The following is a 53,216-nucleotide window of genomic DNA, read 5'->3' on the forward strand; positions in this document are numbered from 1 at the left end:
TGGCTTCGCGGTCGGCCGTGCTGTCGAAGGCGATCTCGAAGCCCAGGTAGCACAGTTCGGCGTCCATCTCGTCGGCGGCGGGCAGCGCGTCCGGCACGGTGGCGATGCCGACGATCCTGCCCAGCTTGGCCAGGTAGCGCAGGAAGGCGATCGGATCCATGCCGTTCTGCAGCACGCCGCGGCCGAAGCGCAGCGAGATATGCCAGTAGTCGCTGTCGCCGTGTTGCTTGTCGATGCGCTCGACGCCGGGCTCGGCGTGCACCGCCAATGGCGCTTGCACAGCTTCGGCATGCGCTTCGGCGGCGCCGCCGGCCATGTGGCGGCGCAGCTGTTGCAGCAGCATCTCGCCTTCCGGCGCGGTATCGGGGTCGGCCTCCAGCTGGCCGGCGGCCAGCGCGTCGGTCATGCCGGACAGGTAGTCGCAACAGGACAGCAGCAGCACGATCATCTCGTCGTTGAGCGTGACGCGGCCGTCGCGCACTTCGTCCAGCAGGCTCTCGACCACGTGGGTGAAGGCGACGATGTGGTCCAGGCTGAACAGCCCGGCCGAGCCCTTGATGGTGTGGGCCGCCCGGAAGATGGCGTTGATCGCCTCGCCCTGGTCGCCCGCGATGTCGACGTTGAGCAGCGCGTTCTCCATGTCTTCCAGCAGCTCGCGGCTTTCGGTAATGAATGTCTGTAGTGCTTCGTCCAGGTTCATGGCATACCCTCGGAACAAAAAGAAACAGAAGAAGAAAATCAGGCGTGTATCAGCAGGGCGTCGCCGAAGAAGGCGCCCAGGTCCAGCATTTCAAAGATTTCCACCACCGCCGGACTGTGCTTGACCAGGCGCAGCTCGCGCTGGTGGGCGTTGGCGGTCTGCTTGGCCAGCATCAGCACTTGCAGGCCGGCCGTGTCGAGCTCGGTGATGGCGGACAGGTCGATCTCCAGCACCTGGGTCTTGCGCAGGGCATCCAGCACGGTCGCCTTGAGGTCGGCGGCGCGGTAGATGGTCATCTCGCCGTCGATGGCGATGCGGGCGACGGCTACTCCAGATTCATCGGACATGGCGTCCTCCGTGGGTTATGGCATGACGAGTTTGGCAACGGCGCCGAGCAGCACTTCCGGCTTGAAGGGCTTGACCACCCAGGCCTTGGCGCCGGCCGCCTTGCCCTCTTCCTTCTTGCTCTCCTGCGACTCGGTGGTCAGCATGATCACCGGCGTGAACTTGTACAAGGGCAGCTGCTTGAATTCGCGCACGAAGGTGATGCCGTCCATATTGGGCATGTTGACGTCGCATACCACCAGATGGATTTTCTGGCCGGTGCATTTGGACAGCGCATCGACGCCGTCGCGTCCTTCGATGACCTCGTAGCCCGCGCCCTTGAGCGCGATGCCGACCACTTGACGCAGGGAGGCCGAATCGTCGACCACCATGATGGTTTTTGCCATGTTCTCTACCTCGGTTAATCGTCAGAAAAAGCGTCAGAAAAAAGTGATCTCGTCGGCGGCGGTGGCGACCGGTGCGGCGTGGCTGGAGCCGCCGTGCACCGCGTGCTCTTCCGCCATGGCGTAGGTTTTTTGCAGCTCGTGCAGCAGCGGCTGGGCGTCCAGCGCTTCCAGCACCTGGTCGGCGACGTAGCGGTCGCGGTTCTCGCGCAGCAGCGCCGGCAGCAGCTCCATGTTTTCGCGCACGTGGGCCATCACCTGGCTGACCCGGTCCTGGAACTGCAGCTGCACCAGCGCCTCGCCCACTTCGCCCTGGATACCGATGCTGTCCTGCTTGAGCTTGTCGGCCGACTGCACCAGCGCGTCGGTCATCTGGCGGAAGTCGCCCAGCACCGAGACGATCATGCCCTCGGCCGACTGCATCGACTTGTCTTCCTGTTCGCTCGATTGCTCGGCCGCCTGGCTGGCGGCCAGGATGGCGCTGCTGATCAGGCCGACGCGGTTGGAGATGTTGCGGCCGGTTTCGGCCGAGCGGCTCGACAGGTTGCGTACTTCCTGCGCCACCACCGCGAAGCCGCGCCCGGCCGGGCCGGCGCGCGCCGCTTCGATGGCGGCGTTCAGCGCCAGCAGATTGGTTTGCGCAGCGATGCTGGCCACGCCCTCGGCCATGTCGCGCAGTTCGCGGGTGAAGCGTTCCAGGTCCTTGATCTTGGCCAGCATGGCGTGCTTGGACGACATCGCCGATTTCATCGACGTCACCACCGAGCCGAGCTGGGTTTCGCTGCGGCTGAAGATTTCGGTCATCGAGCTGCCGTCGCCCTTGCCGCCTTTGCCGCTGTCGCGGCTGGAGACATGGACCGCGTCGTCGAGCTTGTCGACGATGCTGGAGAAGCGCCCGGCCAGGTCGGCCACGGCTTCTTCCATCTGGGTGCGGGAGTTTTCGATGTGGCGGCACCAGATCGGCAGCACGGCGTCGCCGAAGCGTTCGCGGGCGTCGAGGTAGTCCTCGATCATGGCGCGCTCGCCGCCGCCCAGCGCCGACGCGGCGGCGCCGCGCACGCTCCACGCCGCGGCCGCCACCAGCAGCGCCGACCATAAGACGGTGTACCAGCCCCAGGCGCTCCAACCGGCCAGCATGGTCCCCAGGGCGCCCCCGCCGGCCAGGCCGAAGGGAAGCAGAATTTTACTGTCGAAGCCGCTAGTGTTCTTCACTCGACGCCACCCCGCTGTAGTCTCCCGGCATCTCATGCGAAGGATGCCGTGAGTCAAACTGTATCTCAGAAACTAAGCCTGCGCCACAATGTAGATGGCGATTCAATTGTATCTGGTGTTTTACGCGACATCACTTCAAATAGCTTCCGAAGGGAAATAATTTGGCGCTAAGATGTGGGCCTATGCGCCCGTCCCCTGTGGACCTGTTGCACGCGCGCAACCGCGCAACGGCCGCCCGCCGCCGGGCGATTTACTATCATGCTGGAACCTGCCTATGCCCGCTTTGAATATCGACCCCGCGCTGCCGTTGCTGGTGGTGGACGACAACCAGCAGATGCGCTCCGTGGTCAAAGGCATCCTCGCCGACCTCGGCTTCGTCAACGTCTACCTGGCCGGCAGCGGCGAGGAAGCGTGTCGCATCCTGGCCGAACGGCCGATCGCCGCCGTCGTCTCCGATCTCGACATGCCGGGCATGAACGGACTGCAGTTGTTGCAATGGGTGCGCAGTAATCTTTCCGATCGCGAACTGCCGTTCATGCTGCTGCCGAGCGAGGCCAACCGCGACGGCCTGCGCGCGGCGGCCCAGGCCGGCGTGACCGATTGCCTGATCAAGCCGTTCACGCTGGCCACCTTCCACAGCAAGCTGCAGGCGATGTTCCAGTCGCGCGGCGACGCCGCCGAGCGCCGCGCGGCGGTGCGCCGCGCAGCCCTGCCCGCCGCCGCCGCGGCGCCGGCGCCGCTGATCGGCATGGAGCGCCCGCTGGAGGAAAGGTTGCGCGACGCCACCGTGCTGGTGGTGGACGACATCGCCACCAACATCAAGGTGATCGCCGGCATGCTGGCCGAGGACGGCTACGGCGTGAAGGTGGCGATCTCCGGCAAGAAGGCGCTGGAGATCATCCCGGTGCACCGGCCCGACATCATCCTGCTCGACGTGATGATGCCGGAGATGGACGGCTTCGAAGTATGCCGCCGGCTCAAGGCCGATCCCGCCACCGCCGACATCCCGGTGATTTTCTTGTCGGCCAAGGACCAGGCGGAAGACATCATAGTCGGCCTCGAGCTGGGCGCGGTGGACTACGTCACCAAGCCGGTCGATCCGGCCATCCTGAAGGCGCGCCTGCGCACCCACCTGCGCCTGGCCGGCACCATGGCCGAGCTGCGGCGGCAGAATTGCGCCGTGGCCGACAACGCCCATCTGCGCGAGGAAGTCGAGCGCCTGAGCCGCTACGACCTGGCCACGCCGCTGGCCGAGGTGCTGGCCGCCAGCGCGCAGCTGATGGCCGCGCCGGCGCTGGCGGCCACGCCGGCGCTGCGCGACCAGCTCGACGCGCTGGACCAGGCGGCGCGGCGCGCGCTGCGGCTGGCCGGGCTGTCGCTGGAACTGTGCCGCATCGAACAGGGCGCCTGCCAGCCGCAGGCCGCGCCGGTGGCGCTGAACCCGTTGCTGGCGCGCGCCGCCGCCGCCATCGCCGCCAGCCATCCGGTGATGCTGCCGGCGCAGCCGGCCACCTTGCTGGGCGACCCGGCGCTGTGCCATATGCTGTGCGAGCACCTGCTGCTGAACGCGGCGGCGCACACGCCGGCCGGCACCTCGATCGTGCTGGGGGCCACGCTGGAAGACGGCCAGTGGGCGCTGACGGTGGAATACGCCGGCGTGCTGCCGGCCGCGCAGCGCGCCTGCCTGCAAGGCCAGGCCGAGCGTCCGGCCGACGAGGCGACGCTGCCGATGTACGCGGCGCGCCTGCTGGCGCAGGTGCAGGGCGGCACGCTGGCGGCCCAGGACGACAGCGCCCGCACCCGCCTGCTGCTGCGTCTGTTATCCGCTTGAAAACTCTGCACTCGACATTTGCGCGCTTCCCGGTTAGATTGCCAACGTTGCATGGATATTATGCAAATTTGACTATCAAGCTATGAGGAATAATATGAAACAATATGGCGCGGAATTTTTTGGAACGTTTTGGCTGGTGCTCGGCGGCTGCGGCAGCGCGGTGCTGGCGGCGGCTTTCCCCGGTGTCGGCATCGGCTTGCTGGGTGTCTCGCTGGCCTTCGGCCTGACGGTGCTGACCATGGCCTACGCCATCGGCCACATCTCGGGCTGCCACCTGAATCCTGCGGTGTCGATCGGCCTGTGGGCCGGCGGCCGCTTCCCGGCCAATAAGCTGCTGCCCTACATCGTCGCGCAAGTGCTGGGCGCCATCGTCGCCGGCGGCGTGCTGTACACCATCGCCAGCGGCAAGGCCGGCTTCGACGTCATGGGCGGCTTCGCCTCCAACGGCTACGGCGCGCATTCGCCGGGCGGCTACTCGCTGCTGGCCGCGCTGGTGACGGAAGTGGTGATGACGATGATGTTCCTGCTGATCATCCTGGGCGCCACCGACGAGCGCGCGCCGAAAGGCTTCGCGCCGCTGCCGATCGGCCTGGGCCTGACGCTGATACACCTGATCAGCATCCCGGTCACCAACACCTCGGTCAACCCGGCGCGCAGCACCGGCGTGGCGCTGTACGTGGGCGACTGGGCCACCAGCCAGCTGTGGCTGTTCTGGGTCGCGCCTATCGTCGGCGCGCTGCTGGGTGCAGCGATCTACCGCTTCATCGGTTCGCCGGAAAAAGCGTAAACCGTTTAGCCGGTTTCAAAAATCGGGGTCAGTTCCGGCATCATGCCACGCGTGGCATGATGCCGGAACTGACCCCGATTTTTCGCCTCGGCGCGGCGTCGCCCAGCTTGAAGATGCTGACGGCGTCGGCCAGCTTGGCCGCCTGCTCCTGCATCGCGTCGGCCGCCGCGGCGGCCTGCTCCACCAGCGCGGCGTTCTGCTGCGTCACATGATCCATCTGCGTGATGGAATTGTTGATCTGCTCGATGCCATGGGTCTGCTCGCCGCTGGCGTTGCTGATCTCGGCCATGATCGCGGTCACCCGGCCGATGCTGCTCACCACCTCTTCCATCGTGCTGCCGGCCTGGCCCACCAGGCGCGTGCCGGCCGCCACCTTGCCGACCGAATCGTCGATCAGCGCCTTGATTTCCTTGGCCGCGCCGGCCGAGCGCTGCGCCAGGTTGCGCACCTCGGAAGCGACCACCGCGAAGCCGCGGCCCTGCTCGCCGGCGCGCGCCGCCTCCACCGCCGCGTTCAGCGCCAGGATGTTGGTCTGGAACGCGATGCCGTCGATGACGCCGATGATGTCGACGATCTTCTTCGACGAGGCGTCGATCGAGGCCATGGTGTGCACCACGTCCGACACCACGGCGCCGCCGCGCTGCGCCACGTCCGAGGCGGACGCCGCCAGCTGGTTGGCCTGGCGCGCGTTCTCGGCGTTCTGCTTGACGGTGGAGGTCAGCTCTTCCATCGACGAGGCGGTCTCCTCCAGCGAGCTGGCCTGCTGCTCGGTGCGCGAGGACAGGTCGAGATTGCCGGCGGCGATCTGCGACGAGGCGGTGGCGATGGCGTCCGTGCCGTTGCGCACATCGGTGACGATGCGCACCAGCCCGCCCGACATGCGGTGCAGCGCCTGCAGCAGCTTGCCCGGCTCGTCCTGGCTGTAGCCGCGCACGGCGTGGTCGCTGTGGTCGACCAGGTCGCCGCCGGCCACGCATTCGGCCAGCGCCACCGCCTCGTTGATGGGACGCGTGATGCCGGCCGTCAGCCACCAGGCGAACGCCACGCTGAAGGCCACCACCAGCGCCGCCATCGCCAGCAGCAGGTTGCGGCTGTCCTGGGCCACCTGGTCGATGCGGGCGGCGGCGGCGTCGATTTCCTTGCGCTGGTGGTCCAGCATTTTCTGCAACATCGTTTCGTAGACCTTGGACGCCGGCAGGTAGGCGTTGTCGAGCAGGCGCGTGGCCTGCTCGGCGTCGCCGGCGGCCTTGGCCTTCATGACGCCGTCGCGCGAGGCGACGTAGGCCTTGCGGGTGTTGACCAGGTCGGCCATCAGCGCCTTGTCGTCGTCGGTGGCCAGCTCCTCGATCTTCTTGATCAGGCCCTGGGCGTAGGCGGTGGAGGTCTTGGCGTCCTCGGCAAAGAAGGTGGCCAGCACCGGATCGGCGCTCTTGGCCACGGCGGTGGTGCGGCGGATGCCGGCGAACACCACGCGGTACCAGTCGGCGATCAGGCGCTCCTTGGCCAGCGGCAGTTCCATCATCGCGCGGGTCGAGCTCGCCACGCCCTGCAGGCGGTAAATCCCCAGCCCGGTGTTCAATATCAGAATCGCAAGGATGACAGCAAAACCAAGCGACAAACGCCGTCCTATGCTGAGGTCGGTGATCTTCATGACAGTCTCCCCGTGGCTGGAATTGTAGGCTTGCTGCAAGTCTATGGTAACGCCAATCCGGCGCGCCATTCATCTAGTTGAAGTTTAAAATATATTTTCTCTTTGCGTTCCAAATCACAACAAAAATTGCGTTGAGGACTGAGAAAACGTTTACACTTCCGGCTGATATGTACGGCCATTTACATGCCGGGATGAAAACGACCACGAAAAATGAACCAGGCATTCTTAGAACACAGAGCGAAGTACCGGGATATTGTTGCCCGCCGCTACAAAGTCACCCCTGAAATGTACGACGAAGTGAGCCGCATGCTGGCGCCGCTGGCGGTGCCGGTGAGCGTGCGCAAGGGCGAGTATTTGCAACGCATCGGCGCCTTGGCCAACAGCGTGGTGTGGCTGCACAGCGGCGTGGCGCGCACCGGCTTCATCACCGAGACCGGCAACGAGGTGACGCTGCACTTCCTGACCGACGGCGAACCGGCGGCCGCGCACGACGACCTGCTGCGCGCGCGCGACGACGAGCCTGCGCTCAACTTCGTGGTGGCGGAGACGGCGGTGCACGGCTATCGGCTGGACTGGCTGGAGATCAGCAAGCTGGCGCACAGCAACAACCTGTTGCGCGATTACTATCTGAAGGTATCGGAGCGCGGCATCATCGACCAGAGCCGGCGCCGCTACCTGAGCGCCTCGCCGGCGCAGGGACGGCTGAGCGCCTTCCGCCGCGAATATCCGGGGCTGGAGCAGCGCATCTCGCAGAAGGTGGTGGCATCGTTCCTCGGCATCACGCCGCAGTACATGTCGCAGCTGCTGCGCAACGACGGCGCGCTGTCCAAATAAAACCGGGGTCAAGTCTGACATTCGGACACGAGCTCTGCCGTAATGCTTGATTACGGCAGAGCTCGTGTCCGAATGTCAGACTTGACCCCGGTGTTTTTTTACAACTTATTTCATGCCTTTGATCTTGTTCTTGTCGTCGACGAACACGACTTTCGGCTTGTACTCGCGCGCCTGCTCTTCGCTCATCGGCGCGTAGGTGCAGATGATCAGCAGGTCGCCCAGCTGGGCGCGGCGGGCGGCGGCGCCGTTCAGCGAAATCTCGCCGGTGCCGCGCAGGCCGGGAATCGCGTAGGTGGCGAAACGCTCGCCATTGTTCACGTTGTACAGCTCGATCTTCTCGTTGACCCAGATATCGGCCGCGTCCAGCAGATCCTGGTCGATGCCGCAGGAACCCTCGTAATTCAAATCCGCCTGCGTGACCGTCACACGGTGCAGCTTGGAACGCAGCATAACTCGTTGCATAGACATCTTCTTCATCCCTCAATGATTAAAAATTTAAGCTTTGCATCAAAACAAACAGCCATGCCGTGACGCGAGGGCGCCATCCTACCATTAGCGGCCGACCTCGTCTCATTTCGCGCCGCCGCCGCCAGCCCAACAACCACAGCCGCCACGCTTTATGGCATATTGCCAGCTAGCAAATAGGAATGCAGGTTGGCAGCAATGAGATTAACCCGATTATTCGCCCTCACCGGCGCCGTGCTGGCGGTGCTGGTGTGCGGCATGCTGGGGCGGCTGCTGTGGGGCGAGTGGGAACACTACCGCGCCGCGGGCAGCGGCCACCACACGCTGCAACTGATGCAGCGCGCCATGATCGCCGCAGAAAAACTCTCCTTCGAACGAGGTCCGGTCAACGCCGTGCTGGGCGACCACGTGCCGGCCGATCCGGTCTACCACGCACGGCTGCTGCGCGCGCGCGCCGACACCGACCAGGCGCTGGCGCAGCTGCGGCGCGAGCTGGCCGCCGAACCGATCCCCGCCGCGCTGGCCGGCGCCATGCCGCCGGCTCCGCTGGCGGCGCTGTATGAGGCGCTGGCCGCGGCCCGGCAGACGGTGGACCAACTGGCCGAGCTGCCGCCGGCCCAGCGCACGCCGGAACGGCTGAGCGCCGCCGTCGAACGCATGTTCCGGCTGGTGCCGCTGGCGTTGGACGCGGTGACCGGCTACACCCGCGCCTCGGAACAAGTCTATCCCCGCATCGGCCGCATCCTGACCAAGGCCCGCCTGACGGTCGAACTGCGCGAGTTCGCCGGCCGCCTCGGCTCGGCGCTGACGGTGCCGCTGGCGTCGGCCCAACCGCTGACCGAAAGCGACCACGAACGCCTGCAATTTCTGCGCGGCCGCATCGAGCAGCTGCGCCAGCTGATCAAGATCCCCAGCGGCGACATCGACACCGAGCCGCGCGTGCTGGCGGCGGTGGCGCGCATGGACCAGCTGTATTTCGGCGCCGGCCAGCAGCTGGTAGCCGACGTCGAGCAGGCCAGCCGCGCCGGCCGCGCCTACGGCATGGACACCGGCCAGTTCGCGCAACGCTACGTGCCCTGCATGGCGCCCATCCTGGCGCTGCGCGACGTGCTGCTGCAGGAAGCCCAGGCGCAGGCGCTGCGCGACTTCCAGGCCGCGCGGCGCGAACTGATGCTGGCCTTGCTGGTGGGCGCCGCCATCCTGCTGGCCTTGACCTTGCTGTTGCTGATCCTGCGGCGGCGGGTGGTGGTGCCGCTGCTGCGCGCCACGCGCGCCGTGGTCCGGCTGGGCAACGGCGACTTCTCGCTGCCGCCCAGCGGCGCCCGCCGCGACGACGAGATCGGCGATATGCTGCGCGCGCTGGCGACGCTGCGCGCCAACAGCATGGACCGCCAGCGGCTGGAGCAGGAACGGGTGCGCCTGATCGAGGAACTCAAGGTGCGCGCCGACACCGACTACCTGACGGGCATCCTGAACCGGCGCGCCTTCACGGCGGCCGGCAATCTGCGTCTGCGCGGCGCCAGCGAGCGCAACGAGTCGCTGGCGGTGATTTTGTTCGACGTCGACCACTTCAAGTCGGTCAACGACTCCTACGGCCACGACGCCGGCGACCAGGTGCTGATACGCATCGCCGAAGTGGTGCGCGACAGCCTGCGCGACGGCGAGATCGTGGCGCGCTACGGCGGCGAGGAGTTCGTGGTGATGCCCGCCTGCTGCGGGCTGGAGGCGGCGCGCGCGCTGGCCGAGCGGCTGCGGGAGGCGATCGCGCACGAGCCGCTGACGCTGTCCGACGGCTACATCCTGCGGGTGACGGCCAGCTTCGGCGTGGCCGTGGCGCACGGCCCGCACGCGGCGCTCGACGACCTGTTCCACGCCGCCGACCTGGCGCTCTATCGCGCCAAGCACAACGGCCGCAACCGGGTCGAGAGCCAGGCCTGAGCTATTGCTCAACCAGGCCGATCATCATCCGCCTGAACACGTCTTTATTGGCGACCACGTCCAGCAAAACCATACGCCCAACTACATCTTCGCTGTGCGCCTCAATCGCTGTACTGGCGACTGCCTGGCCGGACCGAGTCACCGCACAGCCGCGATCCGCATTAACAGCGCCGTCTGCCGCAGCTGTTCGAGGTTCCCGGGGCGAAATGTTCCTTTTTTTTGAATGGTGACATTTCGTGAGTTTCATTTTGAAATTTCTATATATAATCCCGCCGCATATTGATTCAGCAAATATTCTGCTTGAATTACTTGCGCAAGCACTTTTAGAATTACCCTACTAAAATAGCATCTTGCTTTTACCGCGAAACGTCATTTATTTTGTTGATTGCTTTGGATATGAGTAAGATCGGTTTCTTTAGATTGGCGCTGACGGTGTTTTTTTTAAAAACCACTTCGGCGGAAGCATATAGCTCACCAAGACTATGGGAAGTCATCAATAAAAAACCAGACGGAACCATCCAGGTATTCCATGTTCTGGGAGTGACTCATAATGGATTAAATAGTGAATATGATTCCTATTTTTATGAAAAAGTTATTCCTGTTTTTAAAATCGCCAGCTCGTATTCTTTTGAGTCCGCAGCATTGGCACCGGAATTGGTGCCTGCCTGCCCATCCCCTTTGGCGGAAACTCCTCGCAACACTTTGCTCTTAGGCCGTGCCCGTGCATTGGTCAGTGACGCTTATTATGCAAAATTGTCGTCCACCGGTCTGCCTGACGCGGTCAATGACGACGACAAGGCTGCAATAAGGGCGTCCCAACGAATTTTTGCCTCACAACTGTCGCAAAACCTATCCGAATATGGCCTGCTAATAGCTCTCAAAGCACGTCGTGCCATGTTGAAGCGCGAGCAACCAGCGCCGCATCGCAGCGCTGTGGCCGATTACCTTTTTTTAAACCGAGGCAATATCGCCGTCGAATCCATCGATACTCCGACTGAAATGCTTGATGCTTATTGTGGCCAAAACTCCGCAAGAGTTTTTAGCTTTAGCGATGAGTTGGAATTATTGGAGGAAATAGATAAGGACGATGCGTCTGAATCCGAAGCAATTTCCTCTGAGCGATACTTTCTAAAATCCTTGGAGCGCGGCGCTCTGGTGCCGGAGCTGGAACATGGTAGCAAGGAATATTGGGACAATTATGTCTGCAAAAGAAATGGGAATTGGGTAAAACGTATAACGGAAGACAACAATTTAGACGGAAAGTTTTTTGCTCTCGGGCTTGCACACTTACTGCCATCCGCTTGGGTTGGCTGTGCAACAACGTTTGAATCGCTAGAGAAGAATGGCATGCGTATTCGCCTGCTGGAATAATGCCATCTTATTTTTATCAAAGAATTCGGTACATCCTCGAATGTCGCGGGTGTCGGATCGTTTGTAAATAATTACAGACGTTTTTAATGGAAAACATATGCGTCAACTGAATCAAAAAGAAATGAAGGCCGTGGCGGGAGGCTCGACGCCTCAGATGGTCTGTGCCAATCCGACTGTAAATACCACCAGCAATCGCGATGGCAGTAGCACGTCCGTCACTACCCAAATATGCCAAACCGGCTCCGGATTGACTGTTATCAACACCAGCAATGTGACCTCTATCGAGGTCGGCTTTGGCGCTAGCGCAATCGGTAAAATCCTTGGATTGGAAGCCGATGTCAAAGTGATCAATTCCAGCAGCAGTACGACAGTATGCACGTCTACCAAAGACTGCACCGTACTCAAGACAAGCGATGCCTCCACCGGCAGTTCCCCTACGTTTGCCGCCGGTGGCGGCCATGTATCCGACAGCGGCGGACACGGCAGCAACGTCTTCGATATGGAAGTTGAAGAGGGTTGATGCTGCGGCTGCGTACGACAAATAAATAGGTCGAAGAGCGGACAGGCGATGCGCGCGTTGCCTGTCCATTTAATTTGAAAGGAAGCAATCGTGACGCCCGACTCTGCATTGTTTCGGCAGGAGGTAATGGATACCGACCGGGAGCGAGCCTATGGCGACATCGTGCTGGTACATCCCATAGAAAATTATCTGATATTTGCCTTTGTAATCGGACTGTTTCTGACTTTTAGTGCGTTCGCCTGGTTCGGCCATTACACGCGCCACGAAAGTATTCAAGGCGTCATCGAGCCCAGCCATGGTGTGATCAAACTCTATGCGTCGCAGGTCGGCGTGCTAAAGATGTCGGCTGTGGAGGAAGGACAATTGGTCAAGAAAGGCCAAGTGCTGATGGTTTTCGAAACGCAGCATCAGAGCGTGAATGGTCATGTCATCGAATCGGAACTCGACGCAAAATTGCTGGAACGGCTCACGACCTTACACCAGGAACTGGGCGGGACCATGCGGCTGCATGAGGCTGAGCATGCAAACGCCCAACAGAATTTACAGTCTCTGCTTAGCAATCACGAGATGCTGCTGGCGGAAGTCCAGACGCAGGGCCGGCGCGTGCAATCCGCCGAACGGACGCTGACGCGTTTCGAGCAATTGCACAAAGAAGGGTTTATGTCGGATTTGCAAACTCAGCAAAAAATGGACGATCTGCTCGAGCAGCGCATGCGTTTGCAGGACCTGCAAAAATCGGTGGTCGGTGCCGAATCAGAGATCGCCCGCATGAGAAACGAGCTGGTTACCAATCCTATACGCAAACAAGTCAGCAGAGCGCAGTTGGCGCGGAATATCTCGCAGACTGAATCAGAATTAAGCAAGCAGAAAAACGAACACGAGTGGTCCGTTGTGGCCCCATGTGATGGGGTCGTCAGTGCGATCACCATTGCCGCCAACCAGACGGCGACGGTGGGAGTACCTTTAGCCAGCATATTGCCAAGCAAGGGGGAGCTTCAAGCAAGTCTCTATGCGCCAAGCCATGCTCTCGGGTTCATCCATCCTGGGCAGATCGTTAAAATGAAGCTCGATGCCTTTCCATATCAAAAATTTGGCGTCGTGGAAGGGCGCATTCTGTCCGTAGCGAACACCCCGATACGGACCATTGAAAGTTCCCCCAGCACCAAACTTGCCACCAGCAGCGAATCCACTGAGCCGATGTACGCCATACGCGTTACGTTGAATCGGCAATTTATTCTCGCATATCAGACGGAGCAGCAGTTGCGGCCGGGGCTGCAACTAGGTGCGGAAATTCAACTCGATACCCGTCATCTCTATGAGTGGGCGTTGGAACCGCTGTACACCCTGAAAAATATATAACTGAGCAAGAGTACGGCAATGCAAATTAAGGAATTGAAATTCGGCTGGCGCAAACGCTTACCCATCGTGGTGCAGACAGAGGCGTCGGAATGCGCATTAGCTTGTCTGGCCATGGTGGCGTGCTATTTTGGTTATGAGACCGATCTGGCGGAGTTGCGCAAGCGCTTCGCCATCTCACTGAAAGGTGCCACGCTCATCCAAGTAGCGGAGATTGCCGATCAGCTGGGCATGGTATCGCGGCCATTGCGAGTAGAGCTGGAGGAGCTGCCGGAACTACAGTTGCCAGCAATCCTGCATTGGAATCTGAACCACTTTGTCGTGCTCAAGTCTGTTGGCAACGCCATCGCATGTATCCACGATCCCGCTGTTGGCGAACTTCACCTGACTCTGAAGCAGGTGTCGAATCAATTTACCGGTGTGGTGCTGGAGCTGAGTCCAGGGTTGGCCTTCCAGCGCAAGGCGCCGCCACCGCCTCTACAGTTGAGGGCGTTGATGGGACGGGTGGTTGGTCTCAAACGCGGGCTACTACAGCTGGCAGGCTTGGCTGTAGTGCTGGAGCTGTTTTCGCTGGTGCTGCCCATGATCACTCAATGGGTGACAGACGATGCCATTACCACCGGAGACCGGAATCTGCTAGCCGTGCTTGCGTGGGGGATGATCGCCATAGGCGTGTCCAGCGCGCTGATCGGGGCGGCGCGTTCCTGGATCGGTATCTATATCAGCACAAATTTCAATTTGCAGTGGATGTCCAATGTCATGGGGCGTCTGCTAAAGCTGCCGGTAGAGTATTTTGAGCGCCGTCACCTGGGCGATATTGTGTCTCGTTTCGGCGCCGTCAAAGCGATAGAGCACAGCCTGACCAGCGCCACAGTCGAGGCCATGCTTGACGGGATACTGACCTGTGGCACCTTGGTGATGATGCTACTGTACAGCCCGGTCCTTGCTGCCGTAACCGTGGGCGTGGTTCTCTTCTACGCATTGCTGCGCTGGTTTCGCTACGATACTGAAAGAATGGCGGCTAGCGGCGTCATTGCCAAGCAGGCTAGGGAGCAGACATATTTTCTGGAAACGATACGCGGCGTGCGCAGTATCAAGATGCTGAACCGCGAAAACGAGCGGCGAGGTGCATGGCTGAACCTGTGGGTTGATGCCGCGAATGCAGGTCTGGCAATTCAAAAATTGGCACTGTTCTTTTCCACTAGTTGGTCTCTGCTGTCGACCGTAGAGCGTACCTGTGTCTTCTGGCTGGGTGCCATCGCCGTGATTGACCACCGGTTGTCGCTGGGCATGCTACTGGCTTTCTTGAGTTACAAGGAGCAATTCACCGCCCGTATTAACAACCTGATCGAACGGTATATTGAATTTCGAATGCTGAGCATTTCGATGGAGCGCTTATCCGATATTGTGCTGAGTACTGCGGAAGAGCCACAACGCAAGCATAAAACCGCGATTTCAGACGACTTGACTTTGTCTTTCGAGCAGGTCAGCTTTGGCTATGCGGAGGACGAAACAGGTATTCTAGAAAAAGCAGACCTGTCCGTCCCCATGGGCCAGTGCCTGGCGATTGTCGGACCGTCCGGCTGCGGCAAGAGCACGTGCATGAAATTATTGTTGGGCATACTGAAGCCCAGGGCGGGAAAAGTTAAGATAGGCACTTTGACATTGGGGCAGGTGGGTTTGCGCAACTATCGCAATATCATCGCCACCGTGATGCAGGACGATCATCTGTTTGCAGGATCGGTTTGCGATAATATTGCCTTGCTCGACCCTCGGCCAGATATGGAGTGGATCATGGAGTGCGCCAGAACGGCTTGCATCCATGACGAAATCGTGGAAATGGCAATGGGCTACCACACGTTGGTGGGCGACATGGGAACGGTACTGTCTGGTGGGCAGAAGCAGCGTATTTTACTGGCCCGTGCACTATACCGACGCCCCAAGATTATCTTCCTGGACGAAGCCACCAGTCATCTGGATATAGAGAACGAGGCCAAGATTGGCAAGGCGATTTCTGCAATTAACATCACGCGTATCCTGATTGCACATCGACCTCAAACCATTGCCATAGCAGACAGGGTAGTGCAATTAAAAGATGGCAAGTTGTGTGAAGTTCTGTTTACCCCGGAAATCGAGCCGGCCATCAGGCTAAAAAAAGCTTGGGGTGAGGACGTCTCCGACCGGATTGCCCACATCGAGTCTGAAAATTTCGATATGCTGCTTGATCGGTGATCCGGTCCAGCCCCAAGTTGGGGGATATCGCTACTTCGCGGCCTGGTCGGCCTTCGGCGGCTTCACCGGCGTGAAGTTCAGGTCGCGGAAGTCGTAGCTGAAATCGGTCTCCATCGACACCGGCGCCATCTTCATGCGCTCGATGCTGGCGTCCGGGTTCAGCGCGAACGTCACGTACGCATCGGCGTTGAAGTTGCGTTCCTTCCAGCGCACGATGAAGGTGTCGTGCTGGAAGTGCTCCAGCTCCCCCGTCAGGTCCGGCGTACGGGTGAAGCGCATGACGTGCTGCTTGCCCTCGGCGCGTATCGTCACCTTGCCGTACCACGGGTCCTCGTACTCGCCGTCGTAGGACGCCAGCGGCAGCGACGGCGTCGACCTGGCGGTGCGCGCGCCGACCTCCTTGCCCTGCCGCTCCAGCTCCTCCCGGTGCGCGGCCGCTTCCTGGTCGGCGTACAGCTTGATCCAGTCGCTGGCCGGCACGTTCAGGTACTGGTCCAGGATGCGCCAGTACAGCGACGCCATCGCCGGGCTGTTCTCGGCGTTGGTCAGGATGGCGATGCCCAGCTTCTCTTCCGGCACCATCAGCACCGTCGAATAAAAGCCCTGCAGCGCGCCGCCGTGCATGGCGATCTTGCGGCCCTTGTAGTCGCGCAGGCTGAAACCCAGGCCATAGGCCGAGAAGTTGGGCTTGGTCGCGGCCAGCCCCGGTTTCGGCTCGCGGATGCGCATCGGCGTCTGCTCGGACCACAGCTCGTTCAGCTGCTTGGCGCTGATCAGCTGCGTGCCGTTTTCCAGCTTGCCGCCGCCCAGCAGCATCGTCATCCAGCGCGCGATGTCTTCCGCGCTGGTGTTGATGCCGACCGCGCCCACCGCGTTCTCCACCGGCATCGGCTTGACCACCGCCGCCTTGTCGTTGATCTTGCTGTGCGGCGCCGAGTAGTCGGCCGTGGCCAGCATCTCGGCCACGCTGGTCTTGGTGCCGTTCATACCCAGCGGCGCCAGGATGCGTTCCTGGATCGCCGCGCCCCACGGCTTGCCGGCCTTGGCGGCGATGATCTTGCCGGCCACGATGTAGAGCAGGTTGTCGTAGGCGTAGCTGTTGCGGAAGCTGGTGGCCGGCTTCACGTAGCGCAGCCGCGCGATGATTTCGTCGGTGCTGAAATTGGTGGTCGGCCACCACAGCAGGTCGCCCGCGCCCAGACCCAGGCCGCTGCGGTGCGTCAGCAGGTCGCGCACCGTCATCGCGCCGGTGACGTAGGAGTCGAACATCTGGAAGTCCGGCAGGTGCTTGGTGACCGGATCGTCCCAGGCGATCTTGCCCTCGTCGACCAGCATCGCCAGCGCGGCGGCGGTGAAGGCCTTGGAATTGGAGGCCACTTCGAACAGCGTCTTGCCGTCCACCGGCGTCGGGTCGCCCAGCTTGCGCACGCCGTAGCCGTTGGCGGCGATGACCTTGCCGTCCTTGACGATGGCAATCGCCATGCCGGGGACGTCGAAGGTTTTCAGCGCCAGGTTGACGTCGGCGTCGAGGTTGTAGGCCGGCGCGGCGGCCAGCGCAGGGACGGACACCGCCAGCACCAACAGTGCAGCTATGGAAGCGCGGCAAAAAGTACGTGAGATTTTCAACATCGTTATTTTTTAAATTGTTTGTCGACCGATCCCTGGGTGACCGGATGATAGTGCTCGCGCGCCTTGGCATAGACCGACTTGGCCCATTCCCGGTCGCCCGGATTTTTCAGCAGCGCGGTGTACAGCGGCACCACGAACTTCTGCCGGCCCACGCTCATCAGGAAGGTGTTGAGCGGTTCGCGCACGTTGTAGCCGGCCTTGATCGACGCCAGGTAGAAGCGGTAGGCGATTTCGTTGTTGCCGCTCTTGCCCAGCGCGAAGGCCTGGTCCAGCTCCCGCAGCTGCGTGGCGTTGGCCTTGCCGTCGATATCGTTCAGGAAGTGCATCCACTCCAGCGCGATCCAGTTCTTGCCGTTCAAGTCCTTGGTCGGCAGCTCGCCCTTCAGCCATGCGTTGCGCTGCGCATCCAGCGCGGCCAGGCGCGGCGAGGCCGCGTGCTTGGCGCCGGCCGGAATGCCGGCGCCGTACAGCCACTCGTCCAGCTCCGCCGGCGCCATCACTTCCGGATGCGCGTCCAGCAGGTTCTTCTTCAGGTAGACCACGAATTCGTCGGTGGTGGCGGACTTGAACGCGTGCTGGTCGAACCAGCCGCGCAGGAAGGGATCGAAGACCTCGCGGCCGGCGTGCTGCTCCAGGGTGCGCAGCAGCCACGCGCCCTTCGGATATACCAGGCCGCTGTCGGTGTAGCTGGCGGAACTGGTGTCGGCGTCGCGCGTGACCAAAGCCTGCTTGGCCGCCGGGATCGACGGCAGCGAAGCGAGCGCCTCTTCCTGCTCCACTTGCAGGTTCATCTCCGCCACTTCCTCGCCGTACAGCTTCTCGACGATGCGGGTGGTGACGTAGGTGGTGAAGCCTTCGTTGAGCCAGAAGTGCTTCCACGAGGCGTTGGTCACCAGGTTGCCGGACCAGGAGTGCGCCAGTTCGTGCGCGATCAGGTCGACCAGGCTGCGGTCGCCGGCGATCATGGTCGGCGTCAGGAAGGTCAGGCGCGGATTCTCCATGCCGCCGATCGGGAACGACGGCGGCAGCACGATCATGTCGTAGCGCTCCCACCGGTACGGGCCATACAGGCCTTCGGCGGCGCTGATCATTTTCTCGGTGTCGGCCAGTTCGTAGGCGGCGGCCTCGATGCGGGCCGGTTCGGCGTAGACGGCGGAGCGCGGGCCGAGGTTGCGCACGTCGATCTCGCCGATGGCGATCGCCAGCAGGTAGGATGGAATCGGCTGCGCCATCTTGAATTTCCAGCCGCCGGCGCCGGTCGACTGCTGGTCGTTCTCGGCGCTCATCACCACCCGCATGCCGGTTGGCGCTTCGATGCGGGCGCTGTAGGTGAAGCGCACCGCCGGCGTATCCTGCACCGGCGCCCACGAGCGGGCGTTGATTTCCTCGGACTGGCTGAACATGAACGGACGCTTGCCGGACATGGTCTGCTGCGGCGACATCCATTGCAGCGCGGCGGCCGACGGCGCGGTGCGGTAGTACACGCGCACCTTCTGCGGCTGGAACGACAGCGCGATGCGCAGCGCCCTGCCCTTTTCGGCGTCCGGCTTGTCCAGCATGAAGGAGGCGGCGCTCCAGCGGCCGTTCGGGTTCAGCACCTGCACCTTGGCGATATTGAGTTCGTTCGTGTCCAGCACCAGCGTGCGGGCCGCCGGGTCGATCCAGGCCAGCGTCAGTTCGGCGTAGCCGGCCAGCGTCTTGTGGCCAAAGTCGGCCTTCAGGTCCAGATACAGGTCGCTGGTGCGCACCTGGTCATAGCGCGCGTAGCTCAGCGGATCGGCGTGGGCGGCGCCCAGCGCCATCAGGGCCGACAGGACGAACGCGGACAGTGGTTTTTTGATAGGCATGGTGGTCTTTTCAATGTGGTCCGAAGCGCGAAGCAGAATAGCATAGCCATGTATCGGCGATGTGTACATCAGCGATCCTATGCTATCATTCGGGCCGTAAGTGGGGAGTAGTCGGCTTGCGCCTCCCCGGCGCAAGAACCTGTGTCAACATAATCGGTCCGCAGACCGTGGTGCAGGTGGTTGAAAAACTTGACGAGACCATGATCGAGGTGCGGCCATGATGGGCCGGAGTCGCGCCTGGATCATTGGTTAATCGTTCCGGCCCGCGTACTACATACAATCCCATGGAAGCCTTCCTCGTCTCTACCGGCATCGTCGCCCTCGCTGAAATCGGCGACAAAACCCAATTGCTCGCCTTCTGCCTGGCCGCCAAATTCCGCCGTCCGCTGCCCATCGTCGCCGCGATTTTCGTCGCCACCATCGCCAACCACGCGTTCGCGGCAGCCGTCGGCGCCTGGATCACCAGCCTGCTCGGCCCCGATATACTGCGCTGGGTGCTGGGCGTGTCCTTCCTGGCGATGGCCGCGTGGACGCTGGTGCCGGACAAGATCGACGAGGACGACATGCCGCTGGCGAAGTACGGCGTGTTCCTGACCACGCTGATCGCCTTCTTCATCGCCGAGATGGGCGACAAGACACAGGTGGCCACGGTGGCGCTGGCGGCCCGCTACGACAGCCTGGTGGCGGTGGTGTGCGGCACCACCTTCGGCATGATGCTGGCCAACGTGCCGGCGGTCTACCTGGGCGACAGGATCGCCAACCGCGTTTCGCTCAAACTGGTGCATGGCGTCGCCGCGCTGGTGTTTGCCGTGTTGGGCGTAGCCACGCTGCTCGGTGCGGGTTCCAGCCTCGGCGTGTAGGGTCAAGCTTTTTTTCTGCCGATCCGTGTGTTACCGCACCGAGGTAAAGGAATTAACAATCTATTATACTTGTCACTTGATTATTGGCAGGGGCAAGAAATGCGATTGATGAGCACGATAGCGGCGCTGGTATTGAGCGCCTGCGCGCTGACCGGCCAGGCATATGCCGCCGAGACGGCGCCGGTGGCCGCACACGCCACCAGCACCGTCAAGACGGTCAAGCCGGCAGGCAAAACCAATATGGTATCGGTGCCGGAACCGGTGAACTACAAGTTGATGCTGCTCGGTATAGCGGTGTTGCTGCTGTTCGCGCGTACCGGCAAGAAGCGCGAACAGCCGTGGACCAAGTAAGCGGCTTACTGCACGCTTACTGCACGTTCAGCGTGACGTCGTCGATCAGGAACGCCGTCGATACCGTCGTGCCCTCAACCCCCTCGAAGTAAATCCTCACCGTCTGCCCCTTGTAGGCCGACAGGTCAAAACTCTTCTGCACATACGTGCTGCCCTTGTTCAGATTCGAATACGTCGCCAGCGTCGCCAACACCGCGTTGGCGCTGCTGCGTACCTGCACCTTGAGCGTGTCGTAGGCGGTGGTCGTGGTGGTCTCGCTGGACACCACTTTGAGCCAGAACGCCAGCGTGGCGCTGGTGGCGTCGGCCGGTATCGTCACGGTCTGGTACAGCGTATCGGTGTGGGCGCTGCCGTAGCCGTCCAGCCAGGCCTTGTAGGCGCCGGCGTGCGCGGCCTGGCTCGCATCGGAGCTGATCACGCCGGACGTCGCGGTCCACGACGAGGCGCCCGATTCGAAGCCGCCGTTGACGATCAACTGCGTGGCCGGCGGCGGCGTGGTGCCGCCGCCACCGCTGGTCTGCGTGACCCACACCGGCGCCGACCACAGGATGTTGCCGTCGTTCTGGGTGATCTTGGCGTAGTAGAAGTGCTCGCCCACGGCCGGCGTGATGGTGGTGCTGGCGGTGGCCGACAGCTGCGTCACCGTGCCGTTGCGCCCCGGGACACCCTCATACATCTTCACCGTCGATACCGTCTTGCCGCTGCTGCTGGCGAAGTTGGCGACCAGGTTCAGCGCGCCGCTGTTGGTGAAGCGCTCGCCCATCACGTGGCCGTTGGCGGTCAGGATCAGCTGCGAGCTCTTGTCCATGGTGGCGAACACGCGGCGCGCCTTGATGGCGGCGATCATGCTGGCGGTGGTCAGCGAGGTGCCGGTCGGCAGCAGCACGCCGGTGCGGTTGGTGTAGGACGCGCCCCAGTTGGCGCAGTGGTTGTCCTGGTCGCTGGAGAAGGCGACGTGGAAGCCCGCCTCCAGCGCCTTGTTGCAGGCGCCTTCGTAGGTGCTGCGGCCGGTCTCGGTCTCGCTGGTGTTGGTCGAGAAGGCCGAGGTGTTGAGCACTTCGCACAGCGCCATCGCCTGGTCGCCGTCTGCGGTGTAGCCCAGCGCCGTGCCGTTGACCAGGAACTGGCCCGACGATTCGGGATGGTTGAACTGGCCCACGTAGCCGCGCTGGCGCATCAGCGTGTACAGCGCGGCGTAGTCGTTCTTCGGCGTCAGCGTGTCGGCGATCAGCTGGCCGCTGCCGTTGCTCTCCCATCCCAGCAGCTCGGTGGTGTTGAAGATGTTCATATGGCCGCCGTTGTTGATCACGCCCCACTCCAGCCCATACATGCCGAGGAAGCCGGCGTGCGCGCTGTTGAAGTTGGCGGCGGCGGTCAGGCCGGACTGGAACAGCGCCTTGGCGGTGGCCGGATCGGCCGAGGCGTTGGTGCTGTCGGAACCGTCGTACATGTGATTGTGTTCGGAGGCCATCAGGAAATCGAGGCCCTTGTTCATCGCGTACTGGTAGGCGTCGGCCGGTCCCAGCGCCGCGCTTTGCGGCGCCTGCGCGCCGGTGCAGCTGCCCAGCGGGCCGCCGCCGTCGCTGTGGTTGGTCTGGCTGTGCAGATTGCCGAGGTAGACGGTGTACGGCAGCGACGCGGTCGCGGCGACGGCGCCCTGCACCACGCGGCCGTTCGCGCGCGTCGCAGCACGCACCGGTGCGGCCGATGTCGGCAGCGCCTTGAAGGCCGGCATGGCCTGCGCCGGAGTGCGGCCCACCGAAATGTCCCAGCTTTGTTCGACCGTCTCGCCGCCGGTGACGGCCTGCATGCGCGCCAGGTAGACGCCGTCGGTCAGGATCAAGCCATCGGCGCGGCCGTCCCAGGCGATGCTGACGTCGACCGGCTTGCCGCCGATGCGCTGCACGCCCTGCCACTGCTGCACCACCACGCCGTCCGGGCTGACCAGCTCCAGCCGCCATTGCACGTCCTGCTCGCGCTCGAGCAGGGGAAAGTCGAAGGCCAGCTTGAAGGTACGGGCTTCCGGCCGGTCCTGGTCGGCGCCGTCGGCGGCGAACGGCGCGTGCAGCGTGGCCTCGAACTCATGGTGGTCGGCCTTGGACGCGTGGACCGCGCCAATGACGCCGGAAGACAAAATCAACATCATCGCGAGCCGGGACAGCATCTTAGATTTGTTCATCACTTCTTTCTCTCTGCGGTTGGGGATCCAAAATTCTGGCAACTATGCATGACAGGAAGATGACGAACCAATTCGAATTTACTTGGCTATTCAGAGGTCTTTGGAATAAATGCGGTGGCGCTTGGGGCGGCACGCGACAACGGCGCGAAGTTAAATTTTCGCGCCGTTGTAACGATGATGAAAATGTCCAGAATGGGACACTCTGTTAAGAATTGAACGCGCCTGGAACGAACAGTTCGACCTTATGGATGCTGGCGGTATCGTGCAAATCGATGGCCATGCCCAGTTGGCGCACGCCGTCTATCGTCAGGATCGGCGCGCCGGCTTCCGCCGACTTCATCACGCGGATCACGTACGACGCGGCGCCGTAGCGATAGGTCAGCGTGAAGTGATCCCACTCGGACGGCATGCGCGGCGCCATCGTCAGCTGGGTCGCGGTGCGGGTCAGGCCGAGCAGCGACTCCAGTATCAGCCGGTACATCCATCCCGAGGAACCGGTGTACCAGCTCCAGCCGCCACGGCCGACGTGCGGCGCCACGGCGTAGACGTCGGCCGTCACCACGTAAGGCTCGACCTTGTAGCGCGCCATGCCTTCCGGCGTGCCGCCGTGGTGCACCGGGTTGATCATGCGCGCCAGCTCCCAGGCGCGCTCGGTCTCGCCCAGGCGGGCGAAGGCCATCGCGGTCCAGATGGCGGCGTGCGTGTATTGGCCGCCGTTCTCGCGCACGCCGGGCACGTAGCCACGGATGTAGCCCGGATTCGGACCGGACTTGTCGAACGGCGGATCGAGCAGTTGGATGATGCCTGAATCACGCCGCACCAGGCGCTGGTTGACCTGCTCCATCGCACCGCGCACCCGCACCGAATCGGCGGCGCCGGATAACACGCCCCAGCTCTGCGAAATCGAATCGATCTGGCATTCCTCGTTGGTGTGCGAACCGAGCGGCGTGCCGTCGTCGAAATAGGCGCGGCGGTACCATTCGCCATCCCAGGCGTTGTGCTCGACGTTGGCGGCCAGCTTTTTGGCTTCGCCGCGGCACTCGGTGGCGAAGTCCTTATCCTGCATCAGCTCCGCCACTTCGGCAAAGCGCTGCAGCACCTCGCACAGGAAGAAGGCCAGCCACACGCTCTCCCCTTTGCCATGCTCGCCCACCTTGTCCATGCCGTCGTTCCAGTCGCAGGAACCGATCAGCGGCAGGCCGTGCACGCCGAAGCGCAGGCCGTTGCGGATGGCGCGCACGCAGTGCTCGTACAGCGTTCCGCTCTGGCTGGAGCGGCTCGGCAAGTCGTAGTAGGAATCCTCTTCCGGCTTGACGGCGCGGCCCTCCAGGTAAGGTACGCTTTCGCCCAGCACGCCGACGTCGCCGCTGGCGATGACGTAGCGCCAGGCGCCCAGCGGCAGCCACAGGTAATCGTCCGAGCAGTGGGTGCGTACGCCGCGATCGGAAGGCGGATGCCACCAGTGCTGCACGTCGCCTTCCAGGAACTGGTGGGCGGCGCACAGCAGCAGCTGGTCGCGCAGCAGCTGCGGTTGCGTGTGGATGGTCGCCATCGCGTCCTGCAGCTGGTCGCGGAAGCCGAAGGCGCCGCCGGACTGGTAGTAGCCGCTGCGCGCCCACATGCGGCAGGCGATGGTCTGGTACATCAGCCAGCCGTTGGCCAGCAGGTCCAGCTCCGGCTCCGGCGTGTCGATGCGCACTGCGCCCAGGGTCTGCTCCCAATGCGCGTGCACGGCGGCCAGCGCCTCGTGCGCGGCGCCGGCGCTGCGGTGCTTCTGCGCCAGGCTGCTGGCGTCGGCGTTGCGGCGGCCGGCCACGCCCAGCACGAAGACGATCTCGCGTTCCTGGCCGGGCAGCAGGTCGAACGGCACCTGGATCGCGGCGCAGGCATCGAGCCCCGCGCCGATCTTGCCGGACAGGCGGGAGCGGCGCATCGCCACCGGGGACGCCAGCGAGCCGTTACGTCCCAGGAATTCGGCGCGGTCGCCGGTGTAGGTGCGCAGCGTGGCGTCGCAGTTGAAGAAGGCCACGCGGCCGGTGAACTCGGTGTTGTAGGCGTTCTTGGCGAACAGCGCGCCGCTGACCGGATCGGCCTCGGTGACGATGTGCATGCCGGACTTGGAGCGCATGTCGCCCAGTACCCACTCGACATAGCCGGTGGCCGACAGGCGGCGCGCCACCAGCGAATCGTTGCGCACCTTGAGCACCGTGTACTTGATCGGCGCGTCGGTGGCGACGAAGGTGGTCATCTCGGTGGCGATGCCGGACTCCATGTGCTCGAACACGCTGTAGCCGAAGCCGTGGCGCGTGACGTAGCTGCCGTTGCCGCGCGCCGGCAAGGCGGTCGGCGACCAGAACTGGCCGCTCTGTTCATCGCGCAGGTAGAAGGCTTCGCCGCTGCCGTCGCTGACCGGGTCGTTGTGCCACGGCGTCAGGCGGAATTCGTGGGCGTTCTCGTGCCAGGTGTAGGCCTGGCCGCTTTCCGATATCACGCTGCCGAACTGCGGATTGGCCAGCACGTTGGACCACGGCGCCGGCGTGCGCTGGCTGTCGCTGGTGGTGATGACGTATTCGCGGCCGTCCGGCGTGAAGCCGCCGATGCCGTTTTCCAGCATCAGCTGGCGCACCACATGCGTGGCCGGGCCGGCGTCGGCATACTCGCCGCGGTTGTCGGCCATCAGCGGCGGCATGCGCATGGCCGGCGGGCCGGGACGCTTGATCTGCTCGGCCAGCGTGCCGCGGCTGTCGCTGAGGATGGCGCGCGCCACCGATTGCAGCAGCACGCGGTCCTCGTTGGCGATCTGGTCGGCCAGGCGCACGAAGATGCCGCCCGGCCGGTCGATCGCCTGGGCGTCGATGCCGGAGGCGATCAGGCCCATGATCTGGTCATGCAGCAGCTGGCGGTAGCCCGACTGGTCTTCGTACCAGATCACCAGGTCGACCACCAGCCCTTTCAGGCGCCAGTAGGCGTGCGCCTGCACCATCTGGCGCGCCAGTTCGATGTTGGCCGGGTCTTTGATCTGCAGCAGCACGATCGGCAGGTCGCCGGAGATCGCGTACGCCCACAGGCCGGACTGGCCGCGCTGGTTCTTGATCAGCGTGCCGGCGTCGGCGCGCAGCGCGGCGTTCGGGTAGATGACCGAGTTGGCCAGGCGGCCGTACAACTGGGCGTCCGCTTCGCTGGCGTTAAGCTGGCGCAGCACCACCTGGCTGTGGGTCCACGCCAGTTCGAACACGCGGTCGGCCAGGTGGCGGTCCTGGTATTTGTCGATCAGGTGCAGCGCGGCGTCGCGCTGCTCGGTCATGCCGGTGACGATGTCGACGATGGCCGTCTGGTCCGGCTTGAGCGTGATGGTGTAGCGGATCGCCACCACCGGATCGAGCACCGAGCCTTCGCTGCCGCTCAACGCGTCGTCGTTCAGCATCGCTTGCGGCGCGGCGGCGGTGTTGCCGCGGCCGATGAAGCGCGAGCGGTCGGTCTCGAACGAGACGCCGCTGACGGCGGCGTCGTGCACCATCATCGAGTGCATCAGCCACGGCGTGGCGTCGGCCGGGCCGCGCGGACGGCGCGTGCACAGGATGGCGTTTTCGTCGCGCAGGATCTCGGTCTGCACAAACAGCTTGCTGAAGGCCGGATGGGCGGCGTCGGCGGCGGCCGGCGCCATCACCACTTCGGCAAAGCTGGTCACTTCGATGGTGCGCTCGCGGTCGGACTTGTTGGTGATGCGGGTGCGGCGCAGTTCGATGTCGTCTTCCGGCGAGACCACGATTTCCGTGTACAGGTCGATGTTGCGGTCGGAGCGGCGGAACTCGGCGCGGCCTTCGGAGAAGATCACCTCGTGCTTGCGCGGCTCGACCAGCGTCGGTTGATAGGTGGTGGACCAGAACTTGCCGTCGTCCAGGTCGCGCACGTAGCAGAAGTTGCCCCAGTTGTCGCGGGTGCTGTCTTCGCGCCAGCGCGTCACGGCCAGGTCCTTCCAGCGGCTGTAGCTGCCGCCGGCGTTGGTGACCATGACGTGATAGCGGCCGTTCGACAGCAGCTGGGTTTCCGGCACCGGTGTGCTGTGCTGGGCCAGCACGCGCATCGGCATGGCCTGCTCCGGCGCGCTGGAACGGATAGCCGCCAGTTCGGTGGTGTTGGAGTAGAAGGCGCCCGCCTGCGGGCTGCGCTCCTGCAGCACCAGCAGCGTCGATTGCAGCAGCGGATCGGATTCGAAGCGGCGCTGCATCGGCCGGTCGTGCAGCAGGTAGCTCAGCGCCAGCAGGCCCATGCCCTGGTGGTGGACCATGAAGGAACGGATCACCGCCGCCGACTGGCCGCGCGGCAGGCGCGAGGTGGTGTAGTCGACCGCTTCGAAGAAGCCGTAGCGGCCCATGTAGCCCATCGCCGCCATCTTCTGCAGGTTGAGGCAGGCCGCTTCCGGCTGCACCATCAGTCCCAGCATGGTGGCGTAGGGGGCGATCACCAGGTCGTCGGCCAGGCCGCGCTTGAGGCCCAGGCCGGGCACGCCGAAGGCGCGGTACTGGTAATTGAGGCTGGCGTCGACGGTGTTGTAGCCGGACTCGGAAATCCCCCACGGCACGTTGCGGCGCTTGCCGTAGTCGATCTGAGCGTCGATCACCGCGTTGTAGGTATGGTCGAGCAAGGTGCTCGGATAGTTGGGCATCACCAGCAGCGGCATCAGGTACTCGAACATCGAGCCGCTCCAGGACAGCAGCACCGGCTTGCCGGCGACGATGCACAGCTGGCGGCCCAGCGCGAACCAGTGCTCCTGCGGCAGCTGGCCCTGGGCGATGGCGACGAAGCTGGCCAGCCGCACTTCCGAGGCCAGCAGGTCGTAGTAGCTGGCGTCCAGGCGGCGCTCGCTGACGTTGTAGCCGATCGCCAGCAGGTTGGTGGTGGTGTTGTACAGGAAGCCATATTCCATCTGGGCGTATGCGCCGCAGCGCTGCGCCAGCTCGGCCAGCTCGCGCATGCGCTCGTGCGCGGCGGCGGCGCCCTGCGCGCACAGGCCGGCCAGCAGCAGCTGGCGATCGCGCTCGGCCGGCGCCAGGTCGTTGGCCAGCACGGCGGCGGCGTTGTTGATCATGGCGGCCAGTTCGCGCAGCGTCGGCACGCGCGCCAGCGTGGTGTCGAACACGGCGTCCGCCGGCAGGTTGACCCATGGCGCCAGCAGCGCCAGTTCCGTCAGCGCGGCCTGGCATTGCTGCACCAGCGCGGCGAACCACATGGCCGCTTCGCCGTGCGTTTCGGCCGGCGCCTGGAATTCGCCGACGGCGGCGCTCACGCGCACCAGCCAGGCGTGCAGCTGTTGCAGGTTGCCGGCGTCCGGCGCAGGGCCGAGCGCGGCCAGCAAGGCGTCCAGCTGCTCGGTGTCGGCGGCGCCCTCGAGCGACTCCTGCAGCACGCGGCAGGTGGCGACGATGCCGTCCACCGTTTGCGGTCCCAGGATCGGCTGGTCGTACAGTCCGGTCAGGCCGGCCTGCAGCGTGAGCAGGTGGCCGGCCAGGTTGCCGCTGTCGACGGTGGAGATGTAGATCGGGTGCAGCGGCTTGAGCGTCTGCGTGTCGTACCAGTTGTAGAAGTGGCCCTGGTGGCGTTCCAGCTGGTCCATCGTGGCCAGCGTGCTGGCGGTGCGCGCCAGCATCTGGCCGACGGTGATGTAGCCGAAATCGCTGGCGCTCAGGTTGGCCAGCAGCGCCATGCCGATGTTGGTGGGCGAGGTGCGGTGCGCCACCACGTGCGCCGGGTGCTCCTGCATGTTATCGGGCGGCAGCCAGTTGTCTTCCGGGCCGACGTAGCGGTCGAAATAGGCCCAGGTGCGGCGCGCCAGCAGGTGCAGGAAGCGGTTCTGCTCCGGCGTCAGCTGGGCGTGGCGGCGCGCGATCGGACGGCTGATCCGCTCGGCCACGGCCGGCGCCACCAGCCACGCCAGCAGGAACAGCGCGGCGGGCGCCAGGCTGACCGGACGCCAGCCCCACAGCGCGCCGCCGACGAACAGCGCCAGCACCGGCGACACCCACATGGTGCGCCAGACGCCGGCCGCGCCATCGGCCGCGCGCGACAGCGCCGAGGCGCGCCACTCCAGCAGGTGCTTGTGCGAGACCAGCATGCGCCAGGCGCTGCGCAGGATGGCGTCGAGGCTGAAGTAAGCCTCGTAAGGCAGGAACACCAGCATCAGGATGGCGTGCGCGAACTGCATGCCGCAGCGGCGCAGCGCGGCGCGCAGGTGCTGGCTCCACAGGGTGTCCTCGGGACGGCGCAGCAGGTCGTGCAGGGTGCTGACCACCGGCGGCACGAAGATCACGGCCAGCACGGCGGCGGTCCAGACCCACGGGTCGGGCAGCCAGCGCCAGGCGGTGATCAGCGACAGCACCAGCGCCGGCGCGGTCAGGCTGCGGCGCAGGTTGTCGAACAGCTTCCAGCGCGACAGCAGCGACAGCGGATTGCGTTCGCGCTTGCGGTTCGGGGCCGGCACGCGGCCGAACACCCACGACGCCAGCTGCCAGTCGCCGCGTATCCAGCGCTGGCGGCGGCTGACGTCGTCGCTGTAGCGGGCCGGATAGGCTTCGTACAACTGGGCGTCGCTCAGCAGGCCGGCGCGCAGGTAGCAGCCTTCCAGCAGGTCGTGGCTGAGGATGCGGTTGTCGGGCAGGCGGTCGCCCAGCACCTGCTCGAACACGTCGACATCGTAGATGCCCTTGCCGATGAAGGAGCCTTCGAAGAACACGTCCTGGTAGACGTCGGAGACGGTGCGGGTGTAGGGATCGATGCCCGGCTCGCCGCCGCACAGTTTTTCGTACAGCGAGGCGTTCTCGCTCGGCAGGCTGACCGTCACGCGCGGCTGCAGGATGCCGTAGCCTTCCACCACGCGGCCGCGCGCGCTGTCGATGCGCGGCTGGTTCAGCGGGTGCTGCATGGTGGCGATGAACTGCGCCGCGGCGTCGCGCGGCAGCTGGGTGTCGGTGTCGAGCGTGATGACGTACTTGATGCCTTCCAGCTCGCTGGTGTCGCCCACCACCACGCTGAATTTGTCGCGCGCGCCGCCGCGCAGGAAGCGGTTCAGCTCCTGCAGCTTGCCGCGTTTGCGTTCGTCGCCCATCCACACGCCTTCCTGCGGATTCCAGCGGCGCGGCCGGTGCAGCAGCAGGAACGGCGAGGCCGGCTCGCCGTTCGGATGGGTGGCGTATTTGCGGTTCAGTTGTCCGATGCAGCGGTGCATCTGCTCCACCAGCGCGGCGTCGGTCGGCAGCGTTTCGCTGGCGGCGTCGGCGAAGTCGGTCAACAGGCAGAACATCAGGTGGGGATCGCGGTTGGCCAGAAAGCGCACTTCCAGCTGCTCGCACAGCTCGGCGATGTTCTCCTGGCTGTAGACCAGCGTCGGCACCACCACGATGGCGCGCGCGTCGGGCGGCACGCCGTCGCGGAAGTCCATGCGCGGCAGCGGATTGGGACGGGTGACCAGCGTGGCGACCCAGTTCACCAGGCTCAGCGCCAGCTGGCTGCTGCCCAGCAGCGCCAGCACGCCGAGCAGCACGATCACCGCGCCATTGACGCCGTTGCGCGAAGCGCGTTCGAGCAGCAGCGCGGTCGACACCAGCGCGATGGCGGCGATGGCGCCCAGGTAGGACGTCAGCGGCGAGGCGCGCGAGGTTTGCTGCAGGGCCTCCAGCCACGGCCGGCGCATGCCGGTCTGCTTCTCCAGCGCGGCCAGGCCGCCGCCGATCAGGTAGAAGCCCACGTGGCCGTGGCGGGCGTCGCCGCCTTCGTAATGGGCCTGCGCCAGCTGCAAGGCTTGCTGCGCCACTTCGAGCTCGGAGTAGCGCGAGCGCTTGGCGATTTTTTCAATCGCGTGGCGGTACTGGTCGCGGGTGGCGAATTCCATGCGGCCGTAGATCGCGGCCGGGTCCTGGCGCAGCGTCTGTTCGACCACGCTCATGGTCTCGACGAACTCCTGCCAGTCCATGGTGCCGAGGAAGCGCAGGCTGCCGATGCTGTTGGCGATGGAGACCTGCTCGGCCGCCTGCTGCTGGATCTCGGCCTGGATCTGCTGCTCGATGGTCTGGTCCGATTCGGCCAGGCGGTGCGTGATCCACGACAGCGCCAAGGTCAGCGCCGGGCTTTGCCCCTGCAGGCGGCGCGCCAGCTCGGCCACGAAGGCGCTGCTGATGGGCGGGTTGGAGCGGGCCATGTCGGCCACCATCAGTATCAGGCCGCTGGGATTTTTTTCGGCGACGTCGGTCATCTGGTCGGCCCAGCTGTTGGCCAGGTCGCGGTGGCTGCGGTTGTCGGCCACGCGCGCGGCCACGCGCCGCAGGTTCTCGATCAGCGCCAGGCGCAGCATGATGGGGATGGCCCACAGCTCGCCCAGCTTGAGGCTGGCCACTTCCTGGTAGGCGTCGACGAAGCGGCACAGCGATTCGGGATCGACGCGGCCGTCGCCGTGCGAGATGATTTCCAGCGCGATCTTGTAGACCCGCGGCGTGCCTTCCGGCGCGCCCTTGCCCAGGCGCGGCAGCTGCTTGCTGTAGTCCTTGGGCAGGTGGCGGCGGGCGATGCGGATCTGGTCTTCGATCAGGTAGAAGTTGTCCAGCAGCCACTCGGAAGCGGGCGTGATCTGGCGGCCGGCCTTGACGGCGGCGGTCAGCTCGTCGCAGGTGGCGTCGATGACGGCGGCGTTTTCGGTCAGGCGCGCCAACAGGCGGTCGCGGCCGCCACGCTTGCTCAGTTCGTGATGCGTGGCCAGCGTCTTGCCGTGCGCGGCCATCTGGGCCGCGCTAAAGAGTTCGGCGCGCAGCGGCAGGTCTTCGTCGTCGGCGTCGGACAACAGGGAGCCTGAGGGAGATTCGCGGAAGCCCAGGGTGATATCGGGCATGAGGGGGGCGGACTTGTTCAACGGTGTACCTCGCTTTGATTCTGCGAATAGGAAATTATCTGCTAAGGCATCGTACGGGGGCGCACGCCATGCGACTGTTCGCTGACGTACATATGGAATTTCCACGAAAAAAAAGGCCGCTTGCGCGGCCTTGTAAAGGAAGAAAACTTGAATGGCTGTGTGGTCTATGCGGCGTGCGCCAGCGGCGCCAGCGCCAATCCGCCGCCGAGGCTGTAAGCCTGGCCGTGGCCCAGGCGGCGCAGCAGCTGCGCGGCCTTCAGGCTGCGGTTGCCGCTGCGGCAGAAGAACACCAGCGGGGTTTGCGTCCCCTGCTGCCCGCCGTGCAGCCATGCGCTGGCGTGCTCGGCCAGGCGGCTCAAGGGCACGCTGCGGGCGCTGCGGCCGGCGGCGCCGGGCGCGATGGTGGCGGCGAACTCATAAGGCTCGCGCACGTCGATCAACTCGGTGTCGGGATGGGCCAGCAGGAAGGCGTCGAGCGCGGCGCTGTCGATTTGCAGCGCGGCTTGCGCCTGGGCTTCGGCCGGCGCGGCCATGCCGACGCAGAACTGGTTGTGCTCGTCGCGCGTCGGGCACAGCAGCGTGTGCGCACAGGTCAGCGGGCGCAGCGCTTCGACGGCGGGCCGGGCGCTGAAGGCGAAGCGCACCGCCTGCGGCGGCAGCGTGGCATCGACCGCGTCGCCCAGCAGGTAGTGGCGGGCCGCGCCGTCGGCCACGCTCAGCAAGGTCTGCGCGCCCAGCCGGATGGCGTGGACGGCTACCGGCCAGCCGTAGGCGTCGGTGGCGGCGTGGCCGTCGACATGGCGGCCCAGCGCGCTGATCAGCATGCCGCGGTCGCTGTCGCTGTCGGGCAAGGTGCTGACGATGGCCTGCACCTGGTAGTTCTGACAGCGCACATAGGATTCGATACGGGCGATCATGTCCGGCAAGGGATCGATGACGATGCAGCTGCGGCTGGCGGCGTCCAGCACCATCCAGCTGCACGCGCCTTCGACGCCCAGTTGCAGCAAGCCATCGTGCGGCACGGCGGTGCGATCGGACGGGATCAGGCAGCTGGCGCGCAGCGCGGCGCCGCAGCGCTCGATGCGGCGACAGGCGTCGGCGATGGTGGCCTCGTCGGCCAGCGGACCGAAGGACATGCGGATCGCGCCGGCGCTGCGCCACAGCGGCGCGTGCATGGCGTCCAGCACGTAGCTGGGCGCGGCCTTGGCGGCCGAACAGGCGCTGCCAGAGCTGACGCGCACCTGGGCGGCGTCGAACACGTCCATCAGTTCGCGGCTCGACAGGCCGGGCACGGAAAAGTTCAGCGTGGTCGGCAGCGATTTGTCGAAGGGGTGGTTGAACACCACGCCGGGCAAGGCGGCGCGCAGGCTCTCGGCCAAGCGGGCGCGGAAGCTGGCCAGCTGGTGATGGCTGCGGAAGGTGTCGCCGCGCTCCAGCGCGGACAGCACGGCGCCCAGCGCGGCGATGCCGGCCATGTTCTCGGTGCCGGAGCGCTGGCCGCCTTCCTGGCCGCCGCCCATGATCAGCGGCGTGAACGGCGCGCCGGCGCGCACGTACAGCATGCCTATGCCCTTGGGCGCGTACAGCTTGTGGCCGGAGAACGGCGCGTAGTCGATGCGGGTGGCGGCCAGGTTGAGGTCCAGCTTGCCCAGCGCCTGCACGCAGTCGACCAGCCAGTAGGCGGCGCTGCCGGTCTCGGCCAGCAGCGCTTCGATCGCGGCCAGCTTGGTGATGATGCCGGTTTCGTTGTTGGCGGCCATGGTGCACACCAGCGCGGCCTGCGGCGCCAGCGCGCGCAGCTGCGCCAGGTCGTGCGCGCCGTCCTGGTCGACCGCCAGTTTTTGCAGGCTCAGGTTCAGGCCCAGCAGGCGGTTCCAGTGCGCCAGGCTTTCCGGCACGGCCTTGTGCTCGGTCGCGCCGTAGACCAGCAGGCTGCCGATGGCCTCGCCGCGCTCGCGCCGTTCGCGCAGCGCCACCAGCGCCGACAGCACGGCGGTCTGGATGCCCTCGGTGGCGCCGCTGTTGAACATCAGGCGGCCCTCGCCCACGCCCAGCAGGCGCGCCGCGCAGGCGCGGGTCTGGTCCAGCAAGACCTTGGCCTTCAGGCCGGTGGCGTGGCTGCTGCTGGGATTGCCGTAGCGCTGGCCCATGGCGTCGGCCGCGGCGGCGATGGCGGCCGGCAGCACGGCGGTGGTGGCGTTGCCATCGAGGTAGATTTCGGTCGTCATGATAGTAGTGCCTGTTTTTAGTACCTGTGTATCGATACCTATAGCTTACTCAGTGGCGGCGAAATATATGTACTAAAATACTCCTGTTACGCACTCCATATAGCATTTTCATGCTACCTCATAAGGAAAAATAGAATGAACGATCTTGATCGCTATGACTATGCAATTTTGTCGGCGTTGCAGGGCGACGGCACGCTGTCGATCGCCCAGCTCAGCGAGCGGATCGGCCTGTCCTCCACGCCTTGCTGGAAACGGGTGCGGCGGCTGGAAGAGGAAGGCTATATCGAGAGCCGGGTGGCGATCGTCAACCGCCGCAAGGTGGGCTTGCCGGTGACGGTGTTCGTCAGCGTGCGCACCAGCCAGCACGACGACAAATGGCTGGCACGCTTTGCCGCCGCCGTGATCGCCTTGCCGGAAGTGCAGGAGTTCCACCGCATGAGCGGCGACATCGACTACCTGCTGAAGGTGGTGACGAGCGATATCGAAGGATATGACAGGTTTTACAAGAAGTTAATCAAGTCCGCCCAGCTGAGCGGGGTGTCGTCGGCGTTTTCGATGGAGCAGATCAAGATCACCACGGCCTTGCCGCTGGAGCTGGTTTCGCACCAATAATGTGCAGCGGCGGGCTGAGCATGGGATAATCTTTGTCCCATTTCAAATACCTGATTAAGCCCATGCGTGCATTCCTCGACCGCTGGCTGCCCAGCCCCACCACCGCCAGCCGCCGCGAACAGTTGCGCGCAGCCGGCGGCGCCCTGTTCGGCCTGCTGCTGACCGCCCTGCTCGGCCTCACCCTGTCGCCCGGCGCCATCTTCCTGGTGGCGCCGATCGGCGCCTCCTCGGTGCTGCTGTTCGCGCTGCCGGCCAGTCCGCTGGCGCAGCCGTGGTCTGCCATCGGCGGCAATGTCGTCAGCGGGCTGATGGGCGTGATCTGCGTGCGCCTGTTCGGCGACATCCTGCCCATGCCGCTGCTGTGCGCGCTGGCCGCCAGCACCGCGATCGCCGCCATGTTCGCGCTGCGCTGCCTGCATCCGCCCGGCGGCGCGGTGGCGCTGACGGCGGTGATCGGCGGACCGGCCATCCACGCGGCCGGCTTCGCCTTCCCGCTGGTCACGGTGCTGGCCGACACCACGCTGCTGGCGCTGACGGCGATGCTGTACAACAACCTGACCGGACGGCGCTACCCCCATGCGCAGCTGGGCGCGCATCCGAACCCGCACGCCACCAAGGATGCGGTGCCGACCGTGCGCCTGGGCTTCAAGCCGGAAGACCTGGACGCCGTGCTGAAGCAGTACAACCAGGTGCTCGACATCAGCCGCGACGACCTGGAATCGCTGTTCATGCAAACCGAGCAGCGCGCCTACCAGCGCCGCTTCGGCATCATCAGCTGCGCCGACATCATGTCGCGCGATATCGTCAGCGCCGAATTCGGCACCAGCCTGGAGGAAGCCTGGCAGCAGATGCGCACCCACCGCGTGGCGGCGCTGCCGGTGCTCAACCGCGCGCGGCGGGTGATCGGCATCGTCACGCAGACCGACTTCCTGGAGCACGGCGGGCTCGACGACTATCGCGGCATCCGTCAGCAACTTCAGCGATTTCTGCGCAAAAGCGGCGTCACCCACACCGAAAAGGCCGAAGTGGTCGGCCAGATCATGAGCCAGCACCCGACCACCGCGCGGCTGGACACGCCGATCGTCGACCTGGTGCCGCTGATGGCCGATTCCGGCTTCCACCACATTCCCATCGTCGACGACGAGCAGCGTTTCGCCGGCATCATCACCCAGTCGGACCTGGTGGCGGCGCTGTACGAGAGCCGCTTTGCCGAAGCGGCGGCCTAAAAAAAAACCGCCACCCGAAGGTAGCGGCCAGGCTGTACTGCTTTGTTATTCTTACTTGGCTCCAGCATACTCCGGTTTAAATGTGCCTTGCACAATTATATTTGCAAATTCGGATCCAAAATTTCCATAATGAAACAATGTATCGTCGATACAAAAATTGTCCCAGCGCCCCGCAGCAATGGCTTATGCTAGGCGCCAATTTTGTGACATCCTGAGGAAAAAATTATGACGCGTCGCCGCAACACCTATGCCGCTTTTGCCCCTCTCGCCGCCGCCGTGATGCTGGCGTTCGCGCCGCTGGCGGCCAACGCCGCCGCCGCACCGGCCGCCGTCGTCGCGCCGCAGGCCAACGCCGCGCCCGCGCACAAGGCATTGCTGGCGATCGCCGACCAGTACTACGACGCCACCGCCCGCTTCGAGCCGCTGGGCGCCACGGAAAACGGCGACAACCGCTACGATGACCAACTCGGCCTGAGCATCGCCCCGGCCAAGCGCGCCCAGCAGTTCAAGCTGTATCGCCAGTTCGCCACCCGCCTGAAGGCGATCCAGCGCGCGCAGCTGGATGACAAGGACCGCATCAACTACGACATCCTGGTCTACGAGCTCAACCAGCTGCTGGCGATGGAGCGCTTCCCCGAGCATCTGCTGCCGATCAACCAGATGGACAGCGTGCCCGTCACCCTGGCCAACTACGCCGGCGGCGAAGCTTCGCAGCCGATCGGCACCGTCAAGGAATACGACGCCTACCTGCACCGCATCGGCCAGTTGCCGGCCTGGATAGACCAGGCCATCGCCAATATGCGCGTCGGCATCAAGCAGGGCATCACCGAGCCCAAGGCCATCATGGAGTCGGGCTTGCCGCAGTTCCAGAAGCTGGTCAGCGCCACGCCGGAAAGCAATATCTTCTACACGCCGATCACCAAGCTGCCGGCCGCCTTTTCCGCCGCCGACAAGGCGCGCCTGAGCGCCGCCTACCGCAAGACCGTCGGCGACAAAGTGATGCCGGCGCTGGCCCGCCTGGCGACCTTCCTGGAAAAAGAATACGTGCCGGCCTGCCGCACCACGACCGGCCTGGGCGCGCTGCCGGACGGCGCCGCCTGGTACCAGGCGCGGGTCGCCGGCGCCACCACAACGTCGCTTAAACCCGACGAAATCCATGCCATCGGCTTGAAAGAAGTCGCGCGCATCCAGGCCCAGTTTGAAGTGCTGGGCCCCAAGCTGGGCTACACCGGTCCGGCGTCTGGCCTGCCGGTATGGGTGGCGGCGCAACCGAAGTTCTATCCGTTCAAGACCGAGCAGGAAGTCCAGGCCGTGTATCACCAGCTCAACGACGTGCTGGACACCAAGCTGCCGCTGATGTTCACGCTGCTGCCGAAAGCCAAGCTGGACTTGCGCCTGGAGCCCGAGCTGAGCCGCGCCACCGCCTCCGACCACTACACCGCGCCGGCCGGCGACGGCTCGCGTCCCGGCGTGTTCTGGTCGGTGGTCAACGACCCGGCCAAGTACGGCAGCACCGGCATGACCACGCTGTTCCTGCATGAAGGCAAGCCCGGCCACCACTTCCACATCGCGCTGATGCAGGAACTGAACCTGCCCAACTTCCGCAAATATGGCGGTAACAACGCCTATACCGAAGGCTGGGCGCTGTACGCGGAAACGCTGGGCAAGGAGATGGGCCTGTTCGACGATCCGGCCCAGTACTTCGGCCACCTGAACGACGAACTGCTGCGCGCCACCCGCCTGGTGGTCGACACCGGCATGCACGCGCAAGGCTGGACCCGCGAGCAAAGCATCCAGTACATGCACGACACGCTGGGCTACGACAACTCCGCCAAGACCGAGACCGAGCGCTACATGGCCTGGCCAGGCCAGGCGCTGGGCTACAAGATCGGTTCGCTGAAGATCGTCGAACTGCGCCAGCGCGCGGCCAAGGCGCTGGGCGACAAGTTCAGCCTGCCGAAATTCCACGCCGTGGTGCTGGGCGACGGTACCCTGCCGCTGGCGCTGCTGGAGGAAAAGGTCGACCGCTGGATCGCTTCCCAGCAATAAACCTCGGAGGCGGGCCACACCGGCCCGCCTCGGTTGCAGCCCTTCCTTGCTTTATTTGGCGTAGCGCTTGATACGGGCGATCACCAGCTCGGGCAAAGCCGTAATCTGCTTGGCGTGGTTGGCAAAGACGATCTGCTGGCGTCCCACGGAGACTGGCTTGCCGTCGGCATAAAACCGGAACTCCAGCCAGAACGAGCACTTCTTGACGTCATATGCATTCAACTCGCAGTGAATTTCCTGGAATGGGAAAGTTTCCTGCAAGTAGTCCTGCTCCGCGTGCTTGGTGATGAACACGCCCTCGTTTTGCAGCATGTCGCGCGAAATGCAATCGAAGAACCACTTTTCGCGGCACATGCCCTGCCATTCGAAGTAGCGGGCGAAATACGTGTTGCCGTAGGCGTTGGAGTCCTTCAGGTAGATCGTCAAGGCGTGGGTGAAAGTCTGCCTGGCGTTGACGGCGGTAGCGGCGGAGATCTCGGACATTTCAACTTCGGTGGCGTGCAGCAGCATGGGAATTCCCCTTTGAGATGAGTTGGAACGTCCCGGCCGGCGGCGTGGGACGTCGCCCGTAAGTCGGACAGAAACACTTAAAGCAGGTTTGTCCTAAGCATGTTTGATCTGGCGCAAATAGTTATTCGATAGTCAAGCGAGCTAGATCAACACGCGCAATACTGCGGGCTACCCATCCAAAGTCCGTTGGAAAGAGCGCATGCACTCCCTATTGCCCGCCGTGGTCTCCCTGTTATTCCTGTGCTACGGCGCTTACGTGCTGCATTCGCGCGGGGTAAGCCGTATCAGCCTGACGTTCTTCCTGCTGTGCGCGACCACCTTCTGTTGGCAATTCACCTGGGCCGTGCTGTTCCAGATCCACGACGAGCATGAGGCGTTGGCGCTGGCCAAGCTGGGCTACCTGCTCATCCTCTTCCTGCCGACCACGCTGTACCATTTCATCGCCGAACTGACGGCGCAGCGCAGCGAGCGCCACTGGGTGGACCTGTCCTATGTGACCGCCGGCTTGCTGGGGGTGGTCATGCTGAGCACGGACTGGCTGATTGCCGGCCTCTATCCCTACTTCTTCGGCTACTACCCCAAGGCCGGGCCTTTGCACCCGCTGCACCTGGTGCAGACCGGCGTAGTGGTGGGGCGCGGGCTGTGGCTGCTCTACCGGCGCCAGCAACTGGCCGTGTCGACCGAGAAAAGCCGGCTGCGCTATTGCCTGGTCAGCCTGCTGATCTATTTTTTCGCCTCGGTCGACTATCTGTGCAATTACGGCGTGCAGTTCTACCCGCCGGGTGTGCTGTTCGTGGCGACCAGTCTGGGCCTGATTGCCCAGGCGATGGTGCGGCACAACCTGCTGGCCGACCCGATGGAGGTGGCCGCCACCATCGCCCACGAAATGCGCACGCCGCTGGCGACCATCCGCAACCAGTCGCGGGTGTTGGCCAAATGTTTGCCGGACTTGCTGGCCGGCTACCAGTGCGCGCTGGAAAACCACCTGATCGAGCCTATGTTGCAACCCGCACAACTGAATTACCTGAGCAAGCTTACCCAGCACATCGAGGCGGAAATCAGCCGTTCCAATTTCATCGTGGACATGATGCTGGCCTCGGCCCGCGCCGGCACCCTGAATCGCAACGACTTCGCCAACCACTCAATCAAGAAATGTGTCGACGAAGCCCTGGCCTGCTATCCGTTTGAAAGCTCGATGCGCGACAAGGTGGTGGTGAAGGCGGCCGAGGATTTCACCTTCTTTGGCTCGGATGTATTGCTGGTCTACGTTTTATACAACCTGTTTAAAAACGCGTTGCACGCGATTAAATCGGCGGGTCGGGGGGAAGTGGAAATTGCTTTTTTTACCCAGGGCAATAGCAAGCAATTACTGGTGACGGATACCGGTGCGGGAATACCGGATGATGTATTGCCGCATGTATTTGAACCGTTTTATAGCACCCGGCATAACGGCGGCGGTACGGGGATGGGATTGGCATTCTGCCAGCGCGTTATTACCGCATTCGGCGGAAAAATTCATTGCGAATCGCAGCCGGGGCGCTATACCCGATTTTCGGTATCATTCCCGCAAAAGCAGATATGGAATGCCGAGCGGGTGATGGATTAGTTCACTGCGGGATTAATTCACCGCGACTTCTTCGCCGCTGATTTTCTCCAGATCGGTTTCATCGCCCAACACGTATATCTTTTGCTCACGCAATACCTGGAGAATAAACGGCTGCTGTTCGCGCAGGCGGCGTTTAAAGTCGGGAATCGAATACAGGTTGGGATTGATTTTACGGCGCAATAAACGTTCGGCGACCGGCAGGCGCGACAATAGTTCGCCGTAGCTGGTGTTATCGCCGATCAGCATTAACTCCACCGGCGTGTCCATACCCTCGTGTTCCTTGGCCGTGGCGCCATAAACAAAAGCCACGTTCAGCACGTGTTGCAACGGCGCCAGCGCCGAATTCAGCACGCTCACCAGGCCGAAGGTTTTCTTGACCAGGTTGCTTAATTCCCCGAATACGATGCATTCCTTGTTGGGCTTAAAGCGCCGCACATTGCCGATGCGCTCGGACACGATAACGCCCGACTCATGCAGCCGTTTGAGCTCCCTCTGGGCCGAGGCGCTGCCCAAACCCGTCAGGCGCATGATCTCGTTCAAGTGGAAGCCTTGATTGACACGTACAAATAGCAAGCCCAGCAGCTTTTGCTGGGCGGGAGTGAAGAGTGCTTGAGCGATCATGAGCCAAATCTTAGCATGAACGCACTACTGTCTGGCATGTTTAACGTAGCGTTTCCGGGCTAACTTGCGTCACACCAGCGGGAAGGCCGAGCATGGCTCGCCGCCAGCACTCAATAACGCCCCAGTCAATGGACAAGACTCCGTGGGGCGGTAGCGCATACCTGCGCCATCTAAGATTCGGGTACGACATATTAAATCGGCTTGGCGCCGGTATAAGCGACGAACAGATATCGATTATCCATTCTGATTATCGATATTCGATTAAAGCTTTTAGCCATCGCTTATTGAAATTCGCTCATCGCAGCGCCAATAAAAAAACGGCACCCGAAGGTGCCGTTTTTATTTGCGGGGCTTAAAGCTGAATTACGCTTCGCCGTCGTGTGGAGTAACCGTTTCGGTGATTTCCACATCGCCGCTGGACATCGAGGCTTTCTCGGCCAGCAGCAGAGCTTGACGCTCTTCCACTTCCCAAGCCTCTTTCTCTTTGCGAGCGCGGTGGAATGCCAGACCGGTGCCGCCTGGAATCAGACGACCAACGATGACGTTTTCTTTCAGACCACGCAGACCATCGCGTTTGCCCATGATTGCGGCTTCGGTCAGAACGCGGGTGGTTTCCTGGAACGATGCGGCCGAGATAAACGAATCGGTCGACAGCGATGCCTTGGTAATACCCAGCAGAACGTTTTCGTAGGTTGCAGGGATCTTATTCTCTGCATTTACTTTGTCGTTTTCATCCAGCAGTTCCGAACGCTCAACCTGCTCGCCAACGATGTAGTTGGTGTCGCCGGCATTAACGATCTGAACGCGACGCAGCATCTGACGCACAATCACTTCAATGTGCTTGTCGTTAATCTTCACGCCCTGCAGACGGTACACGTCCTGCACTTCGTCAACGATGTAACGCGCCAGCGCTTCGATACCCAGCAGACGCAGAATGTCTTGTGGATCGGCCGGGCCGTCGACAATCATCTCGCCTTTGTTCACTACCTGGCCGTCGTGGACCAGCACTTGCTTGTCCTTGGTGATCAGGAACTCGTGCTTGTTGCCGTCCATGTCCGTGATTTCCAGACGCTGCTTACCCTTGGTTTCTTTACCGAAGGCAACAGTACCGGTCACTTCCGCCAGCATACCTGCGTCTTTTGGCGAACGTGCTTCGAACAGTTCGGCAACGCGCGGCAGACCACCGGTAATATCGCGGGTCTTCTGCGATTCGGTCGGGATACGTGCCAGCACTTCACCAACGGTCACTGCCTGGCCGTCTTTCACCATGATCAGCGCGCCAACCTGGAAGCCGATCGCCACGGCGTGTTCGGTGCCGGCGATCTTCACTTCGTGGCCTTCTTCGTTCAGCAGCTTGACCTGTGGACGCAGGGTCTTGGTCAGCGAACCGCGACGCTTGGCATCGATGACCACCAGAGTCGACAGACCGGTCACTTCGTCCACCTGACGGGCTACGGTCACGCCTTCTTCGACGTTCTCGAAACGCACCACACCGGCGTACTCGGTGATGATCGGACGGGTCAGCGGATCCCAGGTTGCCAGGGCCGTACCGGCCTTGATCACCAGACCGTCTTTGACGATCAGGGTCGCGCCGTACGGCACCTTGTGACGCTCACGCTCACGGCCGTGGTCGTCGGTAATCAGCACTTCGCCCGAACGGGAAATGACGATTTGCGCGCCCTTGCCGTTGGTGACGTAACGCATGGTCGAGGTGAAGCGGATGGTACCGTTCGACTTCGCTTCCACCGACGATGCCACTGCCGCACGCGACGCCGCACCACCGATGTGGAAGGTACGCATGGTCAGCTGGGTACCTGGTTCACCGATCGACTGCGCAGCGACCACACCGACGGCTTCGCCGGCGTTGACCAGCATGCCGCGGCCCAGATCGCGACCGTAGCACTTGGCGCACAGGCCGAAGCGCGTGTCGCAAGTGAGCGGAGTGCGAACCTTGACTTCGTCGATCGACAGACGCTCGATCTCTTCGACCATGTCTTCGTCCATCAGCGTGCCGGCTTCGTACAGCGTAGCCTGGGTCTCTGGGTTGATGACGTCGTTGACCACCACGCGGCCGAGGATACGGTCGCGCAGCGCTTCGATCACTTCACCACCTTCGACCATCGCCTTCATCAGCGTGCCGTTGGAGGTGCCGCAATCATCTTCGATCACCACCAGATCCTGGGTCACGTCGACCAGACGACGGGTCAGGTAACCCGAGTTCGCGGTTTTCAGCGCCGTATCGGCCAGACCTTTACGAGCGCCGTGGGTCGAGATGAAGTACTGCAAAACGTTCAGGCCTTCGCGGAAGTTCGCGGTAATCGGCGTTTCGATAATCGAACCGTCCGGTTTCGCCATCAGACCACGCATACCTGCCAGCTGGCGAATCTGCGCTGCGGAACCGCGGGCGCCCGAGTCGGCCATCATGTAAATCGCGTTGAAGGATTCCTGGGTGGACTTGGTGCCGTCACGCTTGATGACGTCTTCCACTTTCAGTTGGTCCATCATGGCCTTGCCGACTTCATCCGAGGTCTTGCCCCAGATGTCGACCACCTTGTTGTAACGTTCGCCGGCGGTGACCAGACCCGAAGCGTACTGCTGCTCGATCTGTTTGACTTCGGATTCTGCGGCCGAAATCAGCGTCACTTTTTGTGGCGGTACCAGCATGTCGTCCACGCAGATCGAAATACCGGCGCGGGTCGCCAGGCGGAAGCCCGACTGCATCAGTTGGTCAGCAAACACCACCGTCGCGCGCAGGCCGCACTTACGGAAGGACGTGTTGATCAGCTTGGAAATCTCTTTCTTCTTCAACGCGCGGTTCAGCACGGAGAATGGCAGGCCTTTCGGCAGGATTTCCGACAGGATGGCGCGGCCGATCGTGGTCTCGTAACGGGTCACGGTGCGGACGAATTCGCCCGTCACTGGATCCTTGGGATGCTCGACGATACGCACGGTGATGCGGGTGGTCAGTTCCACTTCCTTGTTGTCGTAGGCACGGATGACTTCCGACACGTCCTGGAACAGCATACCTTCGTTCTTGGCGTTGATCGCTTCGCGGGTCGCGTAGTACAGACCCAGCACGATATCCTGCGAAGGAACGATCGACGGTTCGCCGTTCGACGGGAACAGGATGTTGTTCGAAGCCAGCATCAAGGTGCGGGCTTCCATCTGTGCTTCGATCGACAGCGGCACGTGAACTGCCATCTGGTCACCGTCGAAGTCGGCGTTGAATGCGGCGCAGACCAGCGGGTGCAGTTGGATCGCCTTGCCTTCAATCAGGACCGGCTCGAAAGCCTGGATACCCAGACGGTGCAGCGTAGGCGCACGGTTCAGCATGATCGGGTGTTCGCGGATCACGTCTTCCAGGATGTCCCAGACGACCGGTTCCTGGATCTCGACCAGCTTTTTAGCGGCCTTGATCGTGGTAGCCAAGCCCATCAGTTCCAGCTTGTTGAAGATGAACGGCTTGAACAGTTCCAGCGCCATCAGCTTCGGCAGACCGCACTGGTGCAGTTTCAGCTGCGGACCCACCACGATGACCGAACGGCCCGAGTAGTCGACGCGCTTACCCAGCAAGTTCTGACGGAAACGGCCGCCCTTACCCTTGATCATCTCAGCCAGCGATTTCAGCGGACGCTTGTTGGCGCCGGTCATCGCTTTGCCGCGACGGCCGTTGTCCAGCAGCGAATCGACCGCTTCTTGCAGCATGCGCTTTTCGTTGCGCGTGATGATCTCTGGAGCGCGCAGCTCCATCAGGCGTTTCAGACGGTTGTTACGGTTGATGACGCGGCGATACAGATCGTTCAGATCCGAGGTCGCGAAACGGCCACCGTCCAGCGGTACCAGCGGACGCAGTTCCGGCGGCAGCACCGGCAGCACTTCCATGATCATCCACTCGGGCTTGATGCCCGAACGCTGGAACGCTTCCAGCACTTTCAGGCGCTTGGCGTATTTCTTGATCTTGGCTTCGGACTTCGATTCCTTCAGTTCCACGCGCAGGGTCTCGGCATCGCGGTGGATGTCGATCGAGCGCAGCAGTTCGCGGATACCTTCAGCGCCCATGAAGGCGGTGAAGTCGTCGCCGTACTCTTCGTACTTGGCGGCGTAGTCGTCTTCCGACATGATCTGGCATTTTTTCAGCGGGGTCATGCCTGGATCGGTCACCACGTATGCTTCGAAATACAGCACGCGTTCGATGTCCCGCAGGGTCATGTCCAGCACCATACCCAAACGGGATGGCAGCGACTTCAGGAACCAGATGTGGGCGGTAGGCGAAGCCAGCTCGATGTGGCCCATGCGCTCACGGCGCACCTTGGCGAGCGTGACTTCGACGCCGCACTTTTCGCAGATCACGCCGCGGTGTTTCAGGCGCTTGTACTTGCCGCACAGGCATTCGTAGTCCTTGATCGGGCCAAAGATCTTGGCGCAGAACAGACCGTCGCGCTCAGGCTTGAAGGTACGATAGTTGATGGTTTCCGGCTTTTTAACTTCGCCGTAGGACCACGAACGGATTTTTTCAGGCGAAGCGAGACCGATTTTGATCGCGTCAAAAGTCTCGTTCGTCTGTACTTGCTTGAATAGATCGAGCAGTGCTTTCATGTATCACTCCAGGTAGTGATGAATTCTTTAAACTGCCCCGCCGGCAACGACCGGCGGGGCCCGTGCTTGTGAAGATAAAGCCGAAGCCTTAGTTGCGTTCCAGGTCGATATCGATACCCAGGGAACGGATCTCTTTCACCAGCACGTTGAACGATTCAGGCATACCGGCGTCGATCACGTGGTCACCTTTGACCAGGTTTTCGTACACTTTGGTACGGCCGTTCACGTCATCCGACTTAACGGTCAACATCTCTTGCAGCACATACGATGCGCCGTATGCTTCCAGTGCCCACACCTCCATCTCACCGAAGCGCTGGCCGCCGAACTGGGCTTTACCGCCCAGTGGCTGCTGCGTAACGAGCGAGTACGGACCGGTCGAACGCGCGTGCATCTTGTCGTCGACCAAGTGGTGCAGCTTCAGCATGTGCATCACGCCAACGGTGACCTTGCGCTCGAACGCTTCGCCGGTGCGACCGTCGTACATCGTGACCTGATTCTTCGACGGCGTCATGCCCAGCTTGTGAGCGATGTCGTCCGGGTAAGCCAGGTCCAGCATGCGGCGGATTTCCGATTCGTGCGCGCCGTCGAACACCGGAGTAGCGAACGGAACACCCTTCTTCAGGTTGTTCGCCAGCTTCATGATCTCTTCGTCGTCGAACTGGTCCAGGTCTTCCGGACGGCCGTTTTCGTTGTAGATCACGGTCAGATACTTGCGCATCTCTTCGGCTTTGGTGTGCACCGCCAGCATTTCGCCGATACGGATACCCAGGCCCTTGGCTGCCCAACCCAGATGGGTCTCGAGAATCTGACCCACGTTCATACGGGAAGGAACACCCAGCGGGTTCAGCACCACGTCGGCCGGCGTACCGTCGGCCATGTATGGCATGTCTTCCACCGGCACGATACGGGAAACCACACCCTTGTTACCGTGGCGACCCGCCATCTTGTCGCCCGACTGCAGGCGGCGCTTAACGGCCAGATACACTTTGACCATCTTCTGCACGCCAGGTTGCAGTTCATCGCCCTGGGTCAGTTTCTTGCGCTTCTCTTCGAAGGCCAGGTCGAACTGGTGGCGCTTCTCGTTGATCGATTCCTTGATCGCTTCCAGCGCGGTAGCCGATGCGTCTTCCGCCGGGCGGATGTCGAACCAGTGGTACTTGTCCAGATCGGCCAGGTATTCCTTGGTGATCTTGGCGCCTTTGGCCAGCTTCTTCGGACCGCCGTTGACGACTTGGCCGATCAGCATTTTTTCCAGACGCTGGAAGGCATCGCCTTCAACGATACGCATCTGGTCGTTCAGGTCCAGGCGGAAACGCTTCAGTTCATCGTCGATGATCTGTTGCGCGCGCTTGTCGCGAACGATGCCTTCACGGGTGAAGACCTGGACGTCGATCACGGTGCCGATCATGCCCGATGGCACGCGCAGCGAGGTGTCTTTGACGTCCGATGCTTTTTCGCCGAAGATCGCGCGCAGCAGCTTTTCTTCCGGCGTCAGCTGGGTTTCGCCCTTAGGCGTGACCTTGCCGACCAGGGTGTCGCCCGCTTGCACTTCCGCGCCGATGTAGACGATACCGGACTCATCCAGACGAGCCAGCTGATTCTCAGCCAGGTTCGAGATGTCGCGGGTGATTTCTTCCGCGCCCAGCTTGGTATCGCGTGCAACGACGGACAGCTCTTCGATGTGAATCGAGGTGTAGCGGTCATCTTTGACGACGTTTTCCGAGATCAGGATCGAATCTTCGAAGTTCAGACCATTCCATGGCATGAAGGCCACGGTCATGTTCTGGCCCAGAGCCAGTTCACCCAGGTCGGTCGATGCGCCGTCGGCGATCACGTCGCGCTTGGCCACACGGTCGCCTACCTTGACGATAGGACGCTGGTTGATGTTGGTGTTCTGGTTCGAACGGGTGTACTTGATCAGGTTGTAGATGTCGACACCGACTTCGCCGGCGGTTGCTTCGTCATCGTTCACGCGAATCACGACACGGCCCGCATCGATGTAGTCGACGATACCGCCGCGCAGAGCCTGCACGGTAGTACCCGAGTCGACTGCCACGGTGCGTTCGATACCGGTACCGACCAGTGCTTTCTCTGGGCGCAGGCAAGGAACAGCCTGACGCTGCATGTTGGCACCCATCAATGCGCGGTTCGCATCATCGTGTTCCAGGAACGGAATCAGCGACGCTGCGACGGAAACGATCTGGCCCGGCGCCACGTCCATGTACTGGATGCGCTCTGGGGATACCAGGATGGTTTCGCCGGCTTCACGGGCCGAGACCAGCTCGTCGCTCAGCATGCCGCTCTTGTCGATGGTCGCATTCGCCTGGGCGATGATGTAGCGGCCTTCTTCGATGGCGGACAGGTAGTCGATCTGGTCGGTGATCTTGGAGCCTTCTACCTTGCGGTATGGGGTTTCCAGGAAGCCGTATTCATTCAGGCGGGCGTACAGCGCCAGCGAGTTGATCAGACCGATGTTCGGGCCTTCAGGCGTTTCGATCGGGCACACGCGGCCGTAGTGGGTCGGGTGCACGTCGCGCACTTCGAAGCCTGCGCGTTCGCGGGTCAGACCGCCAGGTCCCAGAGCGGAGACACGGCGTTTGTGCGTGATTTCCGACAGCGGGTTGGTCTGGTCCATAAACTGCGACAGCTGGGACGAACCGAAGAACTCGCGGATTGCGGCCGAGATCGGCTTCGAGTTGATCAGGTCGTGCGGCATCAGGTTGTCCGCTTCGGCTTGGCCGAGGCGTTCCTTGACGGCGCGCTCAACGCGCACCAGGCCGGCGCGGAACTGGTTCTCGGCCAGTTCGCCGACGCAACGTACGCGACGGTTACCCAGGTGATCGATATCGTCGACTTCGCCGCGGCCATTGCGCAGTTCCACCAGGATCTTGATCACGGCCAGCACGTCTTCGTTCGACAGCGTCATGGCGCCGGTCAGTTCATCGCGGCCGATGCGGCGGTTGAACTTCATGCGGCCCACGGCCGACAGGTCGTAACGGTCGGCGCTGTAGAACAGGCCGTTGAACAGCGCTTCGACCGAGTCTTCGGTTGGCGGTTCGCCAGGACGCATCATGCGGTAGATCGCGACACGGGCGGCCATCTGGTCGGCGGTGTCGTCGATGCGCAGGGTTTGCGAAATGTACGCGCCCTGATCCAGGTCGTTGGTGTACAAGGTCTGGATTTCGGAGATGTTGGCTTCGCGCAGGCGGCCCAACACGTCTTCGGTCAGCTCATCGTTGGCGGACGCGACGACTTCGCCGGTCTCAGGATCGACGATGTTCTTGGCCAGCACGCGACCCAGCAGGTAGTCTTCCGGTACCGAGATGTGCTTGATGCCGTTCGATTCGATATCGCGCACGTGCTTGGCGTTGATACGCTTGTCCTTCAGGACCAGCGTCTTGCCTTCTTTGTTGACGATGTCGAAACGCGCGACTTCGCCACGCAGGCGTTCGGCGACGAATTCCATTTCCGCGCCTTCGGAGCGCAGGTTGAAATTGTCGAACACGAAGAAGTTCGCCAGGATCTGCTCGTGCGACATGCCGATTGCTTTGAGCAGGATCGTCACTGGCATCTTGCGGCGGCGGTCGACGCGGAAGAACAGGATGTCTTTCGGGTCGAACTCGAAGTCCAGCCACGAACCGCGGTAAGGAATGATACGCGCGGAGAACAGCAGTTTGCCGGACGAATGGGTCTTGCCGCGGTCGTGCTCGAAGAACACGCCAGGGGAGCGATGCAGCTGCGAAACGATAACGCGCTCGGTACCATTGATGACGAACGAACCGGTGGTGGTCATCAGGGGCAGTTCGCCCATGTAGACTTCCTGTTCCTTCATCTCTTTGACGACCGGCTTGGTCGGCGATTCCTTGTCCAGGATCACCAGACGCACCTTGGCGCGCAGCGGCGACGCGAAGGTCAGGCCGCGCAGTTGGCATTCCTTGACGTCGAAGGCGGGGTCGCCCAGGACATACGACAGGAATTCGAGACGCGCAAAGCCATTGTGCGAAACGATAGGGAATATCGAGGTAAAGGCCGACTGCAGGCCGTCGTTCTTGCGTGTCGACGGTGCTACGTCTTCTTGCAAGAAACTATGGTAGGACTCGAGCTGGGTAGCCAGCAGGAACGGAACGTGGTGAACGTTGGCGCGCTTCGCGAATGATTTGCGAATGCGTTTCTTCTCAGTAAATGAGTAGTGCATGGACACTCCGTGAGTGACAGAAAGGATAAAAAATTCAGGTTTTGCCAGTGCAATGTGAGCCACTTCAGCAACAAGATCGGCTGCATGTCACACAGACGAAACCTGAAACTTCTACCATTTCCAGCTGATGATATAAAAACTGCTTAAAACTGCGGCGTTGGACAAACGCTACAAATACGACGAGGACGACAAAGGAGCCAAAGCCGGATTTCCTCCCTTTCGAGAGGAAATCCGCAGCTTTGGCTCGTGGCGCTAACTAACTAGCCGCCGTACAACTTGATTACTTCAGGTCGGCCTTGGCGCCAGCTTCTTCCAGCTTTTTCTTAGCGGCTTCAGCGTCAGCTTTCGACAGGGCTTCTTTAACGGTCTTAGGAGCGCCATCAACCACGTCTTTGGCTTCTTTCAGGCCCAGACCGGTGATTTCGCGAACTGCTTTAATCACGCCAACTTTGTTCGCGCCGACTTCGGTCAGAACAACGTTGAATTCGGTTTGCTCTTCAGCAACCGCAGCAGCAGCGCCGCCAGCTGCTGGAGCAGCCATTGCAGCGGCCGAAACGCCGAATTTTTCTTCGAATGCTTTGACCAGGTCGTTCAGGTCCATTACGGACATTTCGCTAACTGCGTTCAGGATGTCGTCTTTGCTAATTGCCATTTGAAACTCCAATAATTTTTTGATTCGTTAATACATCAGATTGGTACTTGAGAAAAGATCCGCCCGGCCCTCAGGCCGGAACGCAGCAGCTATTAGGCTGCTGCTGGGGCTTCTTCTGCGGCCACTTCGGCAACAGCTGGAGCACCTTCGGATTTTTTCGCTGCCAGAGCAGCCAGACCACGTGCAAAGCCCGACACCGGAGCCAGCATAACGCCCAACAACTGCGAGATGAGAACTTCACGGCTAGGAATGCTCGCCAACGCTGCAACAGCTGCTTTATCCAGCTGCTTGCCTGCGTAGTTACCTGCGGTGATGACCAGTTTGTCGTTGGTTTTAGCGAAGTCAGCGATGACTTTAGCTGCTGCAACGGCATCGTCCGAGATCGAGTAGATCAACGGACCGGTCATGCTGTCTGCCAGGCTGGCGAACTGCGTGCCTTCGACGGAGCGACGTGCGAGGGTGTTTTTCAACACTCGCAGGTACACGCCTTGAGCGCGCGCTTTGGCACGAAGTTGCGTCAAGTGAGCAACCTGGATGCCACGATATTCGGCCACGACGATAGTTTGCGCAGTTGCTACTTTTGCGGAAACTTCGGCGACGACGGCCTTTTTGTCATTCAGATTGAGACCCACGGTCAACCTCCTTAAATGATGACGGGCAAACTGCCTGCCATCGGTTCGAACAACGGCGTCCGAGGTTTAGGAGTCCAATGGACTACGAAACTTGATCGGGTACACCATCTGCGTTGGGTGAAAAATTCAATTAACCAGTTGCCTGCCTGATGCATCCGGCCCAACGGTCTTTGATTGCCTGGCCGCCGTTGCAAGCAACGACGACCAGCCCAAAGAACTGCCCTGCGCTTTGCAGCGCGGGGACTTAATTTTTTAAAACTTAAGCAGCCAGGGTAGTCTGGTCAACACGGACGCCAGCGCCCATGGTCGACGACAGCGATACCTTGCGCAGGTAAACACCCTTGCTGGTAGCTGGCTTGGCTTTGTTCAGTGCGTCGATCAGGGCAACCAGGTTGCTCTTCAGATCTGCATCAGCGAACGATTTGCGGCCGATGGTCGCGTGGATGATACCGGCTTTGTCGGTACGGTACTGAACTTGACCGGCTTTCGCGTTTTTCACGGCGGTAGCGACGTCAGGGGTTACGGTGCCGACTTTCGGGTTAGGCATCAGGCCACGTGGGCCCAGGATCTGACCCAGGGTACCAACGATACGCATGGTGTCTGGCGAAGCGATGACGATATCGAAAGGCATGTCGCCGGCTTTGACGCGCTCGGCCAGGTCTTCCATACCAACAACGTCAGCGCCGGCGGCTTTAGCCTGCTCGGCTTTTTCGCCCGAAGCGAACACAGCGACGCGAACGGTCTTGCCGGTGCCAGCTGGCAGCACGACGGAACCGCGAACGACCTGATCCGACTTCTTAGGATCCACGCCCAGTTGTACCGACACGTCGATCGATTCATTGAACTTGGCGGTAGCCAGTTCTTTGATCAGAGCGACTGCGTTGTCGAATGCGTAGGACTTGGTGCTATCAACTTTGGCTTTGATAGCTTTAGCGCGTTTGGACAGTTTTGCCATGATTACAGACCTTCCACCGTGATGCCCATCGAACGTGCGGAACCAGCGATGGTGCGTACAGCAGCATCCAGGTCGGCAGCGGTCAGATCAGGGGTTTTCAATTTAGCGATTTCTTCAGCTTGAGCGCGGGTCAGCTTACCGACTTTGTCGGTATGTGGCTTCGGCGAACCTTTGACAACGCCCGAGTGCTTCTTGATCAGGAAGGTTGCCGGAGGCGTCTTCATCACGAAGGTGAAGGACTTGTCGGCGAACGCGGTGATCACGACTGGGATCGGCATGCCTGGTTCCATACCTTGGGTCTGCGCGTTGAACGCTTTGCAGAATTCCATGATGTTCAGACCGCGTTGACCCAGAGCTGGACCGATCGGTGGGGATGGGTTTGCTTTACCAGCTGGTACTTGCAGCTTGATAAAACCAATGATTTTCTTTGCCATGATGGCTCCTATCTTGGATATGAGTAGTAGCGCCCCACCATGCGCATTTGCAGGGCGGGGCTCCTCTTTGCCAGATTTGTCGGGTTTTTACACCGTCGCCCGTTCTGGCGAACGGTGCTGCTTATACTTTTTCGACCTGGCCGAACTCAAGTTCCACCGGAGTAGCGCGGCCGAAGATGGTGACCGACACGCGTACCTTGGATTTCTCGTAATTGACTTCTTCGACATTGCCGTTGAAATCGGTGAACGGGCCATCCTTGATGCGGACTTGCTCGCCCACTTCGTACAGCACTTTCGGCCGTGGCTTCTCGACACCCTCTTGCATCTGCTGCATGATCTTGTCGATCTCGCGCGCTGGAATCGGGGTCGGCTTGTTCGATTTGCCGCCGATGAAGCCGGTCACCTTGTTGGTGTTCTTCACCAGGTGCCAGGTTTCGTCGGTCATTTCCATCTCAACCAGGACGTAGCCTGGGAAGAAACGACGCTCGGTGACGGACTTCTGACCGTTCTTGACTTCGACAACTTCTTCGGTCGGCACCAGGATCTGGCCGAACTGGTCCTGCATGCCGGCGCGCTCGACGCGTTCCGTCAGTGCACGCTGGACGCTTTTTTCCATGCCGGAATACGCATGTACAACGTACCAGCGCTTGTTGCTGACTGGTACGCTGATTGGCGCTGCTACAGCATCTTGTGCCGGCACTTCGCCCGGCACCGGTTCGCCGGCCGCCTCATCTTGCACATTTTCGCTCATTATTTTCGTATACCCAGAATGACGTCGTACAACAGGAACTCAAGTGTCTTGTCCGTGCCCCACAGGAACAGCGCCATCACCAGCACGAAGGCAAACACGATGCCCGTGATCTGGGTAGCTTCGCGACGAGTAGGCCAGACGACCTTTTTCGTTTCGCGCACGGCTTCTTTGGCGAAATTCAGGAATTCACGGCCAGTCGTCGAGGTCCACAAGAGCAGAACGGCAAAAGCCAAACCAGCTACAAGTGCGCCTGCGCGTACGAGAGCTGGTTTGTCTGACAGGTAATAAAACCCGACCACACCTGCGATTGCAACGGCTATTGCCAGAGCAACCTTAATCTTGTCATTCGACGTGCTGACGGTCTGCACGGATTGATTTGACATTTATATTTACTTTCGGTGCCCTGCACCTGAAACGGTGGCAGGGACGGAGGGCATCGAACCCCCAACCTTCGGTTTTGGAGACCGACGCTCTGCCAATTGAGCTACGTCCCTACGTAAAACTACAAAGGATATCGATTATACCACCAGAGACGCCCCTGGTGGTACGACCAGTATTCCTTAAGCGATGATCTTCGCTACAACACCTGCACCAACGGTACGGCCACCTTCGCGGATTGCGAAGCGCAGACCTTCTTCCATCGCGATCGGATTGATCAGCTTGACGGTGATCGACACGTTATCGCCTGGCATAACCATTTCTTTGTCCGCTGGCAGTTCGATCGAACCGGTCACGTCAGTCGTACGGAAGTAGAACTGTGGA

Annotated in this window: 37 protein-coding genes, 1 tRNA gene and 1 riboswitch (1 of these 39 only partly in view); of the genes, 14 read left to right on the plus strand and 24 right to left on the minus strand. The window is 62.3% G+C overall.

The window, feature by feature from the left end; genetic code table 11:
* The 4 genes in view from RUGAMON1_RS30295 to RUGAMON1_RS30310 are tightly spaced (at most 38 nt apart) and all read right to left on the minus strand, a layout consistent with a single transcriptional unit that may run on beyond the window.
* Positions 1 to 700, minus strand: partial view of a chemotaxis protein CheA gene (locus RUGAMON1_RS30295; RefSeq protein ID WP_445234004.1) — the beginning only. Its footprint begins 1,484 nt before the window's first position; the window shows 700 of its 2,184 coding nt (coding positions 1-700); it begins with the start codon at positions 698 to 700; the stop codon falls past the left edge of the window.
* A 38-nt stretch (positions 701 to 738) separates the two neighbouring features.
* Positions 739 to 1,047 (minus strand): STAS domain-containing protein, encoded by a 309-nt coding sequence (locus RUGAMON1_RS30300; RefSeq protein WP_445234005.1) that lies wholly within the window; start codon positions 1,045 to 1,047, stop codon positions 739 to 741.
* 15 nt (positions 1,048 to 1,062) lie between these two features.
* Positions 1,063 to 1,431 carry a response regulator gene (locus RUGAMON1_RS30305; protein WP_026334860.1) on the minus strand — a complete coding sequence of 123 codons (369 nt, stop codon included), beginning with the start codon at positions 1,429 to 1,431 and terminating at the stop codon, positions 1,063 to 1,065.
* A 33-nt stretch (positions 1,432 to 1,464) separates the two neighbouring features.
* Positions 1,465 to 2,640: a methyl-accepting chemotaxis protein gene (locus tag RUGAMON1_RS30310; protein ID WP_445234006.1), complete on the minus strand. Its 1,176-nt coding sequence runs from the start codon at positions 2,638 to 2,640 to the stop codon at positions 1,465 to 1,467.
* A 274-nt stretch (positions 2,641 to 2,914) separates the two neighbouring features.
* Between RUGAMON1_RS30310 and RUGAMON1_RS30315 the strand changes: the two genes are divergently transcribed.
* Both RUGAMON1_RS30315 and aqpZ read left to right on the plus strand, forming a co-directional pair.
* Positions 2,915 to 4,471 (plus strand): response regulator, encoded by a 1,557-nt coding sequence (locus RUGAMON1_RS30315; RefSeq protein WP_445234007.1) that lies wholly within the window; start codon positions 2,915 to 2,917, stop codon positions 4,469 to 4,471.
* A 94-nt stretch (positions 4,472 to 4,565) separates the two neighbouring features.
* Entirely contained in the window at positions 4,566 to 5,258 is a 693-nt protein-coding gene (gene aqpZ / locus RUGAMON1_RS30320; protein WP_043479666.1) for an aquaporin Z, read from the plus strand.
* Between the two features lie 40 nt (positions 5,259 to 5,298).
* On the opposite strand, the gene RUGAMON1_RS30325 is transcribed toward aqpZ, so the two are convergent.
* Positions 5,299 to 6,909: a methyl-accepting chemotaxis protein gene (locus RUGAMON1_RS30325; protein ID WP_445234008.1), complete on the minus strand. Its 1,611-nt coding sequence runs from the start codon at positions 6,907 to 6,909 to the stop codon at positions 5,299 to 5,301.
* Between the two features lie 210 nt (positions 6,910 to 7,119).
* Between RUGAMON1_RS30325 and RUGAMON1_RS30330 the strand changes: the two genes are divergently transcribed.
* Complete coding sequence (locus tag RUGAMON1_RS30330) at positions 7,120 to 7,743, plus strand: Crp/Fnr family transcriptional regulator (RefSeq protein WP_445234009.1); 624 nt, start codon at positions 7,120 to 7,122, stop codon at positions 7,741 to 7,743.
* Positions 7,744 to 7,848: 105 nt separating this feature from the next.
* Here RUGAMON1_RS30330 and panD read toward each other — a convergent pair whose 3' ends face one another.
* On the minus strand, positions 7,849 to 8,205 hold the full coding sequence (gene panD / locus RUGAMON1_RS30335; RefSeq protein ID WP_445234010.1) for an aspartate 1-decarboxylase: 357 nt from the start codon (positions 8,203 to 8,205) through the stop codon (positions 7,849 to 7,851).
* A gap of 201 nt (positions 8,206 to 8,406) precedes the next feature.
* Here panD and RUGAMON1_RS30340 point away from each other — a divergent pair, with 201 nt between their 5' ends.
* Complete coding sequence (locus tag RUGAMON1_RS30340; protein ID WP_445234011.1) at positions 8,407 to 10,146, plus strand: GGDEF domain-containing protein; 1,740 nt, start codon at positions 8,407 to 8,409, stop codon at positions 10,144 to 10,146.
* A 1-nt stretch (position 10,147) separates the two neighbouring features.
* Here RUGAMON1_RS30340 and RUGAMON1_RS30345 read toward each other — a convergent pair whose 3' ends face one another.
* The gene (locus tag RUGAMON1_RS30345) at positions 10,148 to 10,393 is read right to left on the minus strand and encodes a hypothetical protein (protein ID WP_445234012.1); all 246 of its coding nucleotides are present in this window, start codon (positions 10,391 to 10,393) and stop codon (positions 10,148 to 10,150) included.
* 149 nt (positions 10,394 to 10,542) lie between these two features.
* Here RUGAMON1_RS30345 and RUGAMON1_RS30350 point away from each other — a divergent pair, with 149 nt between their 5' ends.
* From RUGAMON1_RS30350 to RUGAMON1_RS30365, 4 genes are all read left to right on the plus strand, one after another.
* Positions 10,543 to 11,517 carry a hypothetical protein gene (locus tag RUGAMON1_RS30350; protein WP_445234013.1) on the plus strand — a complete coding sequence of 325 codons (975 nt, stop codon included), beginning with the start codon at positions 10,543 to 10,545 and terminating at the stop codon, positions 11,515 to 11,517.
* Positions 11,518 to 11,614: 97 nt separating this feature from the next.
* Positions 11,615 to 12,037 (plus strand): hypothetical protein, encoded by a 423-nt coding sequence (locus RUGAMON1_RS30355; RefSeq protein ID WP_445234014.1) that lies wholly within the window; start codon positions 11,615 to 11,617, stop codon positions 12,035 to 12,037.
* A 90-nt stretch (positions 12,038 to 12,127) separates the two neighbouring features.
* Complete coding sequence (locus RUGAMON1_RS30360) at positions 12,128 to 13,396, plus strand: HlyD family secretion protein (protein WP_445234015.1); 1,269 nt, start codon at positions 12,128 to 12,130, stop codon at positions 13,394 to 13,396.
* Between the two features lie 18 nt (positions 13,397 to 13,414).
* Positions 13,415 to 15,625, plus strand: coding sequence for a peptidase domain-containing ABC transporter (locus tag RUGAMON1_RS30365; protein WP_445234016.1), 2,211 nt, complete (start codon positions 13,415 to 13,417; stop codon positions 15,623 to 15,625).
* A gap of 30 nt (positions 15,626 to 15,655) precedes the next feature.
* Here RUGAMON1_RS30365 and RUGAMON1_RS30370 read toward each other — a convergent pair whose 3' ends face one another.
* Together RUGAMON1_RS30370 and RUGAMON1_RS30375 are read right to left on the minus strand one after the other, a co-directional pair.
* The gene (locus RUGAMON1_RS30370) at positions 15,656 to 17,254 is read right to left on the minus strand and encodes a serine hydrolase (RefSeq protein ID WP_445234017.1); all 1,599 of its coding nucleotides are present in this window, start codon (positions 17,252 to 17,254) and stop codon (positions 15,656 to 15,658) included.
* 2 nt (positions 17,255 to 17,256) lie between these two features.
* Positions 17,257 to 19,101 carry a M1 family metallopeptidase gene (locus RUGAMON1_RS30375; protein WP_445234018.1) on the minus strand — a complete coding sequence of 615 codons (1,845 nt, stop codon included), beginning with the start codon at positions 19,099 to 19,101 and terminating at the stop codon, positions 17,257 to 17,259.
* A gap of 90 nt (positions 19,102 to 19,191) precedes the next feature.
* Positions 19,192 to 19,364: riboswitch (yybP-ykoY riboswitch) on the plus strand.
* Positions 19,365 to 19,385: 21 nt separating this feature from the next.
* Between RUGAMON1_RS30375 and RUGAMON1_RS30380 the strand changes: the two genes are divergently transcribed.
* A complete protein-coding gene (locus tag RUGAMON1_RS30380) occupies positions 19,386 to 19,961 on the plus strand; it encodes a TMEM165/GDT1 family protein (RefSeq protein ID WP_445234019.1) in 576 nt (191 codons plus the stop codon).
* 108 nt (positions 19,962 to 20,069) lie between these two features.
* Entirely contained in the window at positions 20,070 to 20,312 is a 243-nt protein-coding gene (locus RUGAMON1_RS30385) for a hypothetical protein (protein ID WP_445234020.1), read from the plus strand.
* Positions 20,313 to 20,328: 16 nt separating this feature from the next.
* Here RUGAMON1_RS30385 and RUGAMON1_RS30390 read toward each other — a convergent pair whose 3' ends face one another.
* The 3 genes from RUGAMON1_RS30390 to RUGAMON1_RS30400 form a co-directional block, all read right to left on the minus strand.
* Entirely contained in the window at positions 20,329 to 22,491 is a 2,163-nt protein-coding gene (locus RUGAMON1_RS30390) for a CehA/McbA family metallohydrolase (protein WP_445234021.1), read from the minus strand.
* A 205-nt stretch (positions 22,492 to 22,696) separates the two neighbouring features.
* On the minus strand, positions 22,697 to 31,366 hold the full coding sequence (locus RUGAMON1_RS30395) for a glycoside hydrolase family 94 protein (protein ID WP_445234022.1): 8,670 nt from the start codon (positions 31,364 to 31,366) through the stop codon (positions 22,697 to 22,699).
* A 185-nt stretch (positions 31,367 to 31,551) separates the two neighbouring features.
* Positions 31,552 to 33,615 carry an aminotransferase class V-fold PLP-dependent enzyme gene (locus tag RUGAMON1_RS30400; RefSeq protein WP_445234023.1) on the minus strand — a complete coding sequence of 688 codons (2,064 nt, stop codon included), beginning with the start codon at positions 33,613 to 33,615 and terminating at the stop codon, positions 31,552 to 31,554.
* Positions 33,616 to 33,750: 135 nt separating this feature from the next.
* Here RUGAMON1_RS30400 and RUGAMON1_RS30405 point away from each other — a divergent pair, with 135 nt between their 5' ends.
* From RUGAMON1_RS30405 to RUGAMON1_RS30415, 3 genes are all read left to right on the plus strand, one after another.
* The gene (locus tag RUGAMON1_RS30405; RefSeq protein WP_445234024.1) at positions 33,751 to 34,227 is read left to right on the plus strand and encodes an Lrp/AsnC family transcriptional regulator; all 477 of its coding nucleotides are present in this window, start codon (positions 33,751 to 33,753) and stop codon (positions 34,225 to 34,227) included.
* A gap of 62 nt (positions 34,228 to 34,289) precedes the next feature.
* Positions 34,290 to 35,453: an HPP family protein gene (locus tag RUGAMON1_RS30410; protein ID WP_445234025.1), complete on the plus strand. Its 1,164-nt coding sequence runs from the start codon at positions 34,290 to 34,292 to the stop codon at positions 35,451 to 35,453.
* Between the two features lie 225 nt (positions 35,454 to 35,678).
* On the plus strand, positions 35,679 to 37,502 hold the full coding sequence (locus RUGAMON1_RS30415; protein WP_445234026.1) for a DUF885 domain-containing protein: 1,824 nt from the start codon (positions 35,679 to 35,681) through the stop codon (positions 37,500 to 37,502).
* A gap of 51 nt (positions 37,503 to 37,553) precedes the next feature.
* On the opposite strand, the gene RUGAMON1_RS30420 is transcribed toward RUGAMON1_RS30415, so the two are convergent.
* Positions 37,554 to 38,012: an acyl-CoA thioesterase gene (locus tag RUGAMON1_RS30420; RefSeq protein ID WP_445234027.1), complete on the minus strand. Its 459-nt coding sequence runs from the start codon at positions 38,010 to 38,012 to the stop codon at positions 37,554 to 37,556.
* A 199-nt stretch (positions 38,013 to 38,211) separates the two neighbouring features.
* Between RUGAMON1_RS30420 and RUGAMON1_RS30425 the strand changes: the two genes are divergently transcribed.
* The gene (locus RUGAMON1_RS30425; protein WP_445234028.1) at positions 38,212 to 39,618 is read left to right on the plus strand and encodes a sensor histidine kinase; all 1,407 of its coding nucleotides are present in this window, start codon (positions 38,212 to 38,214) and stop codon (positions 39,616 to 39,618) included.
* Positions 39,619 to 39,630: 12 nt separating this feature from the next.
* Here RUGAMON1_RS30425 and RUGAMON1_RS30430 read toward each other — a convergent pair whose 3' ends face one another.
* From RUGAMON1_RS30430 to RUGAMON1_RS30480, 11 genes are all read right to left on the minus strand, one after another.
* Positions 39,631 to 40,239 carry a helix-turn-helix domain-containing protein gene (locus RUGAMON1_RS30430; RefSeq protein WP_117012696.1) on the minus strand — a complete coding sequence of 203 codons (609 nt, stop codon included), beginning with the start codon at positions 40,237 to 40,239 and terminating at the stop codon, positions 39,631 to 39,633.
* Positions 40,240 to 40,602: 363 nt separating this feature from the next.
* On the minus strand, positions 40,603 to 44,835 hold the full coding sequence (gene rpoC, locus RUGAMON1_RS30435; RefSeq protein WP_445234029.1) for a DNA-directed RNA polymerase subunit beta': 4,233 nt from the start codon (positions 44,833 to 44,835) through the stop codon (positions 40,603 to 40,605).
* A gap of 88 nt (positions 44,836 to 44,923) precedes the next feature.
* A complete protein-coding gene (gene rpoB / locus RUGAMON1_RS30440) occupies positions 44,924 to 49,030 on the minus strand; it encodes a DNA-directed RNA polymerase subunit beta (RefSeq protein ID WP_445234030.1) in 4,107 nt (1,368 codons plus the stop codon).
* A 280-nt stretch (positions 49,031 to 49,310) separates the two neighbouring features.
* Entirely contained in the window at positions 49,311 to 49,682 is a 372-nt protein-coding gene (gene rplL / locus RUGAMON1_RS30445; RefSeq protein ID WP_116993689.1) for a 50S ribosomal protein L7/L12, read from the minus strand.
* Positions 49,683 to 49,774: 92 nt separating this feature from the next.
* A complete protein-coding gene (gene rplJ / locus RUGAMON1_RS30450; RefSeq protein WP_026334850.1) occupies positions 49,775 to 50,314 on the minus strand; it encodes a 50S ribosomal protein L10 in 540 nt (179 codons plus the stop codon).
* A gap of 259 nt (positions 50,315 to 50,573) precedes the next feature.
* Positions 50,574 to 51,269: a 50S ribosomal protein L1 gene (rplA, locus tag RUGAMON1_RS30455; RefSeq protein WP_445234031.1), complete on the minus strand. Its 696-nt coding sequence runs from the start codon at positions 51,267 to 51,269 to the stop codon at positions 50,574 to 50,576.
* Between the two features lie 2 nt (positions 51,270 to 51,271).
* Entirely contained in the window at positions 51,272 to 51,703 is a 432-nt protein-coding gene (gene rplK / locus RUGAMON1_RS30460) for a 50S ribosomal protein L11 (RefSeq protein WP_008444110.1), read from the minus strand.
* Between the two features lie 121 nt (positions 51,704 to 51,824).
* Entirely contained in the window at positions 51,825 to 52,454 is a 630-nt protein-coding gene (gene nusG, locus RUGAMON1_RS30465) for a transcription termination/antitermination protein NusG (RefSeq protein WP_445234032.1), read from the minus strand.
* Positions 52,454 to 52,837, minus strand: a complete 384-nt coding sequence (gene secE / locus RUGAMON1_RS30470; protein WP_008444107.1) for a preprotein translocase subunit SecE — start codon at positions 52,835 to 52,837, stop codon at positions 52,454 to 52,456. Before secE ends, nusG begins: the two co-directional genes overlap by 1 nt.
* Before the next feature lie 35 nt (positions 52,838 to 52,872).
* A tRNA-Trp gene (locus tag RUGAMON1_RS30475) sits at positions 52,873 to 52,948 on the minus strand.
* Positions 52,949 to 53,014: 66 nt separating this feature from the next.
* The coding region (locus tag RUGAMON1_RS30480; protein ID WP_502806593.1) for an EF-Tu C-terminal domain-related protein at positions 53,015 to 53,216 on the minus strand (202 nt) is incomplete at its 5' end.

This window comes from Duganella rhizosphaerae (assembly GCF_040364205.1).
Classification (GTDB): Bacteria; Pseudomonadota; Gammaproteobacteria; order Burkholderiales; family Burkholderiaceae_D; genus Rugamonas; species Rugamonas rhizosphaerae.

Excerpts from the sequence above, each read along its gene's own strand:
- aqpZ (WP_043479666.1), top strand. The coding sequence starts at position 4,566 with ATGAAACAATATGGCGCGGAATTTTTTGGAACGTTTTGGCTGGTGCTC.
- rpoC (WP_445234029.1), bottom strand. The coding sequence starts at position 44,835 with ATGAAAGCACTGCTCGATCTATTCAAGCAAGTACAGACGAACGAGACT.
- RUGAMON1_RS30305 (WP_026334860.1), bottom strand. The coding sequence starts at position 1,431 with ATGGCAAAAACCATCATGGTGGTCGACGATTCGGCCTCCCTGCGTCAA.
- RUGAMON1_RS30350 (WP_445234013.1), top strand. The coding sequence starts at position 10,543 with ATGAGTAAGATCGGTTTCTTTAGATTGGCGCTGACGGTGTTTTTTTTA.
- RUGAMON1_RS30300 (WP_445234005.1), bottom strand. The coding sequence starts at position 1,047 with ATGTCCGATGAATCTGGAGTAGCCGTCGCCCGCATCGCCATCGACGGC.
- RUGAMON1_RS30400 (WP_445234023.1), bottom strand. The coding sequence starts at position 33,615 with ATGACGACCGAAATCTACCTCGATGGCAACGCCACCACCGCCGTGCTG.
- RUGAMON1_RS30325 (WP_445234008.1), bottom strand. The coding sequence starts at position 6,909 with ATGAAGATCACCGACCTCAGCATAGGACGGCGTTTGTCGCTTGGTTTT.
- RUGAMON1_RS30340 (WP_445234011.1), top strand. The coding sequence starts at position 8,407 with ATGAGATTAACCCGATTATTCGCCCTCACCGGCGCCGTGCTGGCGGTG.
- rplL (WP_116993689.1), bottom strand. The coding sequence starts at position 49,682 with ATGGCAATTAGCAAAGACGACATCCTGAACGCAGTTAGCGAAATGTCC.
- rpoB (WP_445234030.1), bottom strand. The coding sequence starts at position 49,030 with ATGCACTACTCATTTACTGAGAAGAAACGCATTCGCAAATCATTCGCG.
- RUGAMON1_RS30345 (WP_445234012.1), bottom strand. The coding sequence starts at position 10,393 with ATGAAACTCACGAAATGTCACCATTCAAAAAAAAGGAACATTTCGCCC.
- RUGAMON1_RS30380 (WP_445234019.1), top strand. The coding sequence starts at position 19,386 with ATGGAAGCCTTCCTCGTCTCTACCGGCATCGTCGCCCTCGCTGAAATC.
- RUGAMON1_RS30315 (WP_445234007.1), top strand. The coding sequence starts at position 2,915 with ATGCCCGCTTTGAATATCGACCCCGCGCTGCCGTTGCTGGTGGTGGAC.
- RUGAMON1_RS30355 (WP_445234014.1), top strand. The coding sequence starts at position 11,615 with ATGCGTCAACTGAATCAAAAAGAAATGAAGGCCGTGGCGGGAGGCTCG.
- rplK (WP_008444110.1), bottom strand. The coding sequence starts at position 51,703 with ATGGCAAAGAAAATCATTGGTTTTATCAAGCTGCAAGTACCAGCTGGT.
- RUGAMON1_RS30395 (WP_445234022.1), bottom strand. The coding sequence starts at position 31,366 with ATGCCCGATATCACCCTGGGCTTCCGCGAATCTCCCTCAGGCTCCCTG.
- RUGAMON1_RS30385 (WP_445234020.1), top strand. The coding sequence starts at position 20,070 with ATGAGCACGATAGCGGCGCTGGTATTGAGCGCCTGCGCGCTGACCGGC.
- RUGAMON1_RS30365 (WP_445234016.1), top strand. The coding sequence starts at position 13,415 with ATGCAAATTAAGGAATTGAAATTCGGCTGGCGCAAACGCTTACCCATC.
- RUGAMON1_RS30370 (WP_445234017.1), bottom strand. The coding sequence starts at position 17,254 with ATGTTGAAAATCTCACGTACTTTTTGCCGCGCTTCCATAGCTGCACTG.
- RUGAMON1_RS30405 (WP_445234024.1), top strand. The coding sequence starts at position 33,751 with ATGAACGATCTTGATCGCTATGACTATGCAATTTTGTCGGCGTTGCAG.
- nusG (WP_445234032.1), bottom strand. The coding sequence starts at position 52,454 with ATGAGCGAAAATGTGCAAGATGAGGCGGCCGGCGAACCGGTGCCGGGC.
- RUGAMON1_RS30415 (WP_445234026.1), top strand. The coding sequence starts at position 35,679 with ATGACGCGTCGCCGCAACACCTATGCCGCTTTTGCCCCTCTCGCCGCC.
- RUGAMON1_RS30330 (WP_445234009.1), top strand. The coding sequence starts at position 7,120 with ATGAACCAGGCATTCTTAGAACACAGAGCGAAGTACCGGGATATTGTT.
- RUGAMON1_RS30410 (WP_445234025.1), top strand. The coding sequence starts at position 34,290 with ATGCGTGCATTCCTCGACCGCTGGCTGCCCAGCCCCACCACCGCCAGC.
- RUGAMON1_RS30430 (WP_117012696.1), bottom strand. The coding sequence starts at position 40,239 with ATGATCGCTCAAGCACTCTTCACTCCCGCCCAGCAAAAGCTGCTGGGC.
- RUGAMON1_RS30375 (WP_445234018.1), bottom strand. The coding sequence starts at position 19,101 with ATGCCTATCAAAAAACCACTGTCCGCGTTCGTCCTGTCGGCCCTGATG.
- secE (WP_008444107.1), bottom strand. The coding sequence starts at position 52,837 with ATGTCAAATCAATCCGTGCAGACCGTCAGCACGTCGAATGACAAGATT.
- panD (WP_445234010.1), bottom strand. The coding sequence starts at position 8,205 with ATGCAACGAGTTATGCTGCGTTCCAAGCTGCACCGTGTGACGGTCACG.
- RUGAMON1_RS30420 (WP_445234027.1), bottom strand. The coding sequence starts at position 38,012 with ATGCTGCTGCACGCCACCGAAGTTGAAATGTCCGAGATCTCCGCCGCT.
- RUGAMON1_RS30425 (WP_445234028.1), top strand. The coding sequence starts at position 38,212 with ATGCACTCCCTATTGCCCGCCGTGGTCTCCCTGTTATTCCTGTGCTAC.
- rplA (WP_445234031.1), bottom strand. The coding sequence starts at position 51,269 with ATGGCAAAACTGTCCAAACGCGCTAAAGCTATCAAAGCCAAAGTTGAT.
- RUGAMON1_RS30390 (WP_445234021.1), bottom strand. The coding sequence starts at position 22,491 with ATGAACAAATCTAAGATGCTGTCCCGGCTCGCGATGATGTTGATTTTG.